The organism is Pseudomonas mendocina, assembly GCF_003008615.1.
In the GTDB taxonomy this organism is placed as follows: Bacteria; Pseudomonadota; Gammaproteobacteria; order Pseudomonadales; family Pseudomonadaceae; genus Aquipseudomonas; species Aquipseudomonas mendocina_C.
Genome location: NZ_CP027657.1, coordinates 5,705,344 through 5,760,861, shown reverse-complemented (window position 1 = coordinate 5,760,861; position 55,518 = coordinate 5,705,344). Strand labels below are relative to the sequence as shown.

The window sequence follows — 55,518 nt, the reverse complement described above, 5'->3', positions numbered from 1 at the left end:
CAGGCTGGCGTGACGTACACGCTCGATATCACGTGGCAGAACGGCGACGTAGACCGCTGGCTCGATGGGCCGGTGAGCGTTCGCAGAGGGGGTGGCCATGGCTGCTGCACCTGATGTGGTGGTGCGGGGTGAACCGTTCGTGCTGTTGGTTGAGGCGACAGCAACGCCGGCTTTGGTTGTTGCGGCTGGGACGCAGGGGCCGCCGGGGCGTCAGGGTGAGCCAGGGCCAGAGGCTGGTTCTGCCTTCCAGCGTGTCGCTGGCGAAACGCTCAGCGCACTTCGTGTCGTGTACGAACTGGCTGGGCAGGTTTTCAAGCTGGATGCCCGAGACGGTGAGCGCATCGACCTGCTGCTGGGCGTAACCCTCACCGCTGCCCAGCAAGGCGACACGATCAATGTGCAGCGTTCTGGTGCCATCGACGATGCCGGCTGGAGTTGGCAGCCAGGCCTGGTGTGGCTCGGCGCCGATGGCGCTCTCACTCAACAGCCCCCGGTCGATGGGTTCGCCGTGCTGATCGGCGCGGCGGTATCGGCTACTCGCATCACTCTCAACATTCAACCCGGAATTCAACTGGAACAGGAGTAGCCATCATGGCTCAAGGTTATATCGATCTCGTAGGCGGCAAGCTCAAGCGCGTGCTGGCCATCGTTACGTCGGCTGGTGCGGGGGATGCCGGCAAAATTCCAGCTCTCGGTTCGGACGGCAGACTGGATTCCTCGGTGATGCCGGCAGGCATCGGCGCCAACGTGGTAGTTGCGGTTGCCAGCGAGGCTATCGGCGCCGGCAAATTCGTCGAACTGTTTGCAGATGCCGGCACGCTGAAAATGCGCCTCGCCGACAACAGCAACGGCCGTGCGGCCTGGGGCTATGTGCGCGTGGCGGTCGATGCCGATGCCAGCGGCACGGCGTACCGTCTGAACACCGCCAACGCCGCCCTCAGCGGCCTAACTGCCGGGGCCGACTACTACCTTGGCACCGCCGGCGGCGTGATCAGCACCCCACTGGATCCCGATACCGATATCGGCAAACTCAGCCAGTTCTTGGGCCGTGCCGCCAGCGCGACCGAGCTGATCACCGCTGAATATGCGCCGGTAACCCTCTGATGGGCGCCCGTCGACCGCTCGTGCTGGTGGGCGGGAAAACCAGGCAGATGACCGTGGCGGAGTTCAATGACCTGCGGTGGCAGATGCTGCCGTTGGGCATGGCTTTCCCGATCTGGACACACCTGGCCGGCGCGCAGATTCCACCGACGGACAATCCGAACTATCGCTACATCAAGCTGACTGCCAGTGACAGCTACAACACAGGCGTGTTGACGTCTGAGAGCGTCAGCGGCTCTGCGCCCCTAGTCCAGGCCACAGCTGTGATCAGTGATGCAGGCAGCCCGTTGAATGGGCAGACAGTGCGGTTGATCAATACTGAGGGTCGCGTGATTCGTGCGGGTAATAGCGGGACGGTGCTGGCGGATGCATTTCAGGGGCACCGGATGGCCCCATTATCGGGTGCTACACACTTCGCTGCATATCTCCCGGCGGGAGGCAACACGGCAGGGCCGGGTAATTACCAGCGACCAGATCTGACGACGGGAGACCCAGTGACGGATGGTGTCAATGGTTCGCCCCGCACTGCAAACGAAACCCGCGCCAAAAGTATTGGGGCCGACTACTACATGAGGATTCGATAATGCCGTATGCAGCAGATGGCTGGATCGGGCAAGACCCGATTCCGGGTGGCATTGAAATCAGTGAGCAGCAATATCAAGAGGGGCTTGCGGGCATGCGCGATGGTCTGCATGTGCAGATCATCAATGGTGAATTTTTCGTTGGGCCGCTGCCTGTGCCAGAACCTGAACAGCCGCCGGATCCGACATTCAAGGATTCTGCAGCCCGGCTCAATGCCGAGTATCAGGCCGATATCGCTGCCCTGAATCAGGCCTTCGGCACTGCCGCGATGGCTGGCGGCGCAACTCAGGCAGCAAAACAGGCGGCGATCACGAATCAGTACAACGCCCGCAAGGCTCAGTATCAAACCGACTACGCTGCGCTACGTGCGCAATACGGGGTGTGACATGACGTTCCGTTTTTGCCCGGCATGCGGGAGCATCCTAGAACTCGTCGAGCGGTTCAAACTCGATGGCACACCGTACATGGTGTGGGAATGCCCCGAACAGGATTTCTTCGACCCGTTGAGTCGTGCCGCAGTTGATGCGGATGTTCAGGCAGTAGAGTCGCTAGCCGCAGCTTCGATGCCGCTCGAGTAGTTCTTCACGAAGAACAGTGATGGCTTCAGGGGCATCGATTCCTATCCGTGTTTTCGTGCCGTGTTTGCCTATATCCGTAACTCTCACGGTTATGCCGGAGCGGATAAGATCGAGCATATCCTGATCGCTCATGTTCTCGTCGAACAGGATATGTATTGCCTGCCCCCGCTTTCTCTCAATTACCAGTCCCATATAGCCTCCCTGCTTTCGGTTAAGACTGCAGCATAGGCCATTACCACCAAGCCCGCCGCCGTGCGGGCTTTTTGTGCCTGGAGAAATCATGACCCTATCTGAGATTCGGGCTCAGGCGATTGCGCCTGCGCTCGCGCTGCTGCCTGCGCGCATGTCGTCGATTGAGGCCGAGGTGATGTTGCTGGCTATCGGTTTGCAGGAGTCGAGATTCAAGCATCGCCGGCAGATCGGCGGCCCTGCGCGTGGATTCTGGCAGTTTGAGCGCGGCGGTGGCGTGGTCGGCGTGCTGCGCCATGCCGCTAGCCGTGAACATGCCGTGCGAATTTGTGATAAGCGCGGCGTTTCGCCAGTACCGGAACAGGTCTACCAGCGACTAGAGCATGACGACGTTCTGGCCGCAGCCTTTGCCAGGCTACTGCTATGGACGGACGCGTGGTCACTGCCAGCACTTGGCGAGACATCAAGGGCTTGGGATCTGTATATCCGCACCTGGCGACCTGGAAAGCCGCATCGCTCGACCTGGGATTCGCTGTACGAGCGGGCGCTGGCAGAGGTTATGTCATGACCGCACTGCTGAAGCTTGTGCCAGCCTGGATTTGGCCTTGGATCGCTGGCGCTGTGCTCGCCCTGGCGGTAGGCGGCGTGCAGCAGATCCGCATCGCGAGCCTACAGGTCAGCCTGGCGCGTGAGCAGTCAGCACACAGCAACTACCGCACCGAAGTGGCAGAACGCGACCGGCGCGCCGCGATGTTCGTCATTCAGGAAAACCAGCGGCGCCAAGCCGCTACGGAGAAAGCAGATGCAGAAGCCCAGCAACAACTGGCTGCGGCGCGTGGCGATGCTGAGCGTGCTGGTAGTGCTCTTGAGCGGCTCAAGTTGCGCCTCGCAGCCGCTGAGCAGCGCAGTCGTGACGCCGGCAATTCCATCACTGCCCAGCTCGGCCAGGCAGCCGAAGGCGCCGCCCGAGTGCGAGCCGACGTGCTCGTCCGGCTCGGAGAGGCTGTTCGACTCTATGCTGACATCGCCGACCGGCGAGGAATAGCGGGATCAACTTGCGAGAAATCGTATGACGGTTTGAGATGAGAGAAATAAAAAGCCCCGCGCTGGGCGGGGCTTGATCTGCCTGCTCGGCAGTTGAAGTAACACATAGGTGCAAATCAATATTTCTAAGCTGCTTATTCAGCAGTGCATGCAGGAAAAACCAGTCTGCACAGAAGTACTTCTAAGCTGCCTGTTCGGCAGAGTCTTATTTATCATCCAGCGGGTTGTTGAAGTCAAGCCAGTGATTAGCGGTGCTGCCTCGTAGGGTATCGGGGTAGCCGTTGATTTTCGTCCAGCGCGGGTGCTTTTTGACGATTTCGCGGTACCGGTCTTTATCCGCGGCTTTGATGTAGCCCTGACTGCGTAGCAAGCGCAGGCAGGCGCGAACGAAGCGTTGGTCTGCTTCGGCGGGCGTCTTGACTGGGCGCTTCGGTTTTGCGATTGGCGCCTCGGGGGCGGGCGCCGCTGCGTTATGCTCGACAGGTTTCGGAGTATTCAGGCGCCGCTGAAACTCGGCCATCGCGGCCGAGATGTGCGCGGCTAGTTCGCTGTCGCTCAGCTCGGCAAGGTTGATCACTGGCCGCTCCATTGCTTCATCCGTTGGATATCGAGCGAGTGCAGTAGTGAATGCCAGGTTGCAAACCCCATTTTCTGACGATTTTTTGCATCGTCCGAGGCTGTGTATTTTCGGAAGTTCGTTGGCGATATACCAACCAGCTCGGCTGCTTTCGCGCCGCTAATTCCGGTGAGCGATCCCTCGCCGACGATGTGTCGAACTTCCCAGCTTGTTGGTGCCCGCCACTGATCAGGATTGTTGGTCAGAATGGCTCCGGGGAGCAGCTTGGTTATCCAGCTTCGTGCGGGGGTGTTCTCAATCATGAGTCGGCGTTCATCGTCGGCCCGCTCAAGGCGCTCCGTGTGCAGGGCAACCATTGCCGGACGCAGCCGGGCGAATTCCTCTTCGCTCATCGGCATGGCCATCTGTGGCTGCGAACTGGTGACAAGCCAGGTGGGGTAGCGCTCGCCTGGGATCGCATTGCGCAGGCCTGGCACTTCAGCGGCCCATGGCATTGAGCCGAGCACTTCATCGGTGGCGACATCGATCAGCCGGAGGTGGGGCTCATGCGGGGTATCGGCCGCAGGGGCTTCATCATGCAGGTCAGCGCACCAGGCCGCGATGTCGTCAGCAAATGCGGCGGCGATAACGCTGTGTTTCGCGCCAGCCGGCAGGTGATGCCAGGCGAATCGCTCGCCGCTGTAGCTGATTTCCCAGCGTTCCTGGGGAGCGCCTGAGAGATTCAGGCGCTCAGTTACGTTGAGAGTGAACGGGCCTATGTTCATTACTTTGCACCTTTGGTCAGTGCTGCGGCCAGATCGCTGCGGTTCTCGATCCAGAACTTTGCGGTGGTCTTGTCTTCGGCGGCAACCAACAGTGCGGCGAATTTCTCCTGCTGAGCTTTGCGGTTGGCCAGCACTTCCGTGGTGCGGAGCTTTTCGTTTTTCTCGGCAGCGCTCAGGTAAGCGGGGAAGTCAGGGGCGAAATTTGCGATGCTTTTCTCGCAGCTCTCGACGAAGTCGCGACGGATGCTGTTTGCCCAATCTATTTGTTTGAAGGTGCCAGTCAGGTCTTTCATCTCATCTCTCCCAAGGATCAGTGCTGGCTGTGCGCCGCGCTGTTGGGATTATTATATAGCTCGAATCGAGCTATTCAATGCTTCATGCATACCGCTCGTCGGTAAATGAAGAGGGCGACCGCCCGGGGTGCGCCAACACCCTGAGCGGCCGCCAGACCGCAGACTATCCCTGCAAGCCCGGCCATGGCCCCCGCCTCGTGCACGAAGCGGCGGCAGGCTAACACCTGTTTATCTATACAGTAAAGGCTTGCATATGACCCAGCCCGTAATCCCATGGCAGGGCGGCAAACGCCGTCTGGCCGACCGTCTTATTCCTTTGTTCCCTCCGCACGAGTGCTACGTCGAGGCCTTTGCCGGCGGCGCTGCGCTGTTCTTCATGCGCCCCCAGCCTGCGCCCGTCGAGGTGTTGAACGATATCAACGGCGACCTGGTGTCGCTCTACCGCGTCATTCAGAACCACGTCGAAGAGTTCGTCCGGCAATTCAAGTGGGCGCTCTCCAGCCGGCAGTTGTTCGAGTGGCAGAAGGTCACTCGGCCGGAGACGCTGACCGATATTCAGCGGGCGGCTCGGTTCTTCTATCTGCAGCATCACGCCTTTGGCGGCAAGGTATCCGGGCAGACGTTCGGCACGGCCACCACAGGGCCGGCGCCGAACATCATGCGCATCGAGGAGAACCTCTCTGCCGCCTGGCAGCGCCTCGCCGGGGTGTACGTCGAGCACTTGCCATGGCTGGAGTGCGTCGAGCGCTATGATCGGGCGCACACATTCCACTACATGGATCCGCCTTATTGGAAAACCGAGGGCTACGGCGTGGACTTCCCGTTCGAGCAGTACCTGGCCATGGCCGACTTCATGCGGCGCTGCAAGGGCCGGGTGATGGTCAGCATCAATGACCACCCCGATATCCGCCAGGCTTTCGAAGGTTTCCACTTTGAGCGGCTGGATATCCGCTACAGCTGCACCAATCAGCGCAGCAGCCTGGCCGAAACGACCGGTGAGCTGGTGATTCTGAACTGGGAGCCGGCAGGGCTTGGTGGGTTGTTCGACGGCGTGTAGGCGCTTCTGAGTGGGCAGCCTCGGTTAGAATCCCTTTTTTCTCGCCGGGGGTTCAGATGCTGTCCATTCGAATGAGTAACGGGCTTGCAATGCACTTGGAGCGAAAGGTCGCTGATCGCGATGGGTATGGGATCTGGAGCTTCCACCAGTCGCAGATCTCCTGGGTGCTTGATCAGGGGCGTAAGACTTATCGTCATGCGCGGATTAAGCCAGCCGAACCACGGCCGGGCGCCGAGGTTGAGGTGTTCATCGTCGAGGGGGCAGACGCTCCTGAAGAGACACACATTGGCCCCAGGCGTGGGGTGGTGATTGTGCTGTAGTTAGAGCTGCATGAATCAAAGGCCCGTTGCCGTGGGGGAGTCCCTGCGGTGCCGGGCCTTTTTCGTTTGTGCTTTCTGGCACCAGTGGTGCGCCTTTCCTTTTGTCGACTCCTTCGATCATGGCATTGACGCTGATCGTGTCAATGCAAATACTGTTTGTGCATACAGTGTATCGGGTGCTCAGAATTGGACAGTGTCACCATCCTCGGCCAGATCGAATCTGGTGGTACCGAGGTTCCTTACTTCCTCCCCAGTGTTCCGGCCGGCTTCCCAAGTCCGGCCCAGGATCATCTTGAGCAACGCATCTCTCTCGACGAACTGTTCGGCCTTCATCGCCCGCAGATCTATCTCGCGCGTGTCGGCGGCGACAGCCTGCAGGGGCTCGGCATCCTCGACAGCGACTTGGTTCTGATCGATAAGTCGGCCAAGGCCCGGCGGGGCGATGTGGTGATCGCGTGTGTGAACGGCGAACCGCTGCTCAAGATCCTGGGTGGCGACCAGCACCAAGTCATCCTGCTGTCGGCCAATCCCCAGTATCCGCCGCGCTACGTGCTCGAGGCTGAAGAGTTTCAGGTCTGGGGCGTCTACGTCGGTCTGTGCCGGCAGGGGCGCCACTGTGGCTGACCGCGTGTTCGCACTGATCGACTGCAACGCCTTCTACTGCAGCTGCGAGAGAGTGTTTCGGCCTGACCTGGCTCGGGTGCCCATCGTCGTCTTGTCGAACAACGACGGCTGTGTCGTGAGCAGAACGGCCGAGGCAAAGGCGCTGGGCATCAAGATGGGTGAGCCGTGGTTCCAGATCCGTAAGTCATTCGAAGCGGCCGGCGGCATGGCGTTCAGTTCGAACTATGCGCTTTATGGCGATATGAGCGAGCGGGTCATGACCGTCATAGAAGGCCTGGTGCCGGCGCTGGAGGTTTATAGCATCGACGAGGCCTTCGCCGAGCTGACTGGCGTGCTGGGTGACCTCGATGCACTGGGCCGGGATATCCGCGGCCAGGTGCTGGCGTGCACGGGTATCCCGACTGGCGTTGGCATTGGCCCGAGCAAGACGCTGGCGAAGCTGGCCAACTACGCGGCGAAGCGCTGGCAGAAGCAGACGGGCGGGGTGGTCGATATCCGCGATCCGGAGCGCCGCGCCAAGCTGCTGGCTGCCACGCCGGTCGGTGAAGTGTGGGGCGTTGGCCGCCGGCTGACTGCTCGCCTGAGTGACCTGAACATCAAGACCGCTGCCGACTTGGCTGCAGCTGATGCATGGACACTGCGCACGCAGTTCAGTGTGGTGCTGGAGAAGACGGCGCGCGAACTGCGCGGCATAACCTGCCTCGAGCTTGACGGGGAGGCGCCGCCGAAACAGGAGATCTGCTGCAGCCGGATGTTTGGCAAACGCCTGCACGAGCTGCCGCCGATCCGCGAGGCAGTGGCCACCTACGCTGCCAGGGCAGCCGAGAAGTTGCGGGCTCAGGGGTCAGTATGCAAGCGGGTGCGGGTGAGCATCCGCACCGGGATGTTCAATCCCGATGAGCCCAAGTTCGCCCGAGGGATTATGTGCGAACTACAGTACCCGAGCGACGACACGCGGCTGATCACCCAGGCGGCCTTGGCCGGGCTGGAGCAGGTCTACCGCCCCGGCTTCGCGTTCAGCAAGGCAGAGGTGCTGCTGCTCGATCTCTGCCAGCGCGGCGAGTACACCGATGACCTGTTCACGCCAAGCCAGCCAGAGGCCTCCCGCCAGGTAATGGCGGTGCTGGATGCTGTGAATGCGAAGTGGGGCAGAGGAACGCTTCGACCTGGCGTGGTGCCGCCGACGCCGGGCTGGGGGATGAAGCGCGAGTTGATGAGTCGGAGTTTTACGACACGCCTTGATCAGCTCTGGCGAATTTGAGTGGTACAAATTTGGTACGCATAGATTCTATGCGCGCTGTTGCCTTAGTGCTGCAAGGCCTGCCGATAGAATCTCACCAATCCATCATCGGTGCCACGGAGAAGCGGCGTGAGAGGGCGGCGGGACGGCTGGATTGCTGGGGCATGGGTGCGCTGCGATAGGCTGGTGAAAAACGGGCGCATATTCTAACAGCAAGGCCAAGTGGCTCCTGCCGCTTTTTGTCGCCTGCCAGCCTTGGCGGCAACCTCGTGGGTCGTCATTGGGCGACGTGGAGCATCGCTCCTGGCAATTTTTTGCGCTCGCCACGAGCTGTTCGGTGCTTTTGCGACCAAAGTGCTGATCGAACTCGACCCAAAGCAGCATTGTCGGACAGTGGTGCTGGAGGGAATCTAGGCGGCAAGCTGCCCCGAGAATAATCGATGTCTGATCAACCCGTTCTTGTCAGGCGCCTGAGCAATGGCGCCGAGATCCGTGTCCTGCAACAGCCCTGGGCGGAGCGGGTGGGGCTTTGCCTGCGAGTCGCAGTGGGCAGCCATGATGAGCCGCCTGCCTATCCGGGGTTGGCGCATTTTCTCGAACATCTGCTGTTTCTCGGTAGCCGTCACTATGCTGCCGAGCAGGGTTTGATGGCCTTCGTCCAGGGGCAGGGCGGTGTGGTCAATGCCTCCACTCAGGCGCGACATACCGATTTCGTTTTCGAGCTTGCGGCCGAACAGTTGCAACCAGCGTTGCTGCGGCTGCTGGATATGCTGCGTTGGCCGCTGTTGCAGGTCGAGGCTCAGGCGCGCGAGCGCGAGGTGCTGCAGGCCGAATATCAGGCGCGTAGCCAGGACGCCAGCTGCCGCATCGATCATGCCCTGAGTCAGGCTCTGGCCGCAGGGCATCGTTGCGCGGACTTTCTCGCCGGGGATCGAGCGAGCCTTCCGCTCGAGCAGACAGTATTCCAGCAGGCGCTGCGGGACTATCACCAAAACCATTATCTTGCCGGACGCATGCGCCTGACCCTGGTCGGGCCGCAGCCGGCGGAGCAATTGCTGGCCATTGCTGAAGAGCATCTCAGGCAAAGTCCTGGCTGTGACGATGAACCGGCCAATATGGCGCCAGCCGCTATGCTGCCGCTGCGCGCGCCCCGCTTGAGCCTGCAGCACAGCCGAGCTGGGTTGTACCTGGGCTGCGCCGTGCAGCTTCAGGCAGATGGCCTGGAGCAGGCGCTGGAGCTGTTGCTCGATGCGCTGCAGGATGCAGCACCCCGGGGCTTGCTCGCGGGGCTGCGTGAGCTGGGCTTGTGCCAGCAGTTGCTGGTGCGGGTGTTGTATTGCCATGCCGGGCAATGCCTTTTGCGTTTCGACTGTGGCGGGGCCGAGGTGACTCGGGGCACCGAATTGCGCACTGCCATTCAAGGCTGGTTGCAGTCTGTACAGGACGATCCGAACTGGGCGTCACGTTTGCGTGAGTGGCATCAGAGTGCTGCGCTGCGCCAGCTTGTGGCGAGCCCCCTGGCCCTGGCGCAGCATCTGCAAGCGCCGCAATGCGATGAGGCGTGCACGCTGCGAGCGCTCAAGAACCTGTTGGCGCAGATGACGGCTGATGACGGCTGGATCGAGTTGCAGTGCAGCGAACAGCCCCAGCCTGATTGGCCCGCGGGCGGCTTGAGCCTGCCATTGCGTGCGCTGCCGGCGTGTGAGCCTGTCGTCGTAGTTCACCGCGACTGGCGTTTGCCGCTGGGTGATGCGCTGTTGCAGGTGAAGGTGCCAGCCGTGGCCGTTCTGCCCGCTGTCCGGCTGCGTCATTACGCCAGCGTGAGTGCCGGTGACCCTGCGGCGCTGTACTGGCGCGGACGGTTGGACGGTGAGGGCGCTTGGGATGAACTCGAAGCCACCTTGCAGGCGCGGATTGGCGATATCCGTCAGCGTGGTGAGCGCTTGGGCATCGTCACCCAACTGAGCGTGCAGCGTGAGAGCTGGACGCTGGTGTTGCAGGGGGTGGCAAGGCTGCTGTCGGGCTTCAGTGCGCAGATCCTGCCATTGCTGCTGGCGCCCATCGGCCAGCGGGTCGAGCCGGCTTCTCAGGGGCTGCTACTAAGGGCGCTGCTGCAACGCCTGCCAGTGCTTTGCGAGGCCCCGGGCGAGCTGGAGTTGCAGGGAATGGGAGTCGGTTTTAGCGAGCGTGAGCAGGAGCAGCTTGCCCAGCTCTGCACGAGTGTCGAACCGCTGCTCGCCCTGCAGCCGGTGTCGGGTGACGGCGGCGGGCTCACCTGGTGTCAGGCCGCGCAGCCAGGTGGTGATGCGGCGCTATTGCTGTTCTGTCCGCTGCCTGCTGTCGATGCCTATACCGAGGCGGCCTGGCGTCTGCTTGGGCAGCTGTTGCAGGGCCGTTTCTACCAGCGGCTGCGTGGCGAGCTGCAGCTCGGCTACGCGCTGTTTGCCGGTTTTCGCCAGATGCAGGGCCAGCGTGGGCTGCTGTTCGCACTGCAGTCGCCGGTATGCGATGCGGCCGGCATCTTCGGCCATATCCGTGCATTTCTCGATGAGCAGCGCGAGTCACTCGCAACGCTGGATGACACGCTCTTGTCAGGTTGCCGCACGGCATTGCAGCAGGCGCTTCGTCCGCTGCAGGCGAACCTTCCGCGTGCCGAGCAGCTTTGGCAATTGCATCTGGCCGGATTACCCGAGGTGCATCCGCAACGGGTGCGAGAGGCGCTAACAGCGCTGGCGCCGAACGATCTGCTCAAGGCTCACGAGCAATTGCTGCGAGTGAGCGACTGGCGTGTGCTGGCCAGCGGAGCGCAGCCGCCCGCCTAGGCGCGCTTTCCCTTATCAGGATTTCGCTCTTGGTGCGTGCAGTGCGTCATGCGCTTGCAGTGAGTGCCGGGCTTTCTACGTCCAAGGGCTGCCCTGGTACTACGACCTTTCTCCCGCTACCGGTAGCAGGTCGGTCGCGAGTCGCCAGAAGCAGACCGACACCTCCACGCCAAAGCAGCAGGCAATCGCTGCCAAGGCAGTGTATGGCCAGCCTGGCCTGCTTTCGATAATCGCCTCCGACACGACTGCCCTGGTGGTCGCCACTCAAGCGGAGAGCGTTATGAACAACAACAAGATCGCCATCACTCGATTTCTGCCCCTCACTCTGGCTGCCGCCGTCGCACTGGTGACCGCTCAGCAGGCTGCTGCCGAGATCGTCCTGTACGACAAGGACGACACCACTTTCTCCACCGACGGCTATATCAACGCCTTCTACGTCAACAGCGACGTGGATCGTGATGGCGAGCAGTTCGACCGTCGTCAGTCGCGGGTGAAGATGGGCTTTCTGCCCAACTGGATCGGTTTCAACTTCGGCAAGCAGATCGATGGTCTCAAGCTGACCGGTCGCTCGTCCTTCTGGGTCACCATCAACGACAGCGAAACCAACGGCACCGACACTGCCATCGACGTTCGTCAGTTCTACGGCACCGTCTCCAGCCCGGAGTGGGGCGAGGTGCTGGTGGGTAAGGACTTCGGTCTGTTCTCGCGCTCCAACATCTTCCTCGACGAGTTGCTGGCCGGTTACGGCAACGTCTCCGATACCCTCGGCCTGGTCGACGGCACCGGCGTGTCGTTCGGCAACATCGGCACTGGCTACCCGTATCCGTTCCCGACTTCGCAGATTACCTATCGCAACAACAACCTGGCCGAAGGCTTGCGTGTCGCGGTCGGCATCATGGATCCGGTCGACACCAACGATGACAGCGCCACCGGCAAGGCCTATCAGGAAAACCCGCGCTTCGAATCCGAGGTCAGCTACCAGTTCGATCTGGGTGGCTCGACCATCTACACCTGGGTCAACGGCGCCTACCAGACCTCCGAGAACACCGACGACACCGTCGACAAGGTCACCTCCAAGGGTCTTGGCTATGGCGTGCAGGCCAAATTCGGTGGTCTGTCGCTGACCGGCTCGGGCTTCCAGGCCAAGGGCATCAACCCGTTCTTCACCAACAACCTGGGCGAGCCGACCCTGCGTGACATCGACAGCGACGGCTACCTGCTGCAGGGCTCCTACACCTGGGGCAAGAACCACGTGGCGCTGTCCTACGGCAAGACCGAGGACGACGGCAACGGCCTGGGTGTGGCAGCTGACTACGAGACCCGCGGCATCGCCTACTTCCGCACCATCAACGACAACCTCAAGTTGGTCGCCGAGTACAACCAGTACCAGATCGATGCCGCCGCAGGCAGTGGTCTGAACGAGGACACTGACACCTTCGCTGTAGGTGCGGTGCTCAGCTGGTAAGCCATCGGCTTGTAGACGACGGGAGGCCTATGGCCTCCCGTTCTTTTCGAGCCTGTTCACGATCTGCTGCGCGTCGGCGCTACTGCGTTAAACACAAGCTCGGAATACTCATTTACAGCACGTAAATTCCGTTTCCTCGCTTGTGTTTGCCTTGTATCGCTCTAGCTCGCCAGATCGTGAACGGGCTCTCAGGGATCGAAAGAAGAGAACCATCATGATTGGAATCTGGAGCCTTCACGCTCAAACCTACCTGCTGGTGTTGGCGATCAGCACCACGCTGGTATTCGCACTGCCTATCTTCCTGTTTCCGCTGACCTGGGCGCGCCTGATGCGCTGGCGTATCCCGCAGGACATCGACCTGGCTGTCTACTTCGGTCGCTGCCTGGGGGCCTTCATCCTCATCGTCGAGGCGCTGATGTTGCGGGCGGCGCTGACCGGCGAAGCGCTGCACACCACCTTCGAAGTCCTGGCTGCCGTGGCCCTGCTGATGGTGCTGGTGCATGTGCACGGCGCGATCATGCGCATCCAGCCGTGGACGGAAACCCTGGAGATCGGTTTCTACGCCGGGATGTTCGTGCTCACCCTGATGTTCTGGCCTGTGCCTTGAGGGCTGTGGTGCGCACGGCGCACCCTACACAGGCATGGCGGCGCGCGTCGTACGCCCGGTAGGGTGCGCCATGCGCACCAGTGCCCCCGGTTCGTGAGGACGAACGGGGTGTACGAAAGTCCCCTTCGGCACCAGATACCTTGTTCTCGATTGCCCTTGGCGCCTGGCGTACTGCTTCGCGAGTACGCCCTACGGATCTACTACCCAGTACTCAAGTAGCATGGGGCGGCCATCGCCAGCTTCGTAAAATTTCCCCCTGATCACTAGGTGTATGGGGCGTGTTATGGCCTTGGAACAGTCGGAGGGCGTGCTCAGCGCCGTATCCAACACAAAGGATGTCGAGCTGGCCGCCCAGGAACTGGCACGCCAGCTGATCCACCCTTATCTCGGCTTCGTCCTGTTCTTCTGCTCAGCCGAATACGACCTCGACGGCCTTGGCCAGGCGCTGGAGCAGCATTTCGGCGGGGTGAGCCTGGTTGGTTGTACCAGTGCCGGGGAAATCACCCCGCAAGGCTACGGCCGTGGTTGTGTGGTGGCGCTGGGTTTCGACCTGCGCTGCTTCTCCATCGCCAGCGTGCTGATCGACGAGATGGAGCGCTTCAACCTGCTCGATGCACAGCATCTGGTCGATGGTCTGGTGAAGGATTGCCGCAGCAACGAGCTGGCTTCGATCAAGGGCCACAGCTTCGCCCTGACCCTGCTCGATGGTCTTTCCAGCCGTGAAGAACTGGTGCTCGGCGCGCTCAGCGCGGCGTTGGGCAGCATTCCGCACTTCGGCGGCTCGGCCGGCGATGACAACCATCTGACCCATACCCACGTCTACCACGGCGGGTGCTTTCATAGCGGTGCGGCGGTGGTGGTGCTGTTCAATACCTGGCTGGAGTTCGAGGTGTTCAGCTCTCATCACATCGAGCCCAGTGGCGAGAAGCTGGTGGTCACGCGCGCCGACAGCTCCAGCCGGCGAGTCTATGAGCTCAACGCTGCACCAGCGGCGCAGGAATACGCTGATCTGATCGGCGTACCGCTGGATGCGCTGGATCTCCGGGCGTTCGCTGCCTATCCACTGGCCGTACGCATCAGCGATCACTACTACGTGCGCTCGATCCAGCAGGTGCATGACGACCTCAGTCTGACCTTCTACTGCGCGGTGGAGAACGGCATCGTCCTCACCGCGATGCGCCCCGGCCCCTTGCTGCCCAACCTGCAGCAACTGTTCGCCGGGCTGGAGCAGCGCCTCGGGCCGCTGCTGCTGACCATCGGCTGCGATTGCTTCCTGCGTCGCCTGGAAATCGAGAACGACGGCGGCGTCGAGCCGGTCGCCTCACTGCTGCGCCAGCAGCGGGTGATCGGCTTCAACACCTACGGAGAGCAGTTCAATGGCATGCACATCAACCAGACCTTCACCGGCGTCGCCATTGGTCGCCCCACTGGCCGCAGCGAGCGCTGAACTGCAGGCGCGTTGCGAGGCGCTGGAGCGCGAGAACGACCGCCTCAAGCGTATCAATGCCGCATTGATCGAACGGGTGGAGTCGATCCATTCACGCGGCGACGACGCCTACGCGGCCTTCCAGCATTCGGTGGTGCTCTCCGAGCAGGTGCGTGAGCGCACCGATGCCTTGAACCAGGCGATGGCCGAGCTGAAGTCGAGCAACCAGTTGCTCAGCGATGCGCGGCTGCGTGCCGAGACTGCCCACCATCATCTGATCGACGCCATCGAAAGCATTTCCGATGCCTTCGTGCTGTTCGACGACCGCCAGCGCATCGTGCTGTTCAACAGCCGCTTCAAGGCGCTGCTGGCCCGCAGTCGCGCACGCATCGGCACTGGCGCACGGTTGGAGGAAATCCGCCGGCTGACCCGCAGCAGCGGCCTGGTACTGGAGGAGCAGCGCGGCAAGGAGGGCGAGCCGAGCCTGCTGCGTTTGCAGGATGGGCGCTGGGTGCAGGTGAGCGAGCGCCCGACCCGCGAAGGTGGCCTGGTGATCCTCTACACCGACATCACCGAGGTGAAGCAGAGCGAGGCGTTACGTCGCGAACAGGCGCTGGCGCAGAAGTCGCGCCTGCTGCAGCGCGCGGTCGACAATCTGTCTCAGGGCATGGCCATGGTCAACGCCGAGGGCGCGCTGGAGCTGTGGAACCACCGCTTTCTCGAACTCTGCGGGCTGGCGCCGATCAACGCCCATCGGCCGTTCGCTGAGGTGATGGCCGAAAGCGAACTCGAACCACTGACGCCAGACAGCCGCGACATCGGCGGCAAACCCCTGCGCCAGGTCGAAGTGCGGCTGTTCGACGGGCGCATGCTGGAGGTACGTACCCATCCGTTGCCCACCGGCGGCTTCGTCAACACCTTCACCGACATCACCGAGCGCCATCGCCAGGCACAGGCGTTAAGTGACAGCGAGCGTTGGGTACGCCTGATCACCGACCACGTGCCGGCGCTGATCGCCTACCTGTCGGCCGACCTGGTCTACGAATTCACCAACAAGGTCTACGAAGAATGGTACTGCTGGCCGCGCGGCGCGATGCTCGGGCAGAGCCTGCGCGAGGTGCACAGCGAAGAGCATTGCCAGCGCCTGGAGCCTTACGTCGAACTGGCGTTGTCCGGCGAGAGCGTCACCTTCGAGTTCGCCGAGACCAACCACAGCGGCCAGGAGCGCTACATGCTGCGCTCCTACGTGCCCAACCGTCAGGCCAGTGGCGAGGTGGTGGGCATCTTCGTGCTGATCCGCGACATCACCGAGCGCCGCCGCACTGCCGAGGCGCTGCACCAGGCCTATCACCATCTGGAGCAACGCGTACGTGAACGCACAGCCGAGCTGACCACGGTCAACGACCAGCTGCGCCGCGAGATTGACGAACGCACGCAGATGGAGTCGCGCCTGCGCGAGGCCAAGGGCGAGGCGGAGCAGGCCAACCTGTCCAAGACCAAGTTTCTCGCAGCGGTCAGCCACGATCTGCTGCAGCCACTGAATGCTGCGCGGCTGTTCACCAGTGCGCTGCTGGAAAAGAACGACCTGACCGGCTGTGCGCCACTGGTGCGCAACGTCAGCAACTCGCTGGATGACGTGGAAAGCTTGCTTGGTACGCTGGTCGATATCTCCAAGCTCGATGCCGGGGTGATCAAGCCCGATATCGCGCCGTTCGCCGTCAGCGAGCTGCTGGAGAACCTGGCAGCGGAATATCACCAGATCGCCCGCAGCGAGGGGCTGCGCCTGGATTACCTGCCAAGCTCTGCGCTGGTGCGCAGCGACGTGCAACTGCTGGCGCGGATTCTGCGCAACTTCCTCAGCAACGCCATTCGCTATACCGCCAGCGGGCGCATCCTGCTCGGCTGTCGGCGGCGCGGCAACAGCCTGTCCATCGAGGTCTGGGATACCGGGATTGGTATTCCCACGGACAAGCTCAGCGAGATCTTCCAGGAGTTCAAACGCGGCGATACGGTGCAGCGCAAACAGGATCGTGGCCTCGGTCTGGGCCTGGCGATCGTCGACAAGATCGCGGGGATGCTCGGCCACCGCATTCGCGTAGCCTCGCAGCAGGGCAGGGGCTCGATGTTTGCCGTGGAAGTGCCGCTGACTCGCCGCGCGCCGCGTGCACGCGCGGTACAGGACAGCCCGGATCAACTGCTCGAACGCCTCAGCGGTGCGCGGGTATGGGTGCTGGATAACGACGCGGCGATCTGCGCCGGCATGCGCACCCTGCTCGAGGGCTGGGGGTGCCGGGTGGTCACGGCGCTGTCCGAGGAAGACCTGGCGCGCCAGGTAGACAACTACCACGCCGAGGCGGATCTGCTGATCGCCGACTACCACCTCGACGACGAGCGCAACGGCGTCGATGCGGTGGCGCAGATCAACGCCCGGCGCAGTTCGCCGTTACCGGCGTTGATGATCACCGCCAACTACAGCAACGAACTCAAGCAGCAGATGCGCGAGCTGGGCCACAGCCTGCTGCACAAGCCGGTGCGGCCGATGAAGCTCAAGGCGGCGATGAGTCACCTGATGGAGCGTGGGGCAGGGGCTTGAGAGTGTCGTGAACCCCGGTGCGCACGGCGCACCGAAGCTAGCCCGTAGCCCGGATGCAATCCGGGAGCGATCATGCGGTTATGCCCCGGATTGCATCCGGGCTACGGTTCGCCTTGGCGAGGAACTGTAGGGATTTCGCTTTTTACCTCCACCGCCGCGGTGGATTGGTAAAGCGTGATCCACCTTGCGACGCGGACAAGCTGTCAATCATCCGCGATCAGGCGTTTGCCCAGGCTGACCGAGGCGTCGACCTTGTAGCCAAGCCGCTCGTAGAAGGCCAATGCCGCGGCATTGGTATCGCGTACCTGCAGGCTGAGCTTGGGGCAACCCATGGCCAGCAACTGCTCTTCGATGTAGGTCATCAGCTGACGGGCCAGGCCCTGCTGGCGTTGCTCGGGGCAGACCGCCAGGTAGTTGACCCAGCCGCGATGCCCTTCGTAGCCGGCCATGGCCGAGGCTACCAGCTTACCGTCGATCTCGCCCACCAGAAACAGCTCGGGCTGCACCGTCAGCTTGCGCTGGATGTCCTTGTGCGGATCGTTCCACGGGCGGGTCAGGTCGCAGCGTTGCCAGAGATCGACGACGGCGGCTTCGTCAGCGAGCCGGAAAGGGCGGATGTGCATGGTGGGCTCCAATCGGTGAGGCCGCCGTTTTAGCACGGGTTGATGACGGGAGTCAGGACAAACTCGTCCGTCACTCCCGCGAAGGCGGGAGCCCAGTTGCACCTCGGTCTCTGGCTTCCCGCCTGCGCGGGAATGACGGCCAACCTATCGGCGTCAGCGCCGCAGGTAGGACGCGAAATCGATATCGCCGGCCGAGAGAATGGCCTGCACGCGGTTGTGCACGTTGAGCTTGCGCAGGATGGCCGAGACGTGGGCTTTGACCGTGGTTTCGGCGATATCCAGGCTGTAGGCGATCTGCTTGTTCGACTCGCCTTTGGTCATGCGTTCGAGCACCAGCAGTTGCTTGCGCGTCAGTGCCTGTAGCAGCTCTGGCGGGATGCTGTGGTTGTCGTGATGGGGTCGCGAGTTGCTGCTCTTCTGCGAACGGATGATGTCCGGCGGCAGGTAGACGTTGCCGTCGAGAATTTGCGCAATGGCGTCGGTCATCTGCGCCCGTGGCGAGGATTTGGTGATGAAACCCACTGCGCCGTAGGTGATGGCCTGCAGCACGATCTGCTTGTCCTGCTCGGCCGAGACGATCACCACCGGAATGGTCGGCGCCTCGTTGCGCAGGTTCATCAACCCGCCCAGGCCGTGCATGCCGGGCATGTTCAGGTCGAGCAGGATCAGATCCAGGTCGTCGTGGCTCTGGGTCAGCTCCAGGGCGCTGTCCAGGTCGGCGGTTTCCATGATCTCGCTGCCGGGAAAACCGTCGGCGATGACGTTATGGATGGCTTCACGAAACAGCGGATGGTCGTCGGCAATCAGAATCTTGTACATGGCCTTGCACCTCGTTGTTGTGATTATGGGGTGGCGGTGGGCTTGAGGAAAGCGGCAGGCAATTCGGCTGGTTGCGCGGGCGCCATCGGCAGGCCGGCCTGTTCCCAGGAGTCGATACCATCACGATACCAATACAGCTGGCGGTATCCCATGGCATGGGCGCGGCGCGCGGCGTTCCAGCTTGGCCAGCAGTCGGGGCGGCAATAGAAAACGAAAGGCTTGTCCAGGTCGCCTTTACTGGCCTGGTTCAGGTAGTGGGTGAAGTAGCGCAGCCACAGCGCTTCCAGGTTGCCGCTGCCGGTGTTGGGTAGCCACAGACTGCCGGGGATGTTGGCGTGTGGCTCTTCTTCGATGAAGCGATCATGGCGCCACAGCTGACGATAGACATCGATCAGTTGAAGATCGGAGCGTTCGTCGAGCAGCTTTTGCAGGGCGGGAGTATCGAGAACCTGGACACCTTCAAGCGTTGACGGTGTCGGGCTGCGGTACTGGCTGCTGCGGTAGCCTTCGGCATCGAACAGCTCTTCGGAGTGCACGACGCAGACCAGCAGCAGGGAGGCGAGCATCAAGCCTGCTTGCACGGGCAGACGGTACTTCATGGCAAGGTCTCTACTTATTGTTGTGGCGGTATTACAGGCCATGGTCGCAAGCTTGGGAATTCTACGTTGGAGAGGAAAACCAGTACCAAAGTAGTAGATGGGCGGCTGAGACGTTCGTAGGGCGGGTGCAACCCGCCGTCGCGCTATTGGCGGGTTGCACCCGCCCTACGGATTTGGGCTGAATTCGGCTGCGGACGCAGAGCCATTCCCACGTGGAGCGAGAGCAACGATCAAGTGCATTGCTGGTTTCAGCCCGCTTTGCGCAGCGCCGCATGTTGCGGATTGAAGCTGGCTACGGCGAGCAGCGTCAGCAGCATGGTGAGGCCGGCGCAGATCAGCAGCGCCTCGATATGCAGGCGCAGGTACAGAGCATTGCGCACCAGCTCCACGGCATGGGTGAAGGGGTTGAACGCACACAGCCAGTACAGCCACTCGCTGGACTCGCGCATCTTCCACAGTGGGTACAGCGCCGACGACAGGAAGAACATCGGGAAGATGACGAAATTCATCACCCCGGCGAAGTTTTCCAGTTGGCGAATGCCGTTGGACAGCAGCAAGCCCAGCGCGCTGAGCAGCAGCGCCACCAGCAGCAGCGCCGGTAGCGCCGCGAGCAGGCCCCAGGCCGGCGGTTGCACGCCATACACCCAGGCGATGGCGAGGAAGGCGTAGACCTGCAGCAGCGAGATAAGCGCCGTGGCCAGCAGCTTGGCCACCAGCAGGAAGGCGCGCGGCAGGGGGCTGGTGAGCAGCACGCGCATGCTGCCCATCTCGCGGTCGTAGACCATCGACAGCGAGCCCTGCATGCCGTTGAACAGCAGGATCATGCAGGCCAGGCCCGGCACGATATAGGTGTCGTAGGTGATGTAGGTGTCGTACGGCTCGATGATGGCGATGCCCAGCGCGGCGCGAAAGCCGGCGGCGAACACCAGCAACCACAGCAGCGGGCGCACCAGGGCGCTGAGAAAACGCGAGCGCTGCAGCACGAAGCGCAGCCATTCGCGCAGGACGATGCCGCGCAGGCATTCCCAGTAGGCGGTCATGGCTGCGGCTCCGTTGTGGAATCTGTGGGGGTGGCCGGGCGGCGTTCCGCTTTAGCCGCGAGCTCTTCGATATGGTGGATCTCGCGGCTGAAGCCCCTCCCACCACTGGGCCGCAGCGCCTCGCGCACATGGCCACGGCCCAGCGCCTCGTCGCCGGTCAGGCGGGCGAAGCTGATGGCCAGGTCGTCACCGAGCTGGCTGGCCTTGCCCCAGGCCACGCGCTCGCCACGATGCAGAATCAGCAGGTCGTCGCTGGACTCGACCTCGTCCAGCAGGTGGGTCGTCCACAGCACGCACAGGCCCTGCTCGCGGCACAGATTGCGCACGTGCCGGCCGAGCGCCAGACGGCTGGCCGGATCGAGCCCGGCGCTGGCTTCATCGAGCAGTAGCAGGCGTGGCTGGTGGAGCAGGGCGCGGGCGATCTCCACGCGGCGACGATGGCCACCATTGAGTGTGCGCACCTTGTCGTGACGGCGCTCAGCGAGATCCTGACGCATCAGTTCCTCTTCAATGCGCGCCTGCGCCTCGCGGCGAGGCATGCCGTGCAGTGACGCGTGGTAGGCGAGGTTCTGCTGCACCGACAGGTCGAGATCCAGCGTGCTTTGCTGGAATACCACGCCGAGCTGGCGCAGTGCCTGGCGTGGCTCATCGCGCAGGCTGTGGCCGAAGATACGGATGTCACCCTGCTGCAGGTCGTACAGGCGCGTGAGCAGGGCGATCAGGGTGGATTTGCCCGCGCCGTTGGGGCCGAGCAGGGCGCCGAAGCGCCCCGGCGCCAGTTCGAAGGCCAGGTCGCTGAGCGCCTGGCGCGCGCCATAGGCGAATCCGACGCCACTCACTTCCAGCGCATTCATGGCGTCACCACCACGCCCCAAGGGTAGCGGCCGACCTTGATCGACTTGGTCACCTTGAGTGAATCGACATCGATCACCGACACGTCGCCACTGACGCCGTTGGTGGTCAGCAGGCGCTTCTGATCCGGGGTGAACGCCATATGCCAGACGCGCCGGCCGACCAGCAGGTAGTCGAGAATCTCAAAAGTCTTGGCATCCACCACTGCCACATGGTTGGCCGGGCCGAGGGCGACGAAGGCGTACTTGCCGTCATCGGTGAGCTTGACCCCCACCGGCTGCACCTTGTCCGGGTGCACGCCCTTGATGGCGAACTTCAGCACCTTGAGCACCTGGCGCGAGTCCACGTCCAGCACCGTCACCGTGCCGCCGATCTCGGCCGAGGCCCACAGGCGCTTGCCGTCCTTGTCGAACTCGACGTGGCGCGGGCGCTGGTCGACCAGGGTGTTGTCCACCAGTTGATTGGTACGGGTGTCGATCCAGTGCAGCATGTTGGTGGTCTCGCTGGTGTTGACCGCCCACTTGCCGTCCGGGCTGACCGCCATGCCTTCCGGTTCCACGCCGACTTCGATCTGCGCCAGCACCTCGTCGCTCTGGGTATCGACCACCGTGACCAAGGCATCGTCCTCGTTGGAGATGTACAGCCAGTGGTCGTTGGGGTGCAGGGCGAACTGCTCGGGGTCGGCGCCGGAGGGCAGCTCCTTGATGATCTTGCGCGTGGCCAGATCCATCACCTGCACGCGATCCGAGTCGCTGGCGCAGATGTACAAGAGCTTGTTGTCGGAAGACAGCAGCAACCCGCGCGGGCGCATGCCGACGTCGAGGGTAGCGGTGACTTCCAGGCTGTCGAGGTCGATGACACTGATGCTGTCATCCTTCTCGTTGGACACGTAGGCGGTGGCGGCAAGGGCCGAGTGGCAGGTCAGGCCGAAGGCGACGGCGCAGGCGAGACGGGTCAGGCGCATGGGGTTGATCCTCTTGTTGTAGTTGTTGGCAGCCGGTGCTTTTGTGGGAGGCGCTTCAGCGGCGACTGTCGCGGCTAAAGCCCCTCCTACGGGGACATACCCGCCAGATCGCAGCTCACCTCAGGCCGGTCATAGCCGAGGCTGTCCATTTCGTTGCTCGGATGGAGAAAACCGTCCTGTGGTGAGGTGCTGACCAGCGCGCGCGGGTGCACCAGTTCGATGGGTTGGCGCAGTTCGCCGTTCCACGGGCGGAAGCTCAGCTTGCGGCCCTTGAAACCATCTAGTGGCAAGTCTGCGGACAGCGCCAGAGCGCGAATGACCTGCGGCTCGGCGGCGCGTAACTTGGTTACAGCGGCGGCGACGCTGCGTACGGCCATCCAGGCGGCGAAGTCGCGGTCGTTCATCCAGCGTCCGGCCAATGCTTCGAAGCGTTTCTGCAATTGTGCGGCGCCGAAGGTTTCCACCGTCTTGTGCCAGGCGGTCGGGGTCAGGCCCTGGGTGCCGGCGACTGGGCGCGGGTACCAGGTGTTGTAGGGCAGGTACTCGCCGAAGTCGCCGCGCTCGTCGGCCACCAGCACCACGTCGTACTCGGCGGTCTGGGTGAACAGCGGCATTTCCGCCTGGGCGCTGCGGCGCTGGTCGTTGTCGAAGCTCCACGGTTTCTCGGCGACGATCTTGTGGCCGAAGCGTTTGGCGGCGCGCTTGAGCGCATCGGCGTAGGCGATGTCATCCTCGGTGCTGCCGCTTACCAGCAGCCAGCGCGTCCATTTGCGCACGGCGAGAAACTGCGCCAGGGCGTCGGTCAGCATCGCGCGGCTGGGCAGGGTGTGCAGCACGTTGCCCAGGCATTGCGCACGACGCAGTTCGTCGTCGGCACTGCCGGCATTGAACAGCAGGCTGTCTGGCAGCTTTGCACTGAGCTGGCGCAGGGTAGCGGCGGGGGCGTTGATCACGAACAGGCGGATGCCGGCCTGGTGTTGTTGTTCGGCGGCGGCGAGCAACTCGGTTGCGTCCTCGCTTTCTGCGCTTTGCAGTTCGAACTGTTGCTTGAGGAAGCGCCCGGTGCTGTTGCTGTCGATGATCGCCAACTCGGCGCCACGGCGGCCGGCGTCCAGCGGTTCGGGGATGACGTTGGACAGCAGCGGGCCCTGTGGTGGCAGGTGCGCCAGGTAGCCGATGCGCACCTGCAGTTCATCTGCTACCGCACTCGTCGCCAGGCCGAGCGCGGCAGTGAGGCAGAACAACAGATGGCAACCGATCCGGTGCATGGGGCGACTCCTGCAGAGGGTGCCGCCAGCATAGAAAGCGTTGCCGGGTCGGGAAATATGCCCAAGGTAGCGCCGGACATGTACGAAGGTAGTAGTCCCTCGAGCGGCAATGGCCTGCACGGCGCAGGCTGGAGTTGGGAAATATGCCCAAAGTACCAGCCGCTCAGTACCAAGGTAGTAACCCGGCGCGGGGCTTTGCTTCTTAGCATGGCGGCATGTCCCCCATAACAAGAACAGGTGAACGCCATGCGAATTTTCAAGGCCCTTATGCTGCCACTGCTACTGATCATCAGCCTGCTCGGCGTTGACCAGCTTCACGCCGCTGGCGACATGACCCGCCGTCCGGTAGCGCTGCCTGATCTGGTGCTGGGTAACGACGACAGCGACTACTTCATGTCGCAGAACGAGTACCAACTGGAAACCGGCCAGGCCTACCAGCTCAAGATTATCGCCAGCGGGCAGAAGGAGTACGCCTTCCAGGCGCCGGAGTTCGCGACCTCCATCTACCTGCGCAAGGTCGAGGCGGGTGGGGTGGAGATCAAGGCGGTCACCCTGACCGAACTGGAGTTCGAGGAAGCCGGTGAGGCGGAGATCTTCTTCCTGCCGGTCAAGCCGGGTAAGTTCCGTTTCTATGCCAAGGGCCTGGAAGGAAAGGGCATGCTTGGCCATTTTGTTGTCAAGTAGATGACCACCCTCGGCCGTATCAACCTCGGCGTCAGCCTGCTGTTCGGTCTGGTGACCCTGGCCGGGCTGGTGCTGCTGTTGCGCCAGGCCAGCCATGATGTGCAGCGCGAACTGCAGGCCGCCGAAGCCGTGGTCGAATACCTCGGCGAAGTGGCGCGCAGCAACCCCGATAGCCTGCGCCCGGAGCTGACCGAGAACCTGCGGCATATCCGCGTGAGTTGGCTGCGCCCGGGTGAAGAGCCCGAGCAGCAAACCGAAAGCGTCATCGAGCACTGGATCGCCGAACGCCTGCTGGGCTCGGCCTTGCTGGTGGCCGATGCCTGGCCGCTGGACGATGGCCGCGAGCTGCGCATCGCCCTAGATCCCTACGACGAGATCGAGGAAATCTACGACTCGTTGCTGCAACTGCTGCTGCTCAGCGCCTTCGCCCTGATCCTCAGCCTGCTGACCATCCGCTTTGCCGTGCGTCGCGCCAGTCGTGTGCTGGACGAACTGCTCACCGGCCTGCGCGAAGTCGGTGCCGGCCACTTCGATACGCGCCTGCATGACCACGGCCTGGCCGAGGCCAAGCACCTGGCGGCGCACTTCAACGACATGGCCATCACCCTGCAGCAGGTGCAGGCGGACAACGCCGAGCTGACCCAGTCGCTGCTGGAGCTGCAGGAGCGCGAGCGCACGCGCCTCGGCCAGACCCTACATGACGACCTGGGCCAGTACCTCAGCGGCATTCGTGCCCAGGCCTGCCTGCTCAAGGTGATCGCCGACCGGCCGCAGCAGGTGCAGGACACCGCGCGCCTGCTGGACGACAACTGCGAGCGCCTGCAACAGGGCTTCCGCAGCCTGATCCGCGATCTGTATCCGGTAGTGCTGGAGCGCCTGGAGCTCGGCCCGGCGCTGCAGCAACTGGCCGCCAACTGGCAGCAGGCGCAAGGCATTCGCTGCCGCCTGCAACTGGGCGAACAACTGCCGAGCCTGCCGCTGGCGAGCAAGGCCCATCTCTATCGCCTGGTGCAGGAGGCGCTGACCAACGTCGCCCGTCATGCCGATGCCAGCGAAGTGCGTATTCGTCTGCAACGCCGTGGTCAGAGCCTGCGGTTGTTGGTGCGCGATAACGGCCAGGGCACCGCGCTGCCGCTGCGTCCCGGCATTGGCCTGCGCTCGATGCGCGAACGCAGCCGCAGCCTCGGTGGCGAACTGCGCCTGCACAGCCGCCCGCAAGCCGGTTGGGCGTTGTGTCTGAACATTCCTCTGGAGGCAACGCGATGAAGGTTCTACTGGTAGATGACCACGCCGTGGTGCGTCAGGGCTACGCCAGCCTGCTGCGCGCCCTGTTGCCCGAGGTGCAATTGCGCGAGGCTTGTGATGGCGAACAGGCTCTGCAGCGAGTGCAGGAAGAGATTCCCAACCTGGTGATCATGGATATCGGCCTACCCGGCATCAGCGGTCTGGAAACCACCCGCCGTTTGCGCCAGCGCCTGCCGCAACTACGCGTGTTGTTCTTCAGCATGCACGACGAACTGCCCCTGGTACGCCAGGCACTGGACGCCGGCGCCATTGGCTACCTGACCAAGAACTCCTCACCGGAAGTGCTGGTGGAGGCGGTCAAACGTACCGCCGCCGGCCACGCCTATATCGAACAGCAACTGGCCACCCAACTGGCCTGCAACCCCGCCAGCAGCGACGGTCTCGATCCGCGCCTGCGCGAGCTGACCCAGCGCGAGTTCGAAATCTTCGTCATGCTCGCCCGCGGCCTGCCACCCCGGCAGATCGCCGAGAAGCTGTGCATCAGCGCCAAGACCCTGTCCAACTACCAGACCCTGGTGAAGAACAAACTGCAGATCAGCTCGCAGGCGGAGCTGGTGCATTTGGCGATTGATAGTGGGGTGGTAAGGGTGGGGTTGGAAAGCGCCTGAGCAGGGCGATGTATGTTGTCGCTGTGCATAAGCGGGAAGGCTGACCCTGTTGCTGCTAGCCTTATGTGCTCACACAGATTGGGCTTTCGCTGGCAAAGCGTTGTTCGTAAGCGAAAATAGGAGGTCAAGCGAATATATTTGCCTGCTTGGGATGCCTTGCAACCTATTGATTTTATATTGGTTACTTGTTGTTCTTGGTGGTGGGTGTGAGGAGTTATACCGCCTTCTCTGCTATTGGATTAGCATGGCCGGCGAACTAATCACTGTTAGGCATCATTAGATAGAGAGGGAGTTCCTATGAATCAGCAAATTATTGAGCGCGCGATCCGAGAAAAATCTGTAGTCGAATTTAACTACGGCGGACACCCTCGTAAGGTAGAGCCTCATGTAGTCGGTATGAGCGGAGGTACTCTCCAGTTTCTTGGGTACCAAATAGGTGGCTCCAGCAGTTCTGGAGGAGCCCTGCCCGAGTGGCGTCGTTTTGAGTTAAATCGAATCACTGGCCTACGTATCACTACTCAAAAATTTCCAGGCCGTCGCCCCTTTCCTTCCGGTAGACACAGTTCTTGGGATCGGCAAATCCTTGTTGTTGAAGCCTAATAAAATGTTCAAATCGTTCGCTCCGCTCGCTGGGACGGGCTAAATCCGCACCTTAACCAAACCCTTGAATAAAAAGAATGATGATTGTTAGCAGCCACGCTGGAGCGCAAATCTTGGCCCAATTTCTAGATGGCCAAGTGAAACATCTTATAGAGAACGTAAGCGCGATCAATCACAGCAACAAGCCACGCGTCGCACGCCTCTACGCTATCTACTCCGCAATCATTGAAGACGCCATATCAATAAGGCTACTGTGTGAAAACGCCCGAACTAACCAAGCCTATATTGTATCGAGAGCCCTTCTCGAACGACTGACTAATTTCTGCTTCCTTCAACTGTGCACAGACGCGGAATTTTCAGACTACGTTGACTACTCACTCAACAAGGCCGGGCGCAGCTTAGATAGATCTATTGAAGCTGGCGGTCAGGTTAAGGCTCGTATTGCGCTCAACGGTGGGGAGTTTGAGCTTCCTCCAGAAATTAGTGCTGCCATCGCAAAATTTACAAGTGAGCGAGGAAGAGAGAAAACACGCTGGACAAATGTTTCTCTACCAGACAGAGCAGCGGTCATTGAAGCGAAGCTAGGCAATACCGGTTTGTTCATGAGCCTGCTGACAATCTATGCAGACGCATCGGAGGCACTGCATGGAACCCTTTATGGCGCGGTGTTTCATCTTGGTGCCTATGAGACATCGCCGCCACACGACCAAGCAAGCCTGGATCAACATCGCTACCGAACGCTTTCCGCTTTGTACTTGATGGCTGGCGGCAGCATAGACACACTGTTTTCCCTTCTGGCATCGCTCGGCGAGAGTCCTTTCGATGCAGTTGCTCAAGCATCAAAACGTGCGTTCAGGGAAGCAGCGATTGCATCAGGCCTTGCAGTAGCAAAGGAGAAGTAAGGTGCCTCCACTACCAAAGCTTTATATCGCCGGCCTAACCCGGCGCTCAACCGGATCTGCGCGAGAAGCCGCGCAGCAAGTAGCCTGGACATCTCTCCGTCAACGGTGGATGAAAAAGCGTCATCCACCCTACGCTGTGACGGGATTTGTAGGGTGGACAACGAGAAGCTTGTCCACCATGCCCATAGCTCGGGTGTCGAGGGTGGAAAAGCTTGGCCGCTTCCACCCTCATCGCCTCATTCGCCGCCTTCCCGCACCACCCGCCAAACCGTATTCGCCAGATCATCCGCCACAATCAGTGCGCCGCGCGGATCGACCGTCACGCCCACCGGGCGGCCGCGGGTCTTGCCGTCTTCATCGCGAAAGCCGGTGACGAAGTCGATGGGGTCGCCTGAAGGGCGGCCGTTTTCGAAGGGCACGAAGATCACCTTGTAGCCCACCGGGTTCTTGCGGTTCCAACTGCCGTGCTCGCCGACGAATACGCCGTCGGCATACTGCTCACCCATCACCTCGCTGGAGAAATCCAGGCCCAGTGCTGCGACGTGGGCGCCGAGGGCGTAGTCCGGGGCGATGGCGCTGGCGACCTTGTCCGGATCCTGCGGTTTCACCCGTGGGTCGACGTGCTGACCGAAGTAGCTGTAGGGCCAGCCGTAGAAGCCGCCTTCCTGCACCGAGGTGAGGTAGTCGGGCACCAGATTCTCGCCCAGTTCGTCACGTTCATTGACCACTGCCCACAAGGTGCCGGTGCCTGGTTGGATGGCCAGCGCGGTGGGGTTGCGCAGGCCGGTGGCGTAAGGCTTGTAGGCGCCGGTTTCGGCGTCCACCTGCCAGACCAGGGCGCGGTCGACTTCGGCCTCCATGCCGCGCTCGGTGATATTGCTGTTGGAGCCGATGCCGACGTACAGGTAGCGGCCGTCTTCGCTGATGGTCAGTGCCTTGGTCCAGTGATGGTTGATCGCCGAGGGCAGGTCGGCGACCTTGCTCGGCGGGCCGCTGGCTTCGGTCTGGCCTTCTTCGTAGTCGAAGCGCACCAGTTCGTCCTGGTTGGCCACGTACAGGTTGCCTTCGTGCAACGCCAGGCCGTAGGGCGCGTTGAGATTTTCGGCGAACACCGTCTGCAGCTCGTAGGTGCCGTCGCCATCGGCATCGCGTAGCAGGGTCAGGCGGTTGCCGCTTGCCACCGTTGTGTTGCCGCGAGCCTTGATCACTCCGGCGATCACGTCCTTGGGCTTGAGCTTGGCCGCGTTGCCGCCACGGCCTTCGGCGACGAGGATGTCGCCGTTGGGCAGCACCAGGGTTTGCCGGGGAATCTTCAGGTCGGTGGCGATGGCGCTGACGCTGAAGCCTTCGGGCACGGTGGGCCGTTGATCGCCCCAGGGCGTCGGCTCGGCAATGGTCATGCTTGGCAGGATGCCGCGTTCGGGCTCGGGCAAGTCCGGCTGGGCGCCGTAGAACTGCTGGTTGCTGCCGGGCTCTTCGCCGCAGGCGGTCAGCAACAGGATCAGGGGCAGGGCGGTCAGTGCGATGGCGGTTTTCATCGGGCATCTCCTGTGCGTGGCTGGGCGAGGCCGACCCAGGTGGCGGCAACGGCCAGCAGGGTGACGATCACCGACAGGGCCAGGCCCATGGGCATGGCGGCCCAGGCGTCCTTGGCGTGTTCCAGCGCATTGATGAAACCCAGTACCCAGGTGACCAGAAGCAGCAGGAAGTAGGTAAGCGGACGCGGGGTGCCGCGATTTCGGAACAGCCCGACGAGGGCGAACAGCAGCGCCAGGCCGGCGAACACCAGTGCGCCGGCGATCAGCCAGGAGGCGAAGTTGCTCCACTGGATCTGGTAGCTGCGGTAGTAGGCGATGTCGCTGAGCAGTGCGCCGAGAAACAACGGCACCTGGCCGCACAGCAGGGTGGCGTGCAGGGGACTGAGAATATTGGGGTAGGCGAGTGGCGTTGCGGTGGTCACGGCAGATCCCTCTTGGGTCGTTGATGGACGGCTGCTCACGGGGAGCGGCCTCGATCCGACTGTTCCTAAAAAGGGATTGCCCGGTGGGCCAAGGGTTCAGGTTGTTTTACGTCGAGGCGGGATAGCGAGCGAGGTAGGTGTGATGTTCAGTCGCGTAGGCCGTAGGAGCGGATTCATCCGCGAAGCCATGGTGAGCATCGCGGCTGAAGCCGCTCCTACAGGAGGGGGCTCAGTCCCAGCCTTTTGGGCATTGCACGCAGCCGGGCATGTTGGCGTCCTGGAAGTTGCCGAAGCGGGTGCGGGCACCGGTGAGGTTGGCGTTCTCCAGGTTGGAGCCGCCGAGCTTCACTTCCTGCAGGTTGGCATCTTCCAGATGCGCGCCCTTGAGGTCGGCCTTGCTCAGCCAGGTCATTTCCAGGTTGGAGGCTTGCAGTTGGACGTTGTGCAGCTTGGCACCGGAAAGGCGAGCGAACTCCAGATTGGCGGCGCGCATGTCGGCACCTTCGAATTCGGCAGCCTGGGCGAACAGCCCCCAGCCGCTGATGGCCACCAGGCTGGCGCCGGAGAGGTCGGCCAGGCGCAGGTTGCTTTGTTGCAGGCTGGCGCGGGTGAGGTTGGCGCCACGCAGCTTGGCTTTTTCCAGGTTGGCCAGGTCAAGGTTGACGTGGCGCAGGTCGGCGCCGGAAAGGTCGGCACCGGAGAGATCCATGCGGCGCATATCCAGGTTGCGCAGGTCGGCGCCACGCAGGTTGGCGTTGGGGCATTTGCTGTCGGGTTCGATACGGCAGCCGTTGATCTGCGGCACGCCGTCGTTCGGGGTTTCGGCGCCAATGGCGTGGCTGCCGAGTACCAGCAGCACGACCGGAATCAGCAGGGGTAGATAGTTCATGGCGAGTCCTCGGTGTGATTACCTGATTCGCTTCGCGGCTTAAGCCGCTCCCACGGGAAGGCGATGGGGCGTCTGGGTAGGGTGCGCCGTGCGCACCAATAGGGCAGCGCAGATGGCGAGATGGGAAGGCGAAACGCTGGTGCACATGGCGCACCTTAGGGTGCGCCATGCGTTCAGCCTTTAGCGTTTGGCGGTGGTCTTGTCCCAGCTCGGCAGCTTGAACACCCAGAAGGAACCACCCTGGGCGACCGGCTTGGTCAACTCGGCCATGTCGCCGCCCCACAGCGGTACGGCGCCGCCGTAGCCGGCAGTCACACCGATGTACTGCTCACCGTCCTGTTCCCAGGTGATGGGCGGGGAGATGATCCCGGTGCCAACCTGGAACTTCCACAGCTCCTTGCCGTTCTTGGCGTCGAAGGCCTTGAAGTAGCCGTCGCCGGTACCGGTGAACACCAGGTTGCCCTTGGTGGCGAGCACGCCGGCCCACAGCGGCAGACGCTCCTTGTGTTCCCAGGCGACCTTGCCGGTGGTCGGGTTCATCGCGCGCAGGATGCCGACGTGGTCGTCGAACAGGCGCTTGATGCGGAAGCCCATGCCCAGGTAGGCGGAGCCCTTCTTGTAGTGCGCCTCTTCGGCCCAGTAGTCCTCTTTCCAGTGGTTGGCCGGGACGTAGAACAGACCGGTGTCCTGGCTGTAGGCCATCGGGTTCCAGTTCTTGCCACCGAGGAAGGGTGGGGAGACTTCGACCACTTCACCCTTGCTTTCGCCAGGCTTGGGCTTCGGCGGACGCTGGCCTTCGTTTTCTACCGGGCGACCGGTTTCCAGATCGATGTGGCTGGCCCAGGTGATCTTGTCGACGAAGGGGAAGGCGTTCTTCAGCTTGCCGTTGGCGCGATCGACCACGTAAAAGAAACCGTTGCGGTCGGCGTGAGCGGTGGCCTTGGTGACCTTGCCGTCCTTGTCCTTGTAGTCGAACAGCACCAGCTCGTTGTTGCCGGAGAAGTCCCAGGCATCGTTCGGGGTGTGCTGGTAGAACCACTTCACTTCGCCGGTGGTCGGGTCGACGCCGACCTGGCCGGAGGTGTACAGGCTGTCGTAGTCCTTGGGATTGCCGCCGTCGGCGGTACGCGCCCAGCCGTTCCACGGCGCGGGGTTGCCGGCACCGATGATGATGGTATTGGTTTCGGCATCGAAGCTGGCGCTCTGCCACGGCGCACCGCCGCCCTGGCTCCAGGCTTCCTTCTTGCCGGTCGGATGGTTGGGATCATCCGGCCAGCTCGGCGCCTTGATGTCGCCGGTCGGGGTGCTGTCCTTGCCGTTCAGGCGGCCCATGTGGCCTTCGACGAACGGACGCATCCAGACCTCTTCGCCGGTGTCCGGGTCGCGGGCGAACAGGCGGCCGACCACGCCGAATTCGTCGCCGGAGCTGCCATGGATCAGCAGCACTTTGCCGGTCTTGCCGTCTTTGACGATGGTTGGGGCGCCGGTCATGGTGTAGCCGGCGGAGTGATCACCGAATTTCTTGTTCCAGACGACCTTGCCGGTGTCCTTGTTCAGCGCCACGACACGGGCGTCGAGGGTACCAACGTAGATCTTGTCGCCATAGATGGCGGCGCCGCGGTTGACCACGTCGCAGCACGGACGGATGTCATCGGGCAGGCGATGGCTGTAGGTCCACAGGCGTTTGCCGGTCTTGGCGTCGAGGGCGAATACCCGCGAGTAGGAACCGGTCACATAGACCACGCCGTCATGGATGATGGCCTGAGATTCCTGGCCACGCTGTTTCTCGTCACCGAAGGAGTAGCTCCACGCCGGGGTGAGCTTGAACACGTTCTCGGCGTTCACCTGAGCCAATGGGCTCCAGCGTTGGGCGTTGGTGCCCATGCCGTACTGCAGCACGTTGGTGGTGGTGGTGTGGTCGTTGGCAATGTCTTCCCAGGTGACCGGCTTGGCGGACGCGCCCTGGCTCAGCGCCAGGCCGCCGGCCAGCATCAATGCAAGCGCCAGGGGGCGCGGGGTGCTGGGTAGGTTTCTTGTTGTCATCGTTGTGCTTCCCATTGGAGGTGGTAGGTCGCTGCCGGGCATCTCTACGAACTGTCTGCGTGTCATCGCTGACGCTTTAGAGATGCCCTGCAGTGGCAAGCCGATGGTGGAACCCGGCCGCCTCGACGCCTACGGAAAAACTCCCGCCTTTGCCGGGAGGATTTCCCGGTTGGGGCATGACTTGGCCTTGCTGCCAAGGCATCGACAAAACCCCCACCCAAGCCCTACTACCAAGGGACTAGAGCGCGACCACCAAAGCAGCATTCGGCGCTTTGCGCGGCCTTTCTAAGATGGTCGTCACGAGCTCTGTATGGGCTGTCTTGCGTGCATTAGATGAGGTCCTAGCCATGAACAAGAAGATCCAAACCACCTTGGCGCTGGTGTTGCTCGCCGCGTCGACCACTCTCTGGGCGCACGGTGACGTGGTACCGCAAGCGGTCAATACCGACGGCCTGGAGCCGCTGGGTGAGGAATGGCTGGACGAGAACCCCTACCGTGGCAACCCGCGTGCCATCGAAATCGGTTCCTCGGCTTACAACCAGAACTGCGCTGCCTGCCATGGCCTGGAAGCCAAATCTGGTGGTATCGCTCCGGATTTGCGTCTGCTGGAGCCGGGTGCCATGGGTGACGAATGGTTCAAGGAGCGGGTGATCAACGGTGCGGTGCGCGATGGCCGCGTGTACATGCCGAAGATGGCCAACTTCCTCAGCCAGGAAGCCCTGTGGGCGGTGCGCAGTTATCTGGAGAGCGTGCACGTCGAGGAGTGAGGCTCGATGATAAATCTGCTGCGCTCGGTATCTCGCACTTCGGTGGTGCTCGCAATGCTCATGTATTTCAATACATTCCGCTTGCTGTGCTCCAGCGAAGCGCGACCTGCCATCGCTCGCGACGATTGCTTCACCAGCTCTCGTACCATGCGCCGGCTGATCCTGTTATGCAGCCTGCTGCTGTGCCTGGGTACCGCCCAGGCACAGGTACGCGACTTCGACCGCATCACCGAGTCGGGCACCTTGCGAGTGGCGCTGTACCAGAACTTCCCGCCGTACAGCTACGAACAGGACGGCCAGCCGCGTGGCGTCGACTACGAACTGGCCAAGGCGTTGGCCGAAGGGCTCGGCCTGAAGCTGGAACTGATCTGGGCGCCGCCGGGAGAAAAGCTCGACGACGACTTGCGCGACTACATCTGGCGTGGCCGGGTGACCGCGCAAGGGCAACTGGCCGATCTGATGCTGCGCGTGCCCTACGACCGTGACTACGCGCAGATGCGCAACGAACTGGGCGAGCTGGTCAACGAGCGGGTGGTGATGTTCGGCCCCTATCAGCGCGAGCGCTGGCAACTGGCGTTCGATCGCCGTCGCCTGCCCGAGGTGCCGAGCATCGTCGCGCTGCGCCAGCACCCGGTCGGGGTGGAAGTGGAGAGTGTGCCGTCGTTCTACTTGAGTTCGGTGCAGGGCGGCATGCTCAGCCAGGAAACCCGTCACTACCCGACGCCGAGCCTGGCCTTTGCCGCCATGCAGGGCGGGGAGGTGGACGCGGTGATGGCGCTGCGCGGCGAGGTGGACTGGTTGGTGCACGAGGCGGGTGACCCGCAGCTGGCGCTGGCCGAAAACGCCTACCCGGACATGGGCCGGCAGATATGGGAAATCGGCATGGCGGTGCACGAAACCAACCGTCAGCTTGCCTATGCCCTGGAAGAACAGCTGGAAACCCTGATTCTCGACGGCTCGCTCGAACGCCTGTATGCGCGTTATGGCCTGCGTTACGAGAAGCCTGAACAATACCAATAGGGTGCCTCTAAAAACGTAGGCGAGGCAGCCAGCGCACGGCGCAACGACCAAAGGGAGTAACAGCCAAGGGCTGGCCCGAAGGGTGAGCGCCAGCGAATCAAACAGGCGAAAAAGCGCAGTTTACAAGCTGTAAATGAGCATTTTGATCGGACTCGCGCACGAGCCTGTCTTTAACGCAGCGATGGCAGCGCACGACTGCATGGATGCAGGAGGTAGAGCGACGCAGGAAGCTAAAGCCGAGTTAGTTTTTAGAGGTGCCCGATAGCGGTTTCAGCCGTAGCGGAGGTGAACGATGGATTGGCGTAGCTTGGTGTTGCTGGCCCTGTTTGCCTGGGCCTGGGAGGCGCGGGCAGCCGCGCCCGATCCGGTCACTTCGGTGATGTGGGACTACTACCACCAGCGCCTGCTGAACGGGGAGGCCTTCGTCTTCGACGACAAGATTCGTCTCGAGGTGCCGCCTTTTGCCGAAGATGCACGCCAGGTGCCGATCCAGATCGACGCCAGCGCCTACCGCGGCAAGGTCAAGCGCATCCTGGCCTGGGCCGAACTCAATCCGATCCCGCGCATTCTCGACTTCTCCCCCGGCGAGCAGTTGGAGCCGAGCCTGGCCATTCGCATTCGCGTCGAGCAGGCTACGCCGATTCGCGCGGCGGTACTGACCGACGACGGTATCTGGCATATCGGCTCGGCACGTGTCGAGGCGGCTGGCGGCGGTTGTACCGCACCCAGTGTGGTGCGTGCCGAAGCCGGCTGGGAGGAGCGCCTCGGCCAGGTGCTGGGCAAGCGCTTCGTGCGCGGCGAGGACAGCCGCCTGCGTCTGCAGGTCTCGCATCCGATGGATAACGGCCTGATTGGCGGCATTCCCGAGTTCTACATCGAAGAGGCCGAGCTACGTGGTGCCGATGGCCAGGTGCTGGGGCGCATCGAGCTGTTCCCGGCGGTCAGCGAGAACCCGACGCTTACCTTCGACTTGCGTGGTGACCAACACGCGGAGCTGTGGTTGCGCGACAACAACGGCAACGAATTCCAGGCCGAGTTCTGAGAACCGGCCGGTAGGGTGCGCCGTGCGCACCCATCATTTCCAAGGCACTTCTGAACATGTAGGCGAGGCCGCCAGCGCGAGGCAAAACCAGGCGAGATGGTCGGATTCACCACGATCCTGGTTTTAACGCAGCGCTGGCAACGCCGGTGGTTCTTAGAGGTGCCCTCTAGGGGGCTTCCATGCGCTGGATACTATTGCTGACCTGCTTGCTCGCCAATCTGGCCCAGGCCGCGCTCGACTATCGGCTCGAACCCCGGCAGATCGCCGATGGAGTGTGGCTGGTGGAAGGCAGCACCGACAATTTCGCAGCGGACAACGGCGGCAACATCGTCAACGTGGGCTTTATCGAAACCGCTGACGGCGTGGTGGTGATCGATACCGGCCCGTCGCGCCGCTACGGCGAGGCACTGCGTCAGAGCATCGAGAAAACCACCGGCAAACCGGTGGTGCGCGTACTGCTGACTCACCATCATCCGGATCATGTACTGGGCAACCAGGCTTTCGCTGGTGTGCCCATCGCCGCGTTGCCAGGCACTACGAAGCTGCTGGCCGAGCAGGGCGATGCCATGGCGGAGAACATGTACCGCCTGGTGGGCGACTGGATGCGCGGCACCGAGGTCGTGTTGCCCAGCGAAGAAGTGCGCGAAGGCATGCTGGAGATCGGCGGCAGGCGTCTACAGTTGTTGGCGCTACACGGCCACACCGGCGCCGACCTAGCGATTCTCGATGAGCGTACGGGTGTGCTGTTCGCGGGCGATCTGCTGTTCTACCAGCGTGCGCTCACCACGCCGAACAGCCCTGGTCTGGATGTGTGGCTGGCCGATCTGGATCGCCTCGAAGCGATGCCCTGGAAGCAGATCGTGCCCGGTCATGGGCCGTTGACCACGGATGCTGCGCCTTTCACGCAGATGCGCGACTACCTGGGCTGGCTCGATGGCTTGCTGCGCCAGGGGGCGGAGCAGGGCGCGGAGATGAACGAACTGATCCGCGCGCCGATTCCCGAGCGTTTCGCCCAGGTCAATCTGTCGCGCTACGAGCTGATCCGCAGCGTCAGCCATCTCTACCCGAGCTACGAGCGCAACGCCATGGGGCGGGTTGATCGTTAACGTTCGAGATTTGAGGGGCTCTCGGTGCGCACGGCGCACCCTACGACGAGTGATCGCCGGCCCGTAGGGTGCGCCGTGCGCACCGAATGTGATGGATGTGTAAGCCAAGGAGGGTGTACCGGGCGGCGATCCGTTTGCGAAGCAGTACGCCGTTGGATCTGTGAGGCTCCGAAGATTGGTGGACTGTTCGCTGCGCTACGAGTGGTCGGCGTTCCGATCCACTAGATCTCTTCATCGTCACGAATCAGCACGTAATGGCGGCCGTGCTCGGTTTCTTCGTGGTCGTAGACGTAATACATCACCACTTCGCCCGGGCTCGATTGCACGGCTACGTAGTCGCCGCTGTCGGCCATGAAGAATGCCTTGGTCGCAGGCTTGGCTTCGCATTCGATATGGGCCATGACGAAATGGGTGGGGTCTTCTTCGCCAAAGTAGTCCTCGCGCTGGTGCGCATCCCAGTCAACTGGGGGCTCGAAGGCTCCGAGGAAAAGAACCTTGGCGTCGCCCAGATCCTGCTCTTCAGCGTCCGGATCCTGCTCGTCGGGGCGATAGACGGTGCAGTCCAGCGCATCGGGATGATTGAGGGTTTCCTGGCGAGGATGGGGCACGGGCGTCTCCGATCAATGTGTGCGAGCGGCCAAGTGTCGGGCAAAGCGCTGGCCGCCGCAATCGCCGTAGAACCTGCCCGGCGTGGCTGCTGACGAAGGCTTACTGCAGGCTGAGGACTTCACCTCGTTCCTGAATCCACTCGTCATGGCTCGGCGCGGCCTGTTCGCCGCTCATGCGATGGATGATCTCGAAGTAATGTTGCTTGAGCGTGTCACGCATGATCTGTTCGCGTTTGCGTACACGTACGGCGTAGATGCTCTGCAGGTTCTGGTGGTCGAAGCCGCGCCATTGCTGCTCGTCCTTGAGCAATTGATAGCTGTGATCTTCCAGGGCTGCGATGAGGGCTTCGCTGTCGGTGCTGGCGCTGCGCCGCACGGCATCGCCCCACTGCTGAACGATGGTGTAGGCGGAGGCGGCGGTAGCGCCCGGGTATTCCTGATGCGCTTGGAGGTAGTGCTCGACGAAGCGCTGGCCTTCGCTGCTGTTTTCCAGCTTGGGCGTATCCCATGTCCAGGTTTCGGTGCCGATCACGTCCTCCATTACTTGCGGGCCGACCTGTTGTACCAGGCTCTTGGTCAGGTTCGGCACGATGATCTGCATGCGCTGTTTGAGGCCCATGTTGTGGGCCATGCGCATGCTGCGTTGCAGGTTGTCGCCGAGCAGGGCCAATACCAGGACGTCGGCGCCGCTGGCGGCAGCCTTGTCCAGGGCTGCTCGGTACTGTTCGCGGCGCACAGGGCCTTGGGGCAGGGCGCTGCGACCGTGGCGTGCGCGATCGGCGCTGCCGGTGGCCAGACGCAGCGTCTGCTCGATGCTGCGTCCCCAGGCATCGTCGATGAGGATGTAGTGATAACGCTGGCGCGGCAGATGCCAGGACAGGTATTCGCCGAGCACACGAGCGCTCATCCAGGCACTGCTGGACTCGCGAAACAGATGGCGCTGCCCGGCCTGGCCGGTGACCTCGTTGGCGTAGCCCAGCGTGGCGAAATACAGCAGGCCCAGCTCGCGAGCGCGTTGCCCGGCGGCGATGGCCTCTTCGCTGGTGGCGCCACCAAAGACCATGCGTGCGCCCTGACTCGCGAAGTGCTCGACGTTGCGTGTGGCCTGAGCCGCATCGGAGTCGGTGTTTTCGCTGAGTAGTTCCAGCGGCTGGCCGAGCAGGCCACCTTGCTGGTTGATCGTTTCTACGGCGAGCAGGGCGCCGCGACGCAGTTCCAGACCTTCGTCCTTGTAGTTGCCGGTACGTGGGTAGTTGAGGCCGATCTTCAGGCTTTCGGCTTGCACCTGGCCCCATAGCGCTGCCAGCAGCAATGCGATCAGAACACGTCCCATGGGCATTCTCCTTGTAGGTTGGGAGGTGCCTTTCTACGGGGCGTGGCATCGGTTCACCATGGGCTTTTGGTGCCATCCGGCTGCTACTTGCGATGCCTGTTCCAGGCTGCTGGGCCGTCGGCAGCAGTGCAGGTATTGCTACCAAGGAATGAGGAAAATCGGCTGGGGGTGCAATTGTTGGCATGGCTGGGTGAGCCAAGAATTTGCGGCAGACCGGGAAATTTTCCCGGCAATAACAATGAACCCGCAGAGGTAGCCGCAATGAAACACACCGGTCTTCGCCAGCCCTTACTCCTCACCGCGCTGTGCGCGGCAATGCTGATGCCCTCCGCCGCCGCGCTGGCGGTCACCGACGCCGAGATTCTCAAGGACGCCACCACCACCGATCAGATCGTCACCAACGGCCTCGGTCTGCAGGGCCAGCGCTACAGCCCGCTGAGCATCCTCAACGACAAGAACGTCAAGGAGCTGCGCCCGGTCTGGACCATGTCCTTCGGTGGCGAGAAGCAACGTGGCCAGCAGGCTCAACCGCTGATCAAGGATGGCGTGATGTATGTCACCGCCTCCTATTCGCGGGTGTTCGCCGTCGATGCGCGTACCGGTCGTGAACTGTGGCAGTACGAAGCGCGCCTGCCGGATGACATCCGTCCCTGCTGCGACGTGATCAACCGTGGTGTCGCGCTGTACGACGATCTGGTGATCTTCGGCACCCTCGATGCCAAGCTGGTGGCGCTGAACAAGGACACCGGCAAGGTGGTCTGGCGCAAGAACGTCGCCGACCACAAGGCAGGCTACTCCATCACCGCGGCACCGCTGGTGGTCAATGGCAAGCTGATCACCGGCGTCTCCGGTGGTGAGTTCGGCGTGGTCGGCAAGGTCGAGGCCTATGATCCGAAGAACGGCGAGCTGTTGTGGAGCCGCCCGACTGTGGAAGGCCACATGGGCTACGTCTACAAGGACGGCAAGGCGATCGAGAACGGCATCAGCGGTGGCGAAGCCGGCAAGACCTGGCCGGGCGACCTGTGGAAGACCGGCGGCGCCGCGCCCTGGCTGGGCGGTTATTACGACGCTGACACCAACCTGCTGTTCTTCGGCACCGGTAACCCGGCACCGTGGAACTCGCACCTGCGCCCTGGCGACAACCTCTATTCGTCCTCGCGCCTGGCGCTGAACCCGGATGACGGCAGCATCAAGTGGCACTTCCAGACCACCCCGCACGACGGCTGGGACTTCGACGGCGTCAACGAGCTGATCTCCTTCGACTACCAGGAGGGCGGCAAGACCGTGAAGGCTGCGGCCACCGCCGACCGTAACGGCTTCTTCTACGTGCTCGACCGCACCAACGGCAAGTTCATCCGCGGCTTCCCCTTCGTCGACAAGATCACCTGGGCCAAGGGTCTGGACAAGAATGGCCGTCCGATCTATGACGACAGCAACCGTCCCGGCTCGCCGAGCGCGAAGGAGAAGGGCAAGAGTGTGTTCTCCGCGCCAGCCTTCCTCGGCGCTAAGAACTGGATGCCCATGGCCTACAGCCAGGACACTGGTCTGTTCTACGTACCGTCCAACGAGTGGGGCATGGATATCTGGAACGAGGACATTGCCTACAAGAAGGGCGCGGCCTATCTGGGTGCCGGTTTCACCATCAAGCCGCTCAACGAGGAGTACATCGGCGTGCTGCGCGCCATCGATCCGAAGACCGGCAAGGAAGTCTGGCGTCACAAGAACTACGCGCCGCTGTGGGGCGGTGTGCTGACCACCAAGGGCAACCTGGTGTTCACCGGCAACCCGGAAGGCTACCTGCAAGCCTTCAACGCCAAGACTGGCGAGAAGGTCTGGGAATTCCAGACCGGCTCGGGCGTGATCGGCTCGCCGGTGACCTGGGAAATGGACGGCGAGCAGTACGTATCAGTGCTGTCCGGCTGGGGTGGTGCCGTACCGCTGTGGGGCGGCGAGGTCGCCAAGCGCGTCAAGCACCTGAACCAGGGCGGCATGCTGTGGACCTTCAAACTGCCGAAGGAACTGGTGGCCAAGCACTGATCGTTTGAGGCGCCAGACGGTGGCCGGACTCTGTCCGGCCATCGTCGTTTCAGGCGCAGCGAGCTGCTTCGAAATGCCACGGGCGAATTTTCGCACTTGGGAACGCAAGACCAGGCGAACGGGTCTAGCCTTTAGCTTCCATAGCCTCGTGCCTCGCTGCCAAAGGCCCGTGCCAGACCGCTCTTGCCGCTCTACTACCAAATGACGAGGCGATTTGTGCCATGGGCGCATACCGAGGTCGCAGGGGGCTTCCTAAGATCGAACCATGACTCGTTCCACCTATTGGGGACGGGCTCCGACAACAAGAGAGGTCAGCATCATGATTTACGCGAAACCGGGTACCGCAGGCGCCGTCGTTACCCTCAAACCGCGCTACGGCAACTACATCGGTGGTGAGTTCGTCGCCCCGCTCAGTGGTCAGTACTTCACCAACACCAGCCCGGTCGATGGCTCGGTGATCGCCGAATTCCCCCGTTCCAACGCCGCCGACATCGACAAGGCGCTGGACGCCGCGCACGCTGCCGCCGATGCCTGGGGCAAGACCTCGGTGCAGGAGCGTTCGCACATTCTGCTGAAGATCGCCGACCGCATCGAAGCCAACCTCGAACTGCTGGCCGTGGCCGAAACATGGGACAACGGCAAGGCCGTGCGTGAGACGCTGAACGCCGACGTGCCGCTGGCCGCTGACCACTTCCGCTACTTCGCTGGCTGCATCCGCGCCCAGGAAGGCAGCACCGCCGAGATCAACGAAGGCACCGTGGCCTATCACTTCCACGAGCCACTGGGCGTGGTCGGGCAGATCATCCCGTGGAACTTCCCGCTGCTGATGGCCGCCTGGAAACTGGCCCCGGCGCTGGCTGCCGGCAACGCCGTCGTGCTCAAGCCGGCCGAGCAGACGCCGCTGTCGATCACGCTCTTCGTCGAGCTGATCGGCGACCTGCTGCCGCCGGGCGTGCTCAATATCGTTCAGGGCTTCGGCCGCGAAGCCGGTGAGTCGCTGGCCACCAGCAAGCGCATCGCCAAGATCGCCTTCACCGGCTCCACCCCGGTGGGCTCGCACATCATGAAGTGCGCCGCCGAGAACATCATCCCGAGCACCGTCGAGCTGGGTGGCAAATCGCCGAACATCTTCTTCGCCGACATCATGAACGCCGAGCCGGCCTTCATCGAGAAAGCCGCCGAAGGTCTGGTGCTGGGCTTCTTCAACCAGGGCGAGGTGTGCACCTGCCCGTCGCGCGCACTGGTGCAGGAGTCGATCTACGACGCCTTCATGGTCGAAGTGCTGAAGAAGGTCAAACAGATCAAGCGTGGCAACCCGCTGGACACCGAGACGATGGTCGGCGCCCAGGCTTCGCAGCAGCAGTACGACAAGATCCTCAGCTACCTCGAAATCGCTCAGCAGGAAGGCGCCCAGGTGCTCACCGGCGGTGCTGCCGAGCAGCTGCAAGGTGATCTGGCCAGCGGCTATTACATCCAGCCGACCCTGCTCAAGGGCAGCAACAAGATGCGCGTGTTCCAGGAAGAGATCTTCGGCCCGGTGATCGGTGTGACCACCTTCAAGGACGAAGCCGAGGCCCTGGCCATCGCCAACGACACCGAGTTCGGCCTGGGCGCCGGCGTGTGGAGCCGCGACATGAACGTCGCCTACCGCATGGGCCGTGCGATCAAGGCTGGCCGCGTATGGACCAACTGCTACCACCTGTACCCGGCGCATGCTGCCTTCGGCGGCTACAAGAAGTCCGGGGTCGGGCGTGAAACCCACAAGATGATGCTTGACCACTACCAGCAGACCAAGAACCTGCTGGTGAGCTATGACATCAATCCGCTCGGCTTCTTCTGATAGCCAGCACACGATCTGCTGCGCGTCGGCCCTACTGCGTTAGAAACAGGCTCGAAATGCTCATGTACAAAAGTACACTCCGCTTTCTCACCTGTTTCTGCCTTGTAGGTCTCTAGCTCGCAAGATCGTGAGCAGGCTCCGTATTAACCGCGGTGCGCTTGCTCCGGCGCGCCGCCTTTTGCCAGGCGAAGAACCCTACCCGGGTGGATCTGCGGGCAGCCATGGGCCTGAACGGCAGCAGATCCTTATCGCGACGCGGCTTCGGCCGCGTTTTTTATTGGTCGCTATCCGCGCCTGCGTGCGGGTTGCTGAATCGTTGCTGGAAATGTCATCCGAACCTTTCCGCCTGGCAATGTCCCAATACTGGAGGGAGGTGTTGGTGCGCGTAGGAAACGCGGGCCGTCCAGGCTCATGCGTTACCTACCAATGCCAGCCAAATCTCCTCCCAAAGTACCATTTGGCCGCCTGCCTGGCGGGGGCTTAATGGAGTTGCCGGAATGCCCCGGCTCAATAACAAGAGGACCGCACCATGTGGACTAAACCCGCCTACACCGATCTGCGTATTGGCTTCGAAGTGACGATGTATTTCGCCAACCGTTGATCGCTCCTGGCCCCGGCTCGTCCGGGGCATCCCCGCTGGTGATTTCCATGCATATCCAGATTCTCGGCTCCGCCGCTGGCGGTGGCTTCCCCCAGTGGAACTGCAACTGCCGCAACTGCCGTGGCGTGCGGGCCGGTACGCTGCGGGCGCAGCCGCGCACGCAATCGTCCATCGCCATTTCCGATGACGGCGAGCAGTGGATTCTGTGCAACGCCTCGCCAGACATCCGCGCGCAGATCGAGGCCTTCCCGGCACTGCAACCGGCACGCAAGCTGCGTGATACGGCGATTGCCGGCATCGTTCTGCTCGACAGCCAGATCGACCACTGCACCGGCCTGCTGACCCTGCGCGAAGGCTGTCCGCACCAGGTCTGGTGTACCGATATGGTGCATCAGGATCTGACCAGCGGCTTTCCGCTGTTCAATATGCTCAGCCACTGGAACGGCGGCTTGCAGCACCGTCTGATCGAGCTGGATGCCGAACCTTTCAGCATTCCCGCCTGCCCGGCACTGAGCATTACCGCCATCGCTTTGCGCAGCAGCGCGCCGCCTTATTCGCCACACCGGGGCAACCCGCACCCGGGCGACAACATCGGCCTGTTCATCGAGGACAGTCGCAGCGGCCGCAGCCTGTTCTACGCCCCCGGTCTCGGCCAGGTGGATGAGCACCTGTTGAGCTGGATGCGTCGCGCCGATTGCCTGCTGGTGGACGGCACGCTGTGGCGCGATGACGAGATGCGTGTGTGCGAAGTGGGCGACAAGCTCGGCAGCGAGATGGGCCACCTTTGCCAGAGCGGCCCGGGCGGCATGATCGAGGTGCTCGACGGTCTGTCGTCCGCGCGCAAGATCCTCATTCATATCAACAACACCAACCCGATTCTCGACCTGGATTCGCCCGAGCGCGCCGAATTGGACGCGCACGGCATCGAGGTCGCGTTCGATGGCATGAGCATCAGTCTGTAGGGTGTGCGGGGCCGCTTAGGCTGTGCGCACCAGGACTCCAGATGGCTAGCACTGGTGCGCACGGCGCACCCTACGACAATTCGTACCGGAGTGTCTTGATGAGCCAACCTGCCATGAGCCCTGCCGAATTCGAGCAGGCGCTGCGCGCCAAGGGCGCGCTGTACCACATTCATCATCCGTTCCACCGCGCCATGTACGAAGGGCGCGCCACCCGCGAGCAAATTCAGGGCTGGGTGGCCAATCGTTTCTACTACCAGGTCAACATCCCGCTGAAGGATGCGGCGATCATGGCCAACTGCCCGGATCGTGAGACGCGCCGCGAGTGGATTCAACGCATTCTCGACCACGACGGTGCGCCGGGTGAGGAGGGCGGTATCGAGGCCTGGCTGCGCCTGGCCGAGTCGGTCGGCCTCGACCGCGAGCAGGTGCTGTCGCAGGAGCTGGTGCTGCCCGGCGTGCGCTTCGCCGTCGACGCCTACGTCAACTTCGCCCGCCGTGCGAGCTGGCAGGAAGCGGCCAGCAGTTCGCTGACCGAGCTATTCGCCCCGCAGATCCACCAGTCGCGCCTGGATGCCTGGCCGCAGCACTACCCATGGATCGATGCCACTGGCTACGACTACTTCCGCAAGCGCCTGAAAGAAGCGCGCCGTGATGTCGAGCATGGCCTGCGTATCACCCTCGAGCACTACCGCACCCGCGAAGCCCAGGAGCGCATGCTGCAGATCCTGCAGTTCAAGCTGGACATCCTGTGGAGCATGCTCGATGCCATGAGCATGGCCTATGAGCTGCAACGCCCGCCGTATCACACGGTGACGGCCGAGCGCGTCTGGCATCGGGGGATTGCGCTATGAACCGCAATGCGTCGGTGCGCATGGCGCACCCTACAAAGGGCTCAACCGTAGGGTGCGCCGCGCGCACCAGTTTGGAGTCAGAAGCATGACCGCCGCCATCCTGCCCCATATCCCCGCCATCCGCCGCGGCTTCCGTCTGCAGTTCGAGCCGGCCCAGGGCTGCCACGTACTGCTCTACCCGGAAGGCATGATCAAGCTCAACGACAGTGCCAGCGAGATTCTCCAGCAGGTCGACGGCAAGCGTTCGGTGGCCGAGATCATCGGCAACCTGCACCAGCGCTTCCCGGACGTGCCGGGCATCGACGAAGACATCCTCGCCTTCATGGAGGTGGCCCATGCTCAGTTCTGGATCGAGCTTCGCTAAGGCCGGCCATGAAGCCGGGCCGCCGTTGTGGCTCTTGGCTGAGCTGACTTACCGCTGCCCGCTGCAATGCCCGTACTGCTCCAACCCGCTGGATTTCGCCAAGCAAGGCGCCGAGCTGTCGACCGCCGAGTGGATCGAGGTGTTTCGCCAGGCCCGTGAGCTGGGCGCGGCACAGCTGGGCTTTTCCGGCGGTGAGCCGCTGGTGCGCCAGGATCTCGCCGAGCTGATCGCGGCGGCGCGCGGGCTGGGCTACTACACCAACCTGATCACCTCCGGTATCGGCCTGACCGAGGCGCGTATCGCCGAGTTTGCCGATGCCGGGCTGGATCATATCCAGATCAGCTTCCAGGCCGCCGATGAGGAGGTGAACAACCTGCTGGCCGGCTCGAAGAAGGCCTTCGCGCAGAAGCTGGCCATGGCTCGTGCAGTCAAGGCTCACGGCTATCCGATGGTGCTCAACTTCGTCACTCACCGACACAACATCGACAATATCGAGCGCATCATTGAGCTGTGCCTGGAGCTGGAGGCGGACTTCGTCGAACTCGCCACCTGCCAGTTCTACGGTTGGGCCGAGCTCAACCGCGCAGGGCTGCTGCCGACCCGCGCGCAGCTCGAACGCGCCGAGCGCATCACCAACCAATGGCGCGACAAGCTGGCGGCCGAGAATCACCCGTGCAAGCTGATCTTCGTCACCCCGGATTACTACGAGGAGCGCCCCAAGGCCTGCATGAACGGCTGGGGCAACCTGTTCCTCGACATCACCCCGGACGGTACGGCGCTGCCTTGCCACAGCGCGCGGCAACTGCCGGTGCAGTTTCCCAATGTGCGCGAGCACAGCATCGAGCACATCTGGCGGCATTCCTTCGGTTTCAACCGCTTCCGTGGTGATGACTGGATGCCCGAGCCCTGTCGTTCGTGCGACGAGAAGCACAAGGACTTTGGCGGTTGTCGCTGCCAGGCCTTCATGCTCACCGGCGATGCCAGCGCGGCTGACCCGGTGTGTAGCAAGTCGGCTCATCACGGTGTGATTCTCGCGGCCCGCCAGCAGGCCGATGAGGCGCCACTGGGCATGGACGCACTGCAATACCGCAACGAGAAGGCCTCGCGAATCATATGCAAAGCGTAGGGTGCGCCGTGCGCACTGGTTCTGACGCGACCTGGAGCGCCGAGCAAGCTGCAGCGGCCAGCGCCGACTTCGCTGAACTGCACGCTGCCCACGGCGGCGTGCTATGGGTGGCGTTCGACCCTGCTCTGGCGCGTTGCGGGCTGTTCTTCTGCCGTGACGGTGTTGTCAGTGAACTGACGCCGCCGGGGTTCTCCGTGCGTAGCCGCGTCTACGAGTACGGTGGCGGCGCCTGCTGTGCCACGGAGCATGGGGTGGCGTTCGTCAATGAAAACGACCAGCAGATTTACCATCTGTTGATGACGCACCCATCCGTAGGAGCGGCTTCAGCCGCGATTTCTCATGATTCACCAGGCATCGCGGCTGAAGCGCAATGCCGCCCAGTCGCTCCCACGAACAATGAACCGCTGGCGCTGACGGCGCGCGCCAGCTGCCGCTATGGCGACCTGGCATTCGTACCCACCTGGCAGGCGTTGCTGGCCGTTGAGGAAAGCCATGAGACGGGCGCGGTGGTGCATCGCCTAGTGCGCATCGGACTCACCGGCAAGCGCGACGTATTGGTCGAGGGCGCCGATTTCTACGCATCGCCGGTGGCCGACTCCACTGGCCAGCGCCTGGCCTGGATCGAGTGGGATCGCCCGCAGCAACCCTGGGTCGCCACGCGCCTGTGCCTGCGCGAGTCCGGCGAACGCACTCGGGGGCTGTCAGGTGAGGCGGGGGATCGATCCCTGCAGCAGCCACGCTTCGATGCACAGGGCCGGCTGTGGGTGTTGAGCGATCAAGCCGGTTGGTGGCAACCCCAGTGCGTCGATGAGGGAACCATGCTGGATGCTGCGCCCTTTGATCACGCCTCAGCTCCCTGGCAACTGGGAGGCAGAACTTACCTGCCGCTGGAGAATGGCGAGCTGCTGCTAACGCGTTTCGAGCAAGGCAAAGGCGTTCTGGTAGGGTGCGCTGCGCATACCAGCGATTTTGGCGGCAACACAATTGGTGCGCACGGCCTGGGCGGCCCCACGACACCCTACCCAAAGGCAGAGCGGCGGTTGGCCGAAGGGTTTACGCGTTTCCGTAGCCTGGCTGCCGACAACGAGCATTTCTACTGCATTGCTGCCGCACCGGATCGCCTGCCGGCAGTGCTCGCCATCCGCCGCAGCGATGGCGCGTTGCGCATATTGGCTGGTGGTGAGCAGCCGTTGCGTGAAGCACAGCTATCACGACCTCAGCCTTTCAACTGCATGGTGGGTGAGGACGAACGCTGCTACGGCTTTTTCTACTCGCCGGCTCCAACCGGGGAGCGCCCACCACTGGTGATCTTCCTGCACGGCGGCCCGACCTCGGCCTGCTACCCGGTGTTCGATCCGCGTATCGCCTTCTGGACGCTGCGCGGCTACGCGGTGCTCGACCTCAACTACCGTGGCAGCAGCGGTTATGGTCGCGACTATCGCTTGCGTCTGGCCGGCCAGTGGGGCGAGCTGGAGGTGCAGGACATTCGCGCCGCCATCGACACGCTGGCCCGCGAGGGGCGTATCGATCCGCAGCGCGTATTCGTACGCGGTGGCAGCGCGGGCGGCTTCAGCGCGCTGCGTGCACTGGTCGAGCTGCCGCAGCTGTGCGGTGGTGCCAGTCTCTACGGCGTCAGCGACCCGCTGGCGTTGCGCCGGCTGACCCACAAGTTCGAGGCGGATTACCTGGGCTGGCTGATCGGCGACCCCGAGCAGGATGCCGCGCGCTACCGGGATCGCACACCCTTGTTGCAGGCCGAGCGGATCAGCGTGCCGGTGATTTTCTTCCAGGGCGCGCTGGATGCCGTGGTGGTGCCGAGCCAGACCGAGTGCATGGTCGAAGCACTGCGCCAGCGTGGTTTGCCGGTGGAATACCACCTGTTCGCCGAAGAACGCCATGGTTTCCGTCAGGCCGCCAACCTGGCCAAAGCGCTGCGCGCCGAACATGCCTTCTATCAGCGCCTGAGCTGATCGCAGGTCGCATTGCATTAACCGGGCAATGCAGTAGGCTGATCGCCATTCCATAACAAGAAATTTCAGGCCGTTGTATGAGCCACGATTTGAATCAGCTACGAAAATTCGTTTCCCCCGAGATCATCTTCGGCGCCGGTTCCCGGCATAACGTCGGCAACTACGCCAAGACCTTCGGTGCGCGCAAAGTGCTGATCGTTTCCGATCCCGGTGTGGTGGCGGCCGGCTGGGCTGGCGATGTCGAGGCCAGCCTGCAGGCTCAGGGCATCGCCTACTGCCTGTACACCAGGGTATCGCCCAACCCGCGCGTGGAAGAGGTGATGGAAGGCGCCGAGCTGTATCGCAGCGAGGGTTGCAACGTCATCGTCGCGGTCGGCGGCGGTAGCCCGATGGACTGCGCCAAGGGCATCGGCATCGTCGTCGCCCATGGCCGCAGCATTCTCGAATTCGAAGGCGTGGACACCATCCGTGTGCCGAGCCCGCCGCTGATCCTGATCCCGACCACCGCCGGCACCTCGGCCGACGTGTCGCAGTTCGTGATCATCTCCAACCAGCAGGAGCGGATGAAGTTCTCCATCGTCAGCAAGGCCGTGGTGCCGGACGTGTCGCTGATCGATCCGGAAACCACGCTGAGCATGGATCCGTTCCTGTCGGCCTGCACCGGCATCGATGCCATGGTGCACGCCATCGAGGCGTTCGTCTCCACCGGCCATGGCCCGCTGACCGACCCGCACGCGCTGGAAGCCATGCGCCTGATCAACGGCAATCTGGTGCAGATGATCGCCAACCCAGGTGATATCGCCCTGCGCGAGAAGATCATGCTCGGCAGCATGCAGGCCGGCCTGGCGTTCTCCAATGCGATTCTCGGCGCGGTGCACGCAATGAGCCACAGCCTCGGTGGTTTCCTCGACCTGCCGCACGGCCTGTGCAATGCCGTGCTGGTCGAACACGTGGTGGCGTTCAACTACAGCGCCGCACCGGAGCGTTTCAAGGTCATTGCCGAGACCCTGGGCATCGACTGCCGCGGGCTCAATCACACGCAGATCCGTCAGCGCCTGGTGGAGCATCTGATCGCCTTCAAACACGCCATGGGCTTCCGCGAGACGCTTGGCCTGCATGGCGTCAGCACCTCGGACATTCCGTTCCTGTCCAGCCACGCGATGGATGATCCATGCATCCTCACCAATCCGCGTGAATCGACCCAGCGTGACGTCGAGGTGGTCTATGGCGAGGCGCTCTGACGAAGCGCTGGCCGGGCTGCTGGGGCTCGGCAGCCAATCGGCGCGCAAGAGCCATTACCCCGAGCTGTTGGCGCGTCTGGAGGAACTGGAAACCGAGCGCAATCGCTATAAATGGCTGTTCGAGCACGCTGTGCACGGCATCATCCAGGCCAGCCTGCAGGACGGCGTGCTGGCGGCCAACCCGGCTATGGCGCGCATGCTCGGTTATGACGACCCGCAACAGGTGCTGTGGTCGTTGGGCGATCTGGCCCGCCACCTGTTCGTGGGCGGCTTCGACGAGCTGGAAGTGATTCGCCAGCGGTTGAGCCAGGGCCAGGCCCTGCTCGGCTACGAAACGCGTTTGCGCCGGCGCGACGGCAGCACCATCGATGTGCTGATGAACCTGCTGCTCAAGCCTGAAGGCGAGGGCGTCTTCGAAGGCTTCGTCGCCGATATCACCGAACGCAAGCAGGCACAGCAGCGTCTGCAACAACTCAATGACGAACTGGAGCGCCGCGTCGCCGCGCGCACCTATGAGCTGCTCGAATCCAACCGCAACCTGCAGCGGCAGATCGAAGAGCGTGAGCGCATCGAACTGGCCCTGCGCGAGGCGCGCGACGCAGCCGAAGCCGCCAACCGCAGCAAGGACAAGTACCTGGCGGCGGCCAGTCACGACCTGCTGCAGCCGCTCAATGCCGCGCGCCTGCTGATTTCCACGTTGCGTGAGCGTGAATTGCCGAGTGCCGAGCAGAACCTGGTCGAGCGCAGTCACCTGGCGCTGGAAGGCGCCGAGGATCTGCTCGCCGACCTGTTGGATATTTCCAAGCTGGATCAGGCCGCGATCAAACCGGATCTCGATGTTTATCGCCTTGAAGAGTTACTCGCGCCGCTGGCTTCGGAGTTCGAAAGCGTGGCCTCGGCCAGTGGTCTGCGCTTACGGGCGCGAATTGCCAATTATGCGGTGCATACCGATTTCCGCCTGCTGACGCGTATCCTGCGCAACTTTCTCAGTAATGCTTGCCGTTACACCGAACGTGGCGGCGTGCTGCTCGGCGCACGGCGGCGTGGCGCTTTCGTCGAGCTACAGGTGTGGGATAGCGGGCGAGGGATCGCCGCGGATCAACTGGACACGATCTTCCTCGAATTCAGCCAGCTGGAGGTCGGGCGGGCGGCCGAGCGCAAGGGCGTCGGTCTGGGCCTGGCCATCGTCGAACGCATCGCCCGCATGCTGGGCTACCCGGTGCAAGTGCGCTCGCTGCCGGGGCGCGGTTCGGTGTTCAGCATCCGCGTGCCGCTGGCGCAGGAGGTTCCACGGCGCCAGGTGCAATCCGTGGCGCAGCCGCTGCTCGGTAATCCCTTGCCGGGTCGGCGCCTGCTGGTGGTCGATAACGAAGTGGACATCCTGCACAGCATGGCCGCACTGCTTGGCCAATGGGGTTGCGAAGTGATCACGGCAGTCGATCTGCCCGAGGCCTTGCAGCGGCTGGAGGGCAGGGCGCCGGAGGTGATCCTGGCGGATTTTCACCTCGATCATGGTGTGCTCGGTTGCCAGGTGATCCAGCAACTGCGTAGCGAATTTTCCAGACCGATCCCGGCACTGATCATCAGCGCCGATCGCAGCGACGCCTGCCGCCGTGATCTGCAGGCCTTGGGGGCTCCGCTGCTGAACAAGCCGGTCAAGCCAGGCAAGCTGCGTGCGGTGCTCAGCCAGCTTCTGATGGATACGTGAACGGCTGCGAATCGGTGGAGTGAACCTGAGCGATTTTGATGCTGTCTATTGGCTACCTCGTCCCTCAGGAGATAACCACAATGACAATTTCCATGAACCCCGTTATGCGTCGTCTGGCCGCGATGACCGCGCTGTTTCACCTGCTGCTGGTGGTACAGATTCCTGCCGCGAACGCGGCGATGGTCGGCACTCACGAGGTGATCGCCGAGCAGCAGCACAAGGTGGATCAGGAGCAGTTGATGGCCATGCTCGATGACGAGCAGGTGAAGGAGAAACTGGTATCCATGGGCGTCGACCGTGATCAGGTCGAGTCGCGTATCGCCAGCCTGACCCCGGCCGAGCTGGCGCAGTTCAACCAGCAGTTGGATCAGGCACCAGCCGGTGCGGGTGTGGTCGGCATCATCGTGTTGTTTCTGGTGATCTTCATCATCACTGATATGCTGTGCGCCACCAACATCTTCAATTTCGTCAAATGCATAAATCGCTGATTCGCCTCTGCTGTATCGCATCGATCGTTCTACTCACAGCCTGCGCTCGCTCTCCGGTGTTATCACCGGTGGGCGAGCGTTTGCCTGAGCGGGTGGAGCTCACCGACGTTCCCTTCTTCCCCCAGGACGCCTACCAGTGCGGCCCGGCCGCCTTGGCTACCATGCTCAACCAGCGTGGTGTGCTGACCACGCCCGGTGCGCTCAAGGACAAGGTCTACATCCCCAGCCGCGAAGGCAGCTTGCAGGTCGAGATGGTCGCCGCCGCGCGCAATCACGAAATGCTGGTGTACCCGTTGCAGCCGCGTCTGGAGGCTGTATTGGCCGAAGTGGCCGCCGGTAATCCGGTGCTGGTGCTGCAGAACCTGGCGTTCGACTTCTACCCGCAATGGCACTTCGCGGTTGTAGTGGGTTATGACCGTCGCGAGCGTACGTTGATTCTGCGTTCGGCGACTACGCGCAGGCTCGAAGACAGCTTCAACAGCTTCGACAGAACCTGGGCACGCGGTGGTCGCTGGGCGGTAGTGACCTTGCCGCCGGAGCGCCTGCCGGCGCAGGCCGACATGCAGGTCTGGATGAAGGCCGCCAACGACCTTGAGCAAACTGGCAATGCCCAGCCGGCGCGGCGCGCCTATCGCCGCGCCGCCGAGGCTTGGCCGGAGCAGTCACTGCCATGGTTTGCCCTGAGCAACAGCCGCTACGCCGATGGTGACCGCAAGGGTGCCGAGCAGGCGTTGCGTGAGAGCCTGAAGCGCGAGCCGGGGTTCGCTGCGGGTTGGTTCAACCTGTCGCAGGTGCTGGGCGAGCAGGGCTGTGCCCGTGAGGCGCAGCAGGCCCAGGCGTGCGCACAGCGTCTGGCGCCGGATGATGAGCGCTTCGCTGCGCCGTCGAAGGTCGGTGGTAGCCCTGGGCAGTGTCAGGCCTTGTCGGTCTGCCCATGATGCACATGAAAACGGCGCCCTCGGGCGCCGTTTTCAGTGGTGTGCAGGATGATCACACGCCGAGCTTGTCACGCAGGGTGTAGTACCAGGCGCCGATGGCGCTGAACGGTACCTGGAAAAGGCGACCGCCCGGGAAGGGGTAGTGCGGCAGGCCGGCGAAGGCATCGAAACGCTCGGCCTGACCACGCAGCGCCTCGGCCAGAACCTTGCCTGCCAGGTGCGTGTAGGTCACGCCATGGCCGCTGCAGCCTTGCGAGTAGTAGATGTTGTCGCCGATGCGACCGACCTGCGGCAGGCGCGAAAGCGTCAGCAGGAAGTTGCCGGTCCAGGCGAAGTCGATCTTCACGTTCTTCAGCTGCGGGAAGGTCTTGAGCATCTTCGGCCGGATGATCGCTTCGATGTTGGCCGGGTCGCGTGCGCCATAGACCACGCCACCGCCGTAGATCAGGCGCTTGTCGCCGGTGAGGCGGTAGTAGTCGAGCAGGTAGTTGCAGTCTTCCACGCAGTAATCCTGCGGCAGCAGGCTGGCAGCCACTTCGTCGGACAGCGGCTCGGTGGTGATCACTTGCGTGCCGCACGGCATCGACTTGGACGCCAACTCCGGCACCAGATTGCCCAGGTAGGCGTTACCTGCGACGACCACGAACTTAGCCTTGATGCGACCTTCCGGGGTGTGCACCACCGGGTTGGCGCCACGCTCGATGCGTGTGGCGGGGGACTGTTCATAGATCACGCCACCCAGCGACTCCACTGCAGCGGCTTCGCCCAGGGCCAGATTCAGTGGGTGGATATGGCCACCGCTCATGTCCAGCATCCCGCCGACATAGTTCTCAGTAGCAACCACTTCGCGAATGCGCTTGGCGTCCATCAGTTCCAGCTGGGTGTGGCCGTAGCGCTCCCAGAGTTTCTTCTGCGATTCCAGGTGGCCCATCTGCTTGCTGGTCAACGCGGCGAATACGCCACCGTCCTTCAGGTCGCACTGGATGTCGTATTTGGCGATGCGCTCACGGATGATGCGGCCACCCTCGAAAGCCATCTGCCCAAGCAATTGCGCCTGCTTGGGGCCGACCGTGCGTTCGATCACGTCGATGTCTCGGCTGTAGCTATTGACGATCTGGCCGCCGTTGCGGCCCGATGCACCAAAGCCGACCTTGGCCGCTTCGACGATGCTCACCTTGAAACCGTTCTCCAGCAGGAACAGTGCAGTGGACAGGCCGGTGTAGCCCGCACCGATGATGCACACATCGGTCTCCACCTCACCTTGCAGAGCAGGGCGTTGCGGGACGGGGTTGGCTGAGGCGGCGTAATAGGATTGTGGATATGCCGTGTGCGCCATCTTGAACCTCTGTTCTTTATTTTTTACGAATGATCCGATGCTACCTGAGTTGAAAATAGCCGGCTAGTGTCCGTGCAAAATATTCAACGATCCTATTTCGATAAAAAATTGGCCTATTTCAGTGAGTTAGCGAAAAAACCTGTTGACGGCCCAAAAGATCTGCGTAGAATGCGCACCCATCGAAGGCACATAGCTCAGTTGGTTAGAGCACCACCTTGACATGGTGGGGGTCGTTGGTTCGAGTCCAATTGTGCCTACCAAATCGATAAAAAGGGGTCGCTAAGCGACCCCTTTTTTATTGCCCGGTTTTGTCGGGTGATGCTTCAGGTTTTTCGTGATTGTTTGTGCGGCCGCTTGTCAGGGCTCAGGCTTTCTGAAAGCATCCGCACTCTTTACTTCCAGTGACTCTGGTTCGGACGCGTTGGCCCTCGGGCTCCTGCCATCGTTAGGTGGGTATACCGCTGAATCGCTTCCTGGCTCATCCCAACCCACGTGACCTTTGGTAGGGGTCACCACTAGGAGAGGAGGCGCCATGCCCATCATTACTCTTCCCGACGGCAGTCAACGTTCGTTCGATCATCCGGTATCCGTGCTGGAGGTCGCTCAATCCATTGGTGCGGGTCTGGCCAAGGCCACCCTGGCTGGCAAGGTAAACGGCAAGCAGGTCGATGCCTGTGACGTGATCGATACCGATGCCACCTTGCAGATCATCACGCCGAAAGACGAAGAGGGGCTGGAGATCATCCGCCACTCCTGTGCTCACCTGGTTGGGCATGCGGTCAAGCAGCTGTACCCGAACGCCAAGATGGTGATCGGTCCGGTCATTGACGAAGGCTTCTATTACGACATTGCGATCGATCGCCCCTTCACTCCGGAAGACATGGCGGCCATCGAAAAGCGCATGGCCGAGCTGATCGACAAGGATTACGACGTCATCAAGAAGATGACGCCGCGTGCCGAGGTCATTGAGCTGTTCAAGTCGCGTGGCGAGGAATACAAGCTGCGCCTGATCGACGACATGCCGGATGAGCAGGCCATGGGTCTGTATTTCCATGAAGAGTACGTCGACATGTGTCGCGGCCCGCACGTGCCTAACACGCGTTTCCTCAAGGCATTCAAACTCACCCGTATTTCCGGCGCCTACTGGCGCGGCGACTCGAAAAACGAGCAGCTGCAGCGGGTTTATGGCACTGCTTGGGCTGACAAGAAGCAGCTGGCTGCTTATATCCAGCGCATCGAAGAGGCCGAAAAGCGCGATCACCGCCGCATTGGCAAGCAGCTGGATCTGTTCCATCTGCAGGAAGAAGCGCCGGGCATGGTCTTCTGGCACCCCAATGGCTGGACTGTCTACCAGGTGCTGGAGCAATACATGCGCCAGGTGCAGCGTGAGCACGGCTATGTGGAGGTGCGTACGCCTCAGGTGGTCGATCGCATTCTGTGGGAGCGCTCCGGTCACTGGTCCAACTACGCCGAGAACATGTTCACCACGGCCTCGGAGAATCGCGACTACGCCGTCAAGCCGATGAACTGCCCGTGCCACGTACAGATCTTCAATCAGGGTCTGAAGTCCTACCGCGACCTGCCACTGCGCCTGGCCGAGTTCGGTGCTTGTCACCGTAACGAGCCGTCTGGCGCGCTGCACGGCATCATGCGTGTGCGTGGCTTCGTGCAGGACGATGCGCATATCTTCTGTACCGAAGAGCAGGTGAAGAAGGAAGCGGCCGACTTTATCAAGCTGACCC

54 protein-coding genes and 1 tRNA gene (2 of these 55 cut by a window edge) are annotated in these 55,518 nt (G+C 62.5%); 37 read left to right on the top strand and 18 right to left on the bottom strand.

Going from position 1 to position 55,518, the window contains the following annotated elements:
• The 5 genes in view from C7A17_RS26600 to C7A17_RS26580 are tightly spaced (at most 5 nt apart) and all read left to right on the top strand, a layout consistent with a single transcriptional unit that may run on beyond the window.
• On the top strand, positions 1 to 114 hold the 3' portion of the coding sequence (locus C7A17_RS26600; protein ID WP_106742600.1) for a hypothetical protein. Its footprint begins 474 nt before the window's first position; the window shows 114 of its 588 coding nt (coding positions 475-588); its start codon lies off the left edge, out of view; the stop codon is at positions 112 to 114.
• Complete coding sequence (locus C7A17_RS26595; RefSeq protein ID WP_106742598.1) at positions 98 to 586, top strand: hypothetical protein; 489 nt, start codon at positions 98 to 100, stop codon at positions 584 to 586. The genes C7A17_RS26600 and C7A17_RS26595 overlap by 17 nt, the downstream gene beginning before the upstream one ends.
• A 5-nt stretch (positions 587 to 591) precedes the next feature.
• Entirely contained in the window at positions 592 to 1,104 is a 513-nt protein-coding gene (locus C7A17_RS26590; RefSeq protein WP_106742595.1) for a hypothetical protein, read from the top strand.
• The gene (locus tag C7A17_RS26585) at positions 1,104 to 1,685 is read left to right on the top strand and encodes a hypothetical protein (protein ID WP_106742593.1); all 582 of its coding nucleotides are present in this window, start codon (positions 1,104 to 1,106) and stop codon (positions 1,683 to 1,685) included. The genes C7A17_RS26590 and C7A17_RS26585 overlap by 1 nt, the downstream gene beginning before the upstream one ends.
• Complete coding sequence (locus tag C7A17_RS26580) at positions 1,685 to 2,068, top strand: hypothetical protein (protein ID WP_106742590.1); 384 nt, start codon at positions 1,685 to 1,687, stop codon at positions 2,066 to 2,068. Before C7A17_RS26585 ends, C7A17_RS26580 begins: the two co-directional genes overlap by 1 nt.
• 163 nt (positions 2,069 to 2,231) lie before the next feature.
• On the opposite strand, the gene C7A17_RS26575 is transcribed toward C7A17_RS26580, so the two are convergent.
• Positions 2,232 to 2,453, bottom strand: a complete 222-nt coding sequence (locus C7A17_RS26575; RefSeq protein ID WP_158704719.1) for a carbon storage regulator — start codon at positions 2,451 to 2,453, stop codon at positions 2,232 to 2,234.
• 88 nt (positions 2,454 to 2,541) lie between these two features.
• Between C7A17_RS26575 and C7A17_RS26570 the strand changes: the two genes are divergently transcribed.
• Together C7A17_RS26570 and C7A17_RS26565 are read left to right on the top strand one after the other, a co-directional pair.
• Entirely contained in the window at positions 2,542 to 3,018 is a 477-nt protein-coding gene (locus C7A17_RS26570; protein ID WP_106742585.1) for a hypothetical protein, read from the top strand.
• Positions 3,015 to 3,536 (top strand): DUF2514 family protein, encoded by a 522-nt coding sequence (locus C7A17_RS26565; protein ID WP_106742582.1) that lies wholly within the window; start codon positions 3,015 to 3,017, stop codon positions 3,534 to 3,536. The genes C7A17_RS26570 and C7A17_RS26565 overlap by 4 nt, the downstream gene beginning before the upstream one ends.
• A gap of 163 nt (positions 3,537 to 3,699) precedes the next feature.
• Here the strand turns inward: C7A17_RS26565 and C7A17_RS26560 are convergent, their stop codons facing one another.
• From C7A17_RS26560 to C7A17_RS26550, 3 genes are read right to left on the bottom strand one after another with little or no spacing between them, the layout of a single operon-like run.
• Complete coding sequence (locus tag C7A17_RS26560; RefSeq protein ID WP_106742580.1) at positions 3,700 to 4,071, bottom strand: hypothetical protein; 372 nt, start codon at positions 4,069 to 4,071, stop codon at positions 3,700 to 3,702.
• Positions 4,068 to 4,835: a hypothetical protein gene (locus C7A17_RS26555; RefSeq protein WP_106742578.1), complete on the bottom strand. Its 768-nt coding sequence runs from the start codon at positions 4,833 to 4,835 to the stop codon at positions 4,068 to 4,070. Before C7A17_RS26555 ends, C7A17_RS26560 begins: the two co-directional genes overlap by 4 nt.
• Positions 4,835 to 5,128 (bottom strand): hypothetical protein, encoded by a 294-nt coding sequence (locus C7A17_RS26550; RefSeq protein ID WP_106742575.1) that lies wholly within the window; start codon positions 5,126 to 5,128, stop codon positions 4,835 to 4,837. The genes C7A17_RS26555 and C7A17_RS26550 overlap by 1 nt, the downstream gene beginning before the upstream one ends.
• Positions 5,129 to 5,381: 253 nt before the next feature.
• On the opposite strand from C7A17_RS26550, the gene C7A17_RS26545 reads away from it, so the two are divergent.
• From C7A17_RS26545 to nahK, 8 genes are all read left to right on the top strand, one after another.
• Positions 5,382 to 6,185: a DNA adenine methylase gene (locus C7A17_RS26545; RefSeq protein ID WP_106742573.1), complete on the top strand. Its 804-nt coding sequence runs from the start codon at positions 5,382 to 5,384 to the stop codon at positions 6,183 to 6,185.
• Positions 6,186 to 6,691: 506 nt separating this feature from the next.
• Positions 6,692 to 7,129 carry a LexA family protein gene (locus C7A17_RS26535; protein WP_106742567.1) on the top strand — a complete coding sequence of 146 codons (438 nt, stop codon included), beginning with the start codon at positions 6,692 to 6,694 and terminating at the stop codon, positions 7,127 to 7,129.
• On the top strand, positions 7,122 to 8,390 hold the full coding sequence (gene umuC / locus C7A17_RS26530) for a translesion error-prone DNA polymerase V subunit UmuC (protein ID WP_106742565.1): 1,269 nt from the start codon (positions 7,122 to 7,124) through the stop codon (positions 8,388 to 8,390). The genes C7A17_RS26535 and umuC overlap by 8 nt, the downstream gene beginning before the upstream one ends.
• A 419-nt stretch (positions 8,391 to 8,809) precedes the next feature.
• Complete coding sequence (gene pqqF, locus C7A17_RS26525) at positions 8,810 to 11,191, top strand: pyrroloquinoline quinone biosynthesis protein PqqF (protein WP_106742563.1); 2,382 nt, start codon at positions 8,810 to 8,812, stop codon at positions 11,189 to 11,191.
• A 280-nt stretch (positions 11,192 to 11,471) separates the two neighbouring features.
• Positions 11,472 to 12,656, top strand: a complete 1,185-nt coding sequence (locus C7A17_RS26520; RefSeq protein ID WP_106742560.1) for a porin — start codon at positions 11,472 to 11,474, stop codon at positions 12,654 to 12,656.
• 214 nt (positions 12,657 to 12,870) lie between these two features.
• Entirely contained in the window at positions 12,871 to 13,263 is a 393-nt protein-coding gene (locus tag C7A17_RS26515; RefSeq protein ID WP_106742558.1) for a hypothetical protein, read from the top strand.
• 283 nt (positions 13,264 to 13,546) lie between these two features.
• Entirely contained in the window at positions 13,547 to 14,710 is a 1,164-nt protein-coding gene (nosP, locus tag C7A17_RS26510) for a nitric oxide-sensing protein NosP (protein WP_106742555.1), read from the top strand.
• A complete protein-coding gene (gene nahK, locus C7A17_RS26505) occupies positions 14,640 to 17,282 on the top strand; it encodes a hybrid sensor histidine kinase/response regulator NahK/ErcS' (protein ID WP_106742553.1) in 2,643 nt (880 codons plus the stop codon). The genes nosP and nahK overlap by 71 nt, the downstream gene beginning before the upstream one ends.
• Before the next feature lie 203 nt (positions 17,283 to 17,485).
• Here the strand turns inward: nahK and C7A17_RS26500 are convergent, their stop codons facing one another.
• The 7 genes from C7A17_RS26500 to C7A17_RS26470 all read right to left on the bottom strand — a co-directional run bounded on the left by C7A17_RS26500 (position 17,486) and on the right by C7A17_RS26470 (position 23,447).
• Positions 17,486 to 17,905 carry a GNAT family acetyltransferase gene (locus C7A17_RS26500; RefSeq protein ID WP_106742551.1) on the bottom strand — a complete coding sequence of 140 codons (420 nt, stop codon included), beginning with the start codon at positions 17,903 to 17,905 and terminating at the stop codon, positions 17,486 to 17,488.
• A gap of 153 nt (positions 17,906 to 18,058) precedes the next feature.
• The gene (locus C7A17_RS26495; protein ID WP_106742548.1) at positions 18,059 to 18,724 is read right to left on the bottom strand and encodes a response regulator transcription factor; all 666 of its coding nucleotides are present in this window, start codon (positions 18,722 to 18,724) and stop codon (positions 18,059 to 18,061) included.
• 23 nt (positions 18,725 to 18,747) lie between these two features.
• Positions 18,748 to 19,323: a PQQ-dependent catabolism-associated CXXCW motif protein gene (locus C7A17_RS26490; protein WP_106742545.1), complete on the bottom strand. Its 576-nt coding sequence runs from the start codon at positions 19,321 to 19,323 to the stop codon at positions 18,748 to 18,750.
• Between the two features lie 248 nt (positions 19,324 to 19,571).
• Positions 19,572 to 20,363: an ABC transporter permease gene (locus tag C7A17_RS26485; RefSeq protein ID WP_106742543.1), complete on the bottom strand. Its 792-nt coding sequence runs from the start codon at positions 20,361 to 20,363 to the stop codon at positions 19,572 to 19,574.
• Positions 20,360 to 21,217 (bottom strand): ABC transporter ATP-binding protein, encoded by an 858-nt coding sequence (locus tag C7A17_RS26480; protein ID WP_106742540.1) that lies wholly within the window; start codon positions 21,215 to 21,217, stop codon positions 20,360 to 20,362. Before C7A17_RS26480 ends, C7A17_RS26485 begins: the two co-directional genes overlap by 4 nt.
• Positions 21,214 to 22,179: a YVTN family beta-propeller repeat protein gene (locus tag C7A17_RS26475; protein ID WP_106742538.1), complete on the bottom strand. Its 966-nt coding sequence runs from the start codon at positions 22,177 to 22,179 to the stop codon at positions 21,214 to 21,216. The genes C7A17_RS26480 and C7A17_RS26475 overlap by 4 nt, the downstream gene beginning before the upstream one ends.
• 86 nt (positions 22,180 to 22,265) lie before the next feature.
• Positions 22,266 to 23,447, bottom strand: coding sequence for an ABC transporter substrate-binding protein (locus C7A17_RS26470; RefSeq protein WP_106742535.1), 1,182 nt, complete (start codon positions 23,445 to 23,447; stop codon positions 22,266 to 22,268).
• A 246-nt stretch (positions 23,448 to 23,693) separates the two neighbouring features.
• On the opposite strand from C7A17_RS26470, the gene C7A17_RS26465 reads away from it, so the two are divergent.
• The 4 genes from C7A17_RS26465 to C7A17_RS26445 all read left to right on the top strand — a co-directional run bounded on the left by C7A17_RS26465 (position 23,694) and on the right by C7A17_RS26445 (position 27,546).
• Complete coding sequence (locus C7A17_RS26465; protein WP_106742532.1) at positions 23,694 to 24,131, top strand: cupredoxin domain-containing protein; 438 nt, start codon at positions 23,694 to 23,696, stop codon at positions 24,129 to 24,131.
• Positions 24,132 to 25,397 carry a HAMP domain-containing sensor histidine kinase gene (locus tag C7A17_RS26460; protein WP_106742529.1) on the top strand — a complete coding sequence of 422 codons (1,266 nt, stop codon included), beginning with the start codon at positions 24,132 to 24,134 and terminating at the stop codon, positions 25,395 to 25,397. It begins immediately after the preceding gene.
• The gene (locus tag C7A17_RS26455) at positions 25,394 to 26,044 is read left to right on the top strand and encodes a response regulator transcription factor (protein ID WP_084341927.1); all 651 of its coding nucleotides are present in this window, start codon (positions 25,394 to 25,396) and stop codon (positions 26,042 to 26,044) included. The genes C7A17_RS26460 and C7A17_RS26455 overlap by 4 nt, the downstream gene beginning before the upstream one ends.
• A gap of 713 nt (positions 26,045 to 26,757) precedes the next feature.
• Positions 26,758 to 27,546, top strand: coding sequence for a DUF5677 domain-containing protein (locus C7A17_RS26445; protein WP_158704718.1), 789 nt, complete (start codon positions 26,758 to 26,760; stop codon positions 27,544 to 27,546).
• 236 nt (positions 27,547 to 27,782) lie between these two features.
• Here C7A17_RS26445 and C7A17_RS26440 read toward each other — a convergent pair whose 3' ends face one another.
• The 4 genes from C7A17_RS26440 to exaA form a co-directional block, all read right to left on the bottom strand.
• Positions 27,783 to 29,084 (bottom strand): PQQ-dependent sugar dehydrogenase, encoded by a 1,302-nt coding sequence (locus tag C7A17_RS26440; RefSeq protein WP_106742521.1) that lies wholly within the window; start codon positions 29,082 to 29,084, stop codon positions 27,783 to 27,785.
• Positions 29,081 to 29,506, bottom strand: coding sequence for a DUF2231 domain-containing protein (locus C7A17_RS26435; protein WP_106742518.1), 426 nt, complete (start codon positions 29,504 to 29,506; stop codon positions 29,081 to 29,083). The genes C7A17_RS26440 and C7A17_RS26435 overlap by 4 nt, the downstream gene beginning before the upstream one ends.
• A gap of 229 nt (positions 29,507 to 29,735) precedes the next feature.
• Positions 29,736 to 30,395: a pentapeptide repeat-containing protein gene (locus C7A17_RS26430; RefSeq protein WP_106742516.1), complete on the bottom strand. Its 660-nt coding sequence runs from the start codon at positions 30,393 to 30,395 to the stop codon at positions 29,736 to 29,738.
• A 180-nt stretch (positions 30,396 to 30,575) separates the two neighbouring features.
• Entirely contained in the window at positions 30,576 to 32,438 is a 1,863-nt protein-coding gene (gene exaA / locus C7A17_RS26425; RefSeq protein ID WP_106742513.1) for a quinoprotein ethanol dehydrogenase, read from the bottom strand.
• A gap of 347 nt (positions 32,439 to 32,785) precedes the next feature.
• Between exaA and pedF the strand changes: the two genes are divergently transcribed.
• The 4 genes from pedF (at position 32,786) to C7A17_RS26405 (ending at position 36,373) form a co-directional block, all read left to right on the top strand.
• Entirely contained in the window at positions 32,786 to 33,205 is a 420-nt protein-coding gene (gene pedF, locus C7A17_RS26420; RefSeq protein WP_106742511.1) for a cytochrome c-550 PedF, read from the top strand.
• Positions 33,206 to 33,352: 147 nt separating this feature from the next.
• Positions 33,353 to 34,225, top strand: coding sequence for a substrate-binding periplasmic protein (locus C7A17_RS26415; protein ID WP_106743200.1), 873 nt, complete (start codon positions 33,353 to 33,355; stop codon positions 34,223 to 34,225).
• 292 nt (positions 34,226 to 34,517) lie between these two features.
• Positions 34,518 to 35,267 (top strand): quinoprotein dehydrogenase-associated SoxYZ-like carrier, encoded by a 750-nt coding sequence (locus tag C7A17_RS26410; RefSeq protein WP_106742509.1) that lies wholly within the window; start codon positions 34,518 to 34,520, stop codon positions 35,265 to 35,267.
• Between the two features lie 179 nt (positions 35,268 to 35,446).
• A complete protein-coding gene (locus C7A17_RS26405; RefSeq protein WP_106742506.1) occupies positions 35,447 to 36,373 on the top strand; it encodes a quinoprotein relay system zinc metallohydrolase 1 in 927 nt (308 codons plus the stop codon).
• A gap of 221 nt (positions 36,374 to 36,594) precedes the next feature.
• Here C7A17_RS26405 and C7A17_RS26400 read toward each other — a convergent pair whose 3' ends face one another.
• Positions 36,595 to 36,981 (bottom strand): hypothetical protein, encoded by a 387-nt coding sequence (locus C7A17_RS26400; RefSeq protein ID WP_106742504.1) that lies wholly within the window; start codon positions 36,979 to 36,981, stop codon positions 36,595 to 36,597.
• Positions 36,982 to 37,081: 100 nt separating this feature from the next.
• The gene (locus C7A17_RS26395) at positions 37,082 to 38,314 is read right to left on the bottom strand and encodes an ABC transporter substrate-binding protein (protein WP_106742501.1); all 1,233 of its coding nucleotides are present in this window, start codon (positions 38,312 to 38,314) and stop codon (positions 37,082 to 37,084) included.
• Between the two features lie 261 nt (positions 38,315 to 38,575).
• Here C7A17_RS26395 and C7A17_RS26390 point away from each other — a divergent pair, with 261 nt between their 5' ends.
• From C7A17_RS26390 to C7A17_RS26335, 12 genes are all read left to right on the top strand, one after another.
• Complete coding sequence (locus C7A17_RS26390) at positions 38,576 to 40,351, top strand: methanol/ethanol family PQQ-dependent dehydrogenase (protein ID WP_106742499.1); 1,776 nt, start codon at positions 38,576 to 38,578, stop codon at positions 40,349 to 40,351.
• Between the two features lie 319 nt (positions 40,352 to 40,670).
• Complete coding sequence (gene exaC, locus C7A17_RS26385; RefSeq protein ID WP_106742496.1) at positions 40,671 to 42,191, top strand: acetaldehyde dehydrogenase ExaC; 1,521 nt, start codon at positions 40,671 to 40,673, stop codon at positions 42,189 to 42,191.
• A gap of 529 nt (positions 42,192 to 42,720) precedes the next feature.
• Positions 42,721 to 42,792 (top strand): pyrroloquinoline quinone precursor peptide PqqA, encoded by a 72-nt coding sequence (gene pqqA / locus C7A17_RS26380; RefSeq protein ID WP_003243383.1) that lies wholly within the window; start codon positions 42,721 to 42,723, stop codon positions 42,790 to 42,792.
• Between the two features lie 47 nt (positions 42,793 to 42,839).
• The gene (gene pqqB / locus C7A17_RS26375) at positions 42,840 to 43,754 is read left to right on the top strand and encodes a pyrroloquinoline quinone biosynthesis protein PqqB (RefSeq protein WP_106742493.1); all 915 of its coding nucleotides are present in this window, start codon (positions 42,840 to 42,842) and stop codon (positions 43,752 to 43,754) included.
• A 98-nt stretch (positions 43,755 to 43,852) separates the two neighbouring features.
• Entirely contained in the window at positions 43,853 to 44,605 is a 753-nt protein-coding gene (pqqC, locus tag C7A17_RS26370; protein ID WP_106742492.1) for a pyrroloquinoline-quinone synthase PqqC, read from the top strand.
• 85 nt (positions 44,606 to 44,690) lie between these two features.
• The gene (gene pqqD, locus C7A17_RS26365) at positions 44,691 to 44,969 is read left to right on the top strand and encodes a pyrroloquinoline quinone biosynthesis peptide chaperone PqqD (protein WP_106742490.1); all 279 of its coding nucleotides are present in this window, start codon (positions 44,691 to 44,693) and stop codon (positions 44,967 to 44,969) included.
• Positions 44,941 to 46,095 carry a pyrroloquinoline quinone biosynthesis protein PqqE gene (pqqE, locus tag C7A17_RS26360; RefSeq protein WP_106742487.1) on the top strand — a complete coding sequence of 385 codons (1,155 nt, stop codon included), beginning with the start codon at positions 44,941 to 44,943 and terminating at the stop codon, positions 46,093 to 46,095. The genes pqqD and pqqE overlap by 29 nt, the downstream gene beginning before the upstream one ends.
• On the top strand, positions 46,083 to 48,065 hold the full coding sequence (locus C7A17_RS26355) for an alpha/beta hydrolase family protein (protein WP_106742485.1): 1,983 nt from the start codon (positions 46,083 to 46,085) through the stop codon (positions 48,063 to 48,065). The genes pqqE and C7A17_RS26355 overlap by 13 nt, the downstream gene beginning before the upstream one ends.
• 77 nt (positions 48,066 to 48,142) lie before the next feature.
• Positions 48,143 to 49,306 (top strand): alcohol dehydrogenase-like regulatory protein ErcA, encoded by a 1,164-nt coding sequence (gene ercA, locus C7A17_RS26350; RefSeq protein ID WP_106742482.1) that lies wholly within the window; start codon positions 48,143 to 48,145, stop codon positions 49,304 to 49,306.
• Positions 49,290 to 51,014 (top strand): hybrid sensor histidine kinase/response regulator, encoded by a 1,725-nt coding sequence (locus tag C7A17_RS26345; protein WP_106742479.1) that lies wholly within the window; start codon positions 49,290 to 49,292, stop codon positions 51,012 to 51,014. Before ercA ends, C7A17_RS26345 begins: the two co-directional genes overlap by 17 nt.
• Before the next feature lie 80 nt (positions 51,015 to 51,094).
• Positions 51,095 to 51,502, top strand: coding sequence for a PA2779 family protein (locus C7A17_RS26340; protein ID WP_106742477.1), 408 nt, complete (start codon positions 51,095 to 51,097; stop codon positions 51,500 to 51,502).
• Positions 51,487 to 52,440: a PA2778 family cysteine peptidase gene (locus C7A17_RS26335; RefSeq protein ID WP_394337057.1), complete on the top strand. Its 954-nt coding sequence runs from the start codon at positions 51,487 to 51,489 to the stop codon at positions 52,438 to 52,440. The genes C7A17_RS26340 and C7A17_RS26335 overlap by 16 nt, the downstream gene beginning before the upstream one ends.
• A gap of 52 nt (positions 52,441 to 52,492) precedes the next feature.
• On the opposite strand, the gene C7A17_RS26330 is transcribed toward C7A17_RS26335, so the two are convergent.
• Positions 52,493 to 53,776 (bottom strand): NAD(P)/FAD-dependent oxidoreductase, encoded by a 1,284-nt coding sequence (locus C7A17_RS26330; RefSeq protein ID WP_106742471.1) that lies wholly within the window; start codon positions 53,774 to 53,776, stop codon positions 52,493 to 52,495.
• A gap of 183 nt (positions 53,777 to 53,959) precedes the next feature.
• On the opposite strand from C7A17_RS26330, the gene C7A17_RS26325 reads away from it, so the two are divergent.
• Together C7A17_RS26325 and thrS are read left to right on the top strand one after the other, a co-directional pair.
• A tRNA-Val gene (locus C7A17_RS26325) sits at positions 53,960 to 54,036 on the top strand.
• A 272-nt stretch (positions 54,037 to 54,308) separates the two neighbouring features.
• Positions 54,309 to 55,518 carry the 5' portion of a threonine--tRNA ligase gene (thrS, locus tag C7A17_RS26320; RefSeq protein ID WP_106742469.1) on the top strand. The gene runs 713 nt beyond the window's last position, so 1,210 of the gene's 1,923 nt are visible here — the first part of the coding sequence; its start codon is at positions 54,309 to 54,311; the stop codon falls past the right edge of the window.

Excerpts from the sequence above, each read along its gene's own strand:
- C7A17_RS26395 (WP_106742501.1), bottom strand. The coding sequence starts at position 38,314 with ATGGGACGTGTTCTGATCGCATTGCTGCTGGCAGCGCTATGGGGCCAG.
- nahK (WP_106742553.1), top strand. The coding sequence starts at position 14,640 with ATGGCATGCACATCAACCAGACCTTCACCGGCGTCGCCATTGGTCGCC.
- C7A17_RS26470 (WP_106742535.1), bottom strand. The coding sequence starts at position 23,447 with ATGCACCGGATCGGTTGCCATCTGTTGTTCTGCCTCACTGCCGCGCTC.
- C7A17_RS26570 (WP_106742585.1), top strand. The coding sequence starts at position 2,542 with ATGACCCTATCTGAGATTCGGGCTCAGGCGATTGCGCCTGCGCTCGCG.
- C7A17_RS26460 (WP_106742529.1), top strand. The coding sequence starts at position 24,132 with ATGACCACCCTCGGCCGTATCAACCTCGGCGTCAGCCTGCTGTTCGGT.
- C7A17_RS26585 (WP_106742593.1), top strand. The coding sequence starts at position 1,104 with ATGGGCGCCCGTCGACCGCTCGTGCTGGTGGGCGGGAAAACCAGGCAG.
- exaA (WP_106742513.1), bottom strand. The coding sequence starts at position 32,438 with ATGACAACAAGAAACCTACCCAGCACCCCGCGCCCCCTGGCGCTTGCA.
- C7A17_RS26555 (WP_106742578.1), bottom strand. The coding sequence starts at position 4,835 with ATGAACATAGGCCCGTTCACTCTCAACGTAACTGAGCGCCTGAATCTC.
- pqqE (WP_106742487.1), top strand. The coding sequence starts at position 44,941 with ATGCTCAGTTCTGGATCGAGCTTCGCTAAGGCCGGCCATGAAGCCGGG.
- C7A17_RS26355 (WP_106742485.1), top strand. The coding sequence starts at position 46,083 with ATGCAAAGCGTAGGGTGCGCCGTGCGCACTGGTTCTGACGCGACCTGG.
- pqqB (WP_106742493.1), top strand. The coding sequence starts at position 42,840 with ATGCATATCCAGATTCTCGGCTCCGCCGCTGGCGGTGGCTTCCCCCAG.
- C7A17_RS26485 (WP_106742543.1), bottom strand. The coding sequence starts at position 20,363 with ATGACCGCCTACTGGGAATGCCTGCGCGGCATCGTCCTGCGCGAATGG.
- C7A17_RS26405 (WP_106742506.1), top strand. The coding sequence starts at position 35,447 with ATGCGCTGGATACTATTGCTGACCTGCTTGCTCGCCAATCTGGCCCAG.
- C7A17_RS26455 (WP_084341927.1), top strand. The coding sequence starts at position 25,394 with ATGAAGGTTCTACTGGTAGATGACCACGCCGTGGTGCGTCAGGGCTAC.
- C7A17_RS26590 (WP_106742595.1), top strand. The coding sequence starts at position 592 with ATGGCTCAAGGTTATATCGATCTCGTAGGCGGCAAGCTCAAGCGCGTG.
- C7A17_RS26490 (WP_106742545.1), bottom strand. The coding sequence starts at position 19,323 with ATGAAGTACCGTCTGCCCGTGCAAGCAGGCTTGATGCTCGCCTCCCTG.
- C7A17_RS26480 (WP_106742540.1), bottom strand. The coding sequence starts at position 21,217 with ATGAATGCGCTGGAAGTGAGTGGCGTCGGATTCGCCTATGGCGCGCGC.
- C7A17_RS26475 (WP_106742538.1), bottom strand. The coding sequence starts at position 22,179 with ATGCGCCTGACCCGTCTCGCCTGCGCCGTCGCCTTCGGCCTGACCTGC.
- C7A17_RS26575 (WP_158704719.1), bottom strand. The coding sequence starts at position 2,453 with ATGGGACTGGTAATTGAGAGAAAGCGGGGGCAGGCAATACATATCCTG.
- pqqC (WP_106742492.1), top strand. The coding sequence starts at position 43,853 with ATGAGCCAACCTGCCATGAGCCCTGCCGAATTCGAGCAGGCGCTGCGC.
- C7A17_RS26515 (WP_106742558.1), top strand. The coding sequence starts at position 12,871 with ATGATTGGAATCTGGAGCCTTCACGCTCAAACCTACCTGCTGGTGTTG.
- C7A17_RS26340 (WP_106742477.1), top strand. The coding sequence starts at position 51,095 with ATGACAATTTCCATGAACCCCGTTATGCGTCGTCTGGCCGCGATGACC.
- C7A17_RS26545 (WP_106742573.1), top strand. The coding sequence starts at position 5,382 with ATGACCCAGCCCGTAATCCCATGGCAGGGCGGCAAACGCCGTCTGGCC.
- pedF (WP_106742511.1), top strand. The coding sequence starts at position 32,786 with ATGAACAAGAAGATCCAAACCACCTTGGCGCTGGTGTTGCTCGCCGCG.
- C7A17_RS26565 (WP_106742582.1), top strand. The coding sequence starts at position 3,015 with ATGACCGCACTGCTGAAGCTTGTGCCAGCCTGGATTTGGCCTTGGATC.
- C7A17_RS26335 (WP_394337057.1), top strand. The coding sequence starts at position 51,487 with ATGCATAAATCGCTGATTCGCCTCTGCTGTATCGCATCGATCGTTCTA.
- pqqF (WP_106742563.1), top strand. The coding sequence starts at position 8,810 with ATGTCTGATCAACCCGTTCTTGTCAGGCGCCTGAGCAATGGCGCCGAG.
- C7A17_RS26500 (WP_106742551.1), bottom strand. The coding sequence starts at position 17,905 with ATGCACATCCGCCCTTTCCGGCTCGCTGACGAAGCCGCCGTCGTCGAT.
- C7A17_RS26465 (WP_106742532.1), top strand. The coding sequence starts at position 23,694 with ATGCGAATTTTCAAGGCCCTTATGCTGCCACTGCTACTGATCATCAGC.
- C7A17_RS26580 (WP_106742590.1), top strand. The coding sequence starts at position 1,685 with ATGCCGTATGCAGCAGATGGCTGGATCGGGCAAGACCCGATTCCGGGT.
- C7A17_RS26330 (WP_106742471.1), bottom strand. The coding sequence starts at position 53,776 with ATGGCGCACACGGCATATCCACAATCCTATTACGCCGCCTCAGCCAAC.
- C7A17_RS26430 (WP_106742516.1), bottom strand. The coding sequence starts at position 30,395 with ATGAACTATCTACCCCTGCTGATTCCGGTCGTGCTGCTGGTACTCGGC.
- C7A17_RS26390 (WP_106742499.1), top strand. The coding sequence starts at position 38,576 with ATGAAACACACCGGTCTTCGCCAGCCCTTACTCCTCACCGCGCTGTGC.
- ercA (WP_106742482.1), top strand. The coding sequence starts at position 48,143 with ATGAGCCACGATTTGAATCAGCTACGAAAATTCGTTTCCCCCGAGATC.
- C7A17_RS26345 (WP_106742479.1), top strand. The coding sequence starts at position 49,290 with ATGGCGAGGCGCTCTGACGAAGCGCTGGCCGGGCTGCTGGGGCTCGGC.
- C7A17_RS26415 (WP_106743200.1), top strand. The coding sequence starts at position 33,353 with ATGCGCCGGCTGATCCTGTTATGCAGCCTGCTGCTGTGCCTGGGTACC.
- pqqD (WP_106742490.1), top strand. The coding sequence starts at position 44,691 with ATGACCGCCGCCATCCTGCCCCATATCCCCGCCATCCGCCGCGGCTTC.
- C7A17_RS26410 (WP_106742509.1), top strand. The coding sequence starts at position 34,518 with ATGGATTGGCGTAGCTTGGTGTTGCTGGCCCTGTTTGCCTGGGCCTGG.
- C7A17_RS26520 (WP_106742560.1), top strand. The coding sequence starts at position 11,472 with ATGAACAACAACAAGATCGCCATCACTCGATTTCTGCCCCTCACTCTG.
- nosP (WP_106742555.1), top strand. The coding sequence starts at position 13,547 with ATGGCCTTGGAACAGTCGGAGGGCGTGCTCAGCGCCGTATCCAACACA.
- C7A17_RS26595 (WP_106742598.1), top strand. The coding sequence starts at position 98 with ATGGCTGCTGCACCTGATGTGGTGGTGCGGGGTGAACCGTTCGTGCTG.
- exaC (WP_106742496.1), top strand. The coding sequence starts at position 40,671 with ATGATTTACGCGAAACCGGGTACCGCAGGCGCCGTCGTTACCCTCAAA.
- C7A17_RS26495 (WP_106742548.1), bottom strand. The coding sequence starts at position 18,724 with ATGTACAAGATTCTGATTGCCGACGACCATCCGCTGTTTCGTGAAGCC.
- C7A17_RS26550 (WP_106742575.1), bottom strand. The coding sequence starts at position 5,128 with ATGAAAGACCTGACTGGCACCTTCAAACAAATAGATTGGGCAAACAGC.
- C7A17_RS26440 (WP_106742521.1), bottom strand. The coding sequence starts at position 29,084 with ATGAAAACCGCCATCGCACTGACCGCCCTGCCCCTGATCCTGTTGCTG.